We start from the raw sequence: 50,654 nt of genomic DNA, 5'->3' as shown, positions 1-50,654 counted from the left end.
CTCGTCCTCGTTGCCAGGGCCCTCGGGGGCCGGGGCCGCGGTGCCCTCGGTCGGGCTCGTGGTGGCGGTGCCCTCGGTCGGGCTCGTGGTGGCGGTGTCCGGGGTGACGCCGGCCATCAGCAGGCCGATCTCCTCGCGCGGGGTGTCCGGGCCGACCATGCCGATGATCCGGCCCCGGTACATCACCGCGATCCGGTCGGCCAGACCGATGACCTCGTCCAGCTCGCTGGAGACCACCATGACGGCGGTGCCGATGTCCCGCTCGCGGATGACCCGGCTGTGGATGAACTCGATCGAGCCGACGTCCACGCCCCGGGTGGGCTGGGCGGCGATGAAGAGCTTCAGCGGCCGGGACAGCTCCCGCGCCACGATCACCTTCTGCTGGTTGCCGCCGGAGAGGGTGCCGACCGCCGCGTCAGCCGAGGAGGTACGGATGTCGAACTGCTCGATCCGTTCCTTCGCCGACTTCGCGATGGCGTCCGGCTTGAGCGAGAGGCCCTTGCCGAACGGCGGCCGGTCGTAGATGTCCAGCACCAGGTTCTCCGCCACGGAGAACTCCTTGACCAGGCCGTCCACGCTGCGGTCCTCCGGGACGTACCCGACGCCGGCGCGGAGCACCTTCTTGGTCGACCAGCCGTGCACGGCGTGGCCGTCCAGGGTGACCGAGCCGGCGAGGACCGGGCGCAGCCCCATGATCGCCTCGATCAGCTCGGTCTGCCCGTTGCCCTGCACGCCCGCCACGCCGAGCACCTCACCGGCGTGCACGGTCAGGTCGACGCCGTCGACCGCGCGTACCTGCCGGTCGTCGTCGACGACCAGGCCGGCGACCTCGAGGATCGGCTTGCCCGGCTTGCCCGGCTGCTTGTCCACGGTCAGCCGGACGCTGCGCCCCACCATCAGCGCGGCCAGTTCGTCCCGGCTGGCGCTCGGCTCGGCGGTGCCGACGGTCTTCCCGCGCCGGATCACCGTGATCCGGTCGGCGATCGCCTTCACCTCGCCCAGCTTGTGGGTGATGAACACGATCGACTTGCCGGCTTCCTTGAGCGACCGCATGACCGCGAGCAGTTCCTCGGTCTCCTGCGGGGTCAGCACGGCCGTCGGCTCGTCGAGGATCAGCAGGTCGACGTCGCGGGTGAGGGCCTTGACGATCTCCACCCGCTGCTGGATGCCGACCGGCAGGTCCTCGATCACCGCGTCCGGGTCGACCCGGAGGTTGTACCGCTCGGAGACCTCGGCCACCTCACGCCGGGCGCGCCGGCGGTCCAGGATGCCGGCGAACCGGCCCCTGACCTGCTCGGCGCCGAGCATGACGTTCTCGGCCACGGTGAAGACGGGCACCAGCATGAAGTGCTGGTGCACCATGCCGATGCCGGCCGCGATGGCGTCCGACGGGCCCTTCAGCTTCAGCGGCTTGCCGTCGACCAGGATCTCGCCCTCGTCGGGCTGGTAGAGCCCGTACAGCACGTTCATCAGGGTCGACTTGCCGGCGCCGTTCTCGCCGAGCAGGGCATGGATCTCTCCAGGCTCCACCGTGAGGTCGATGTGGTCGTTGGCGACCAGCTCACCGAACCGTTTGGTGATGCCGCGCAGTTCGAGTCTCAGCGCAACCTCCTGGAGTGCGAGCGATGGTGCAGCGTAGCGGCTGCCCGCCGGCCACCGCGCCGGGTGGGGGTCAGTGGGGGGATGAAGGTGGACCGGCCGCCCCGCCGTCCGCGGGGTGTCCCGCGTACGCCGAGGCGGCCGGATCGTCACTCCTGGTGCCCGCCGGTCCCCGCCGATGATTTCACCGCGGTGGCCGGCGGAGCGGTCACTTGGTCGGCTGGGCCTTCGAGGTGACCGTGATGGTGCCGGCGGAGATGTCCGCCTTGATCTTGTCGACCTCGGCCTTGAGGTCCGCCGGGACCTTGCTGTCGAAGTCGTGGTACGGGGCGATCGAGACGCCGTTGTTGGCCAGGGTGCCGACGAAGCCCGGCTTGGCCTGGAGCTTCTCGCCACCGGCGGCCTTGAGCACGGCCTCCTTCACGGCGTCCGGGATGTTCTTGACGACCGTGGTGATCAGCGCCGGGCAGTTCGGGGTGCTCTCGCAGCCGTCGACGTCCACCCAGACGACCGAGTACTTGCCGTTCGAGGCCTGGGCCGCGGCGGTGGTGCCGAGGCCGGCGCCGCCGGCGACCGGCATGATGATGTCCGCGCCCTGGGCGACCAGCGCGTCGGAGACCTTCTTGCCCTCGTCCTGCTTGACGAAGTCGTTGGTGAAGGAGCCCTTCTGGGCGGCCTTGTCCCAGCCCAGCACCTGGACGTTCTTGCTCTTGGCCTTGTTGTAGTACGCCACGCCGTCGGCGAAGCCGTCCATGAAGATGGTGACCGGCGGGATCGGCAGACCACCGTAGGTGCCGACCTTGCCGCTCTTGCTCATCCCGGCGGCCAGGTAACCGGCCTGGAAGGCGGCCTGCGCGGTGTCGAACTGCATCGGGTAGATGTTGTCCACGCCCGGGTTCGCGTCGACGATGCCGAACTGCTGGTTCGGGTTCGCCGTGGCGATCTTCTTGGTGGCGTCCGACATCAGGCCACCGACGGCCAGGATGAAGTCGCACTTCTGGTTGACGAACCCGGTCAGGTTGACCTCGTAGTCCGCCTCGGCCTTCGACTGGACGTTCTTGATGTCGATGTTGTCGTTCTCCTTCTTCGCCTCCTGCAGGCCCTTCCAGGCCGAGGTGTTGAAGGACTTGTCATCGATGCCACCGACGTCGGTCACCATGCAGGCGCTGAACTTCTTGCCGCCGGTGCCGCCGGCGTTCTTGTCGTCCTCGGGAGCCTCACCACATGCGGCGGCGCCCAGCACGAGGCCACCCGCCACGATGGCGGAGGCGATCCGCATCCCACGCACAGAGCGCAAGACGTCTCCTTCCCATTGCACACCGCGTCGTGCGCGGTGGCAGCCCTTGCGCCGGCCTGCGGTGTGCCGCCGGCGTCCCACGTTACGGACGGGAGCGTACGCCCGCGCCCACCCACCGGCCGACAATCGTGCACGACTGTTGAACGGTCGTTACCCCTACGTAACCCTTGGGTGGGGCACATCACTAATCGTGCCGAGCGGCATGCGCGGTGGTGTCGCGAACGTCTGTTTCCCGAGCTTTCCTGAGCTTCCCGGCTGTCTGGCGAACTAACGCCAGAACACCGCGACGGCGGCGTTGAGCAGCGTCAACCCGATGATCGCGAGGAAGTGACCGCGGTTGACGCTCTCCCGCTTACGGGAGAAGAAGACCATGACAAAGATGATCAACGCGAGCACCAACTTGGTAACAAGTTTGGCGGGGGCCGGCTCGTCGCCGTCGCGCAGCGGAGCGGACAGTCCGATACCGGTGAGGATCTGGATCACCGCGCCCCAGAGCATGGCGGCGTTGATCCGCAGCCGGCCGGTGACGTACTGGGCGATCGCACCGCCGAGCAGCAGCGCGAAGCCGACCAGATGGACATAGAGAAGAATCAGTCGGAGAGCTTCCACGCGGCCCATCCTCCCCCATCAACGACGCTGCGTAGTAGCCACCCGCCGACCTGCCGTCATACCGTGACCTGCCCCGCCCCGGCTCCCCCGCCCTTCCCGCGATCGCGCCGGACGCCGGGCAGGCACGGCGACCGCGACCGGACGGAGGGGCCGGACCGGCAGGATCGCGGGGCCGGGGTCAGCTCAGCCGCCAGACCTGGAAGGTGGGGCCGTCGCCGGGGACGGTCACCGCGCCCTCGGCGTCCGGACGAAGCGCGGGCGCGCCCCCGTACACGTTGTCGCCGGCCGGCAGGCCGGTCAGCCGCACCGGGGCGCTCGCCGCCCGCCGGGCCAGCACCAGGACCGTGCCGGTCGGCGCCTCCCGGAGGAAGACCAGGGTGTCGGCGTCGGCGTGCACCCAGCGCAGGCCGCCGTGCCGCAGCGCCGGCTCCGCGCGGCGCAGCGCCAGCAGCGCCCGGTACGCCGCGAAGGTCCGCCGGTCCCAGCTCTCCGGCCGGTGCCACGGCATCGGCGTACGCGAGCCCTCCCCGTTGCCGCCGGTCAGCCCCAGCTCGTCGCCCGCGAAGACCACCGGAGTCCCCGGCATGGTGGCGAGCAGCCCGGCGGCCACCTCCTGGCGGGCCGCGTCGCCCACCACGGTCCGGATCCGGGCCGAGTCGTGCGAGCCGAGCAGCTGCCACGAGTGCGTGTACGACCGCCAGGAGATCAGCGACCGGTAGGCGTTCATGGTGGCCAGCACCGCGCCCCCGGCCCGCCGCCGCACCCCACCGGGGGTGCCGAGGAAGTTCGGCACCGGGTCGTCGCCGTGGCGCAGCCAGGACCAGACCGGATCGGTGAAGCCCACGTAGTTCATGGTCCCGTGCCAGCCGTCCCGGTCCAGGTCAGCGGTGTGGTCGTGGCCGTGCTCGGCGAGCAGCAGCCCGTCCGGCCGGGTCTCGGCGACCACCTGGCGCAGCAGCCGCGCCACCTCGTGGGTGTACGCGTCCGCGCCCCGCCGGCCGGTCATGTTCGCCACGTCCACCCGCCAGCCGTCCAGCCCGTACGGCGGGCGCAGCCAGCGGCGCAGCAGCGAGTCCTCGGCGGTGGCGAAGCGGCGGCGCAGCTCGGCGCTGCCCCAGTTGAGCTTCGGCAGCGACCTGACCCCGTTCCACGACTCGTAGTCCGCCGGCGCCTGGTCGCCGCGTGGCGTCGGACGCGCCGAGCTGGAGTTGTCGACGCCGGCCAGGTCGAAGTAGTACAGCTCCCGCTCGGGCGCGTGCACGTCGGAGACGGCGGCCGTGAACCAGTGGTGGGCGTCGCCGGTGTGGTTGCTGGTGATGTCGCCGAGCAGCCGCCAGCCCCGGCCGTGCACCGCGTCGGCCAGCCGGGCCAGGGCGGCGTCCCCGCCGAGCAGCGGGTCGACGGTGTCGAAGCTGGCCGCGTCGTACCGGTGGTTGGAGCGGGCCGGGAAGATCGGGGTGAGGTAGACGGTGTTCACGCCGAGCCGGTCCAGGTGGTCCAGCCGCTCGGTGATCCCGTCGAGGTCGCCGCCGTAGAACTGGCGGGGCGTCTCCGGGCCACGCCCGATCACCGGGGTGTCCCAGTCGCAGGGGATGGCCCAGTCCGGCGCGGGTCGGCCGTCGGCGGCGGCGGAGCGGGCGAACCGGTCCGGGAAGATCTGGTAGATCACCGCGTCCCGGGCCCAGGCCGGCGGCGGCGGGTAGCTGACCAGCCGGAAGTCGCCGTGGTCCGGCACGTCGTGGTCGATCAGGCCGGCCGCGTTCAGCCAGCGGGCGCCCCGGCGGCCGTCGAGCAGGAAGCGGTAGTTGCTGACCGGGTTGCGGACCTCGACGTCGGCCCGCCACCACACGTCACCGCCCTGGCTGCGGTCGACGACGGCCTCGGCGAAGCGCGGCTCGCCGTCGCCGGTGGTCCGGACGTGCACCTGGCGGACGTCGGCGCCGGCCGGCACCCGGACGAAGACCGGGACGGTCTGCCCGAGCGCCGGCTCCTGCTCGGGCACGTAGGTGGCGGAGCCGTCGTGGTGCGGCTGGCGAGACATGGGCATGCCTTTCGGGTCGTTCCGACAGGGAGGGGGGCGGGCACCCGCCGCGATCGGTCACCCGACCGCGGCGGTCCGCCCGGAAACCGCTCCGGTGTACGTCGATCCGACGCCCTTGCCGCAGCTTGCTGTTCTGCCGGTTGCTGTTCCTCCGGTGCGAAGGGGCCGCGCTCGCCCCCGCTCAGGACGGCGAGCGCGTACCCCTCCGGTTCATCCCTTGACCGCCCCGGCGGTGAGGCCGGAGACGATGTAGCGCTGGAGCAGTTGGAACACCAGCACCGTGGGGACGGCGGTGAGCAGGGTGCCCGCCGCGAACATCCCGAAGTTGTTGTTCCGCTCGCCGGCCACCAGCCCGAACATGCCGACCGCGAGGGTCTTGGACTCGGTGTTGGTGAGGAACACGTTGGCGATCATGAACTCGTTGATCGTGCCGATGAAGGACAGCAGCGCGGTCACCGCCAGGATCGGCGCCACCAGCGGCAGCATGATCCGGAAGAAGACCTGGGCGTGCGTGGCGCCGTCCATGGTCGCCGACTCGTCCAGCTCCCGGGGCAGGGTGTCGAAGAAGCCCTTCATCAGCCAGGTGTTCACGCCGAGCGCACCACCCATGTAGAGCAGGAACAGCCCCCACGGGGTGTTGAACCCGAGCACCGGCCACAGGTCGGTGACCGTCGTGAAGATCAGGAAGATCGCCACGATGGCCAGGAACTGCGGGAACATCTGGATCAGCAGCAGGGTGAGCAGGCCGAACCGCCGCCCGGCGAACCGCATCCGGGAGAACGCGTACGCCGCCAGCGCGGACAGGAAGATCGACACGATGCTGGCCGTGCCGGCGATCAGCAGCGAGTTGAGGAACCAGTGCCCGAAGGCGGTCTGGTGGAACAGGTTGCCGAAGTTCTCGAAGGACGCGCCGGTCGGCAGCAGCTCGGTGGAGGAGAGCGTGCCGAGCGGGTTGAGCGCCGCGGAGAGCACGAACAGGATCGGGAAGAGACTGAACGCCACGGCGAGCACCCCGACGACGTGCCGCCAGCCCACCTGGCGGAACCAGCGCCGCCTCGCGCTCCCCTTCGCGTTGCGGTTGGCGGCGGGGGCGTCCGCGTAGGTGGTCACGAGTACACCTCCTCCTGCTTGCGGGTACGGCGGAAACTGATCGCCGACACCGTGGCCACGATCGCGAAGATGAAGATCGAGACCGCGGCGGCCATGCCGAACTCGGCGCCCTGGGCGCCGAAGGCCAGCCGGTAGGTGTAGGTGATGAGCAGGTCGGTGGCCCCGTTGGTCGGGTTGTCCGCCGGGAACGGCCCGCCCTCGGTGGTCAGCCAGATCGCGTTGATGTTGTTGAAGTTGTACGCGAACGACGCGATCAGCAGCGGCGAGAGCGCGACCAGCAGCAGCGGCAGAGTGACCGACCGGAACGACTGCCACGGGGAGGCGCCGTCCACCGAGGTGGCCTCGGTCAGCTCCCGGGGGATGGCCTGGAGCGCGCCGGTGGCCACCAGGAACATGTACGGGTAGCCGAGCCAGAGCTGCACCAGCAGCACCGCGGCCCGGGCCGACCAGGCCTGGCCGAACCAGTCGACGCCCACCCCGAACAGGTTGTTCACCAGGCCGAAGTCGGTGTTGAACATGTCCCGCCAGACCAACAGCATGGCGAACGACGGCATCGCGTACGGCAGGATCAGCAGCACCCGGTAGAGGTTGGTGCCGCGCATCCGGGGCGAGTGCAGGGCGAGCGCGATGGCCATGCCGAGCAGGAAGGTGAGCCCGGTCGAGCCGACCGCGAAGGCGAAGTTCCAGAGCAGGGTGCCGAAGAACGGGCCGGAGATGTTCGGGTCGGTGAGCACCCGGCTGAAGTTCTTCAACCCGACGTTGACCTTCCAGCCCTGGGCGAGGCGGTCCCCGTCGGCGGCGACGAACGCGCCGGCCTGCGCGTCCGCGGTCCAGGTCCCGCCGGTCTCGCTGTCCTTGATGCAGTCGCACCCGGCGTCGTACGCCCGCACGGCCTTGCCCTCGTAGGCGCGGGTGAGCCCGTTGGAGCGGATCGCGCCACCGGCGGTCGGCACCACCAGGTCGGTGATCTCCTTGCTCCGGACGCTGGCCTGGCCGATGTTCAGCACGGTGTAGCCGTCGGCGGCGGTGACCTTGCCGGTGAGGCTGCTGGCCTCCACCTGGCCGGGGTCGAGCCGGCGCAGGCCGCCCGCGTCGCCGGCGAAGGCCTCCTTGGTCTTCGGGTCGCCGAGCAGGAAGACCAGCGCGCCGGTCGCCGGGTCGCCCTTGGTGGCGATGGAGAGGGCGTACTGGGCGGAGCCGGGGACCTGCTTCACCGAGGCGGTCTGGATGGCGACGATGGCGTCGTCCTTGCTGCCGCGATGCCCGTCGCCGAAGTTCGTGAAGGCGGTGCTCGCCGTGTAGAGCACCGGGAAGACCTGGAAGGCGATCAGGAAGATCGTGCCGGGGACCAGGTACTTGGCCGGGATGTGCCGCCGGCCGAGGTAGAGGTAGAACAGGCCCGCGGTGGTGGCGGCGAGGATCGCCAGCCCCACCCAGTGCTCGGCCTCGACGAGCGGGAACGCCGCCCAGATCGCGATCCCGGCCACCAGGCCGAGCAGGACCACCTTGACGACGAGACCGGTCGCGGTGATCGGCGCGTGGTTCCGCGCGGTACGGGACGTGCGCGGGAGCCCGCGGCGAACGGGCTCCCGGCCCGGGGCCTGCTCAGCAGACCCCGGGCCGGACAGCGACGTGCTCATTACTTGATCTGACCCGCGATGGTCTTGCCCGCGGCGGTGATCGTCTTGGCCGGGTCGGCGCCGCCGATGATGGCGGCCTCCGCCTTGCCGAACGGGTCCCAGATCGCGGCCATGGCCGGGATCGCCGGGAGCACCTGCCCGTTCTTGCCGGCCTCGGAGAACTTGGCCAGGTCCGGGTCCTCGCCTTTGACCTGGTCGAAGGCGGCGGTCAGCGCCGGCGGGCGCGGCTCGGCCCGGTACAGCGCGACGGCCAGCTCGGGCTTGGTCACGTAGTTGGTGGCGAACTCCTGCGCCAAGGCCTTGTTCTTGCCCTTGGCGGCGACGTAGAACGCCTGCACGCCCACGAACGGCTGGGCCTCCTTGCCGCCGGCGAAGCCGGGGACCGGGGAGATGTCGTACTTGATGCCGGCCTTCTTGGCTTCGGCGATGGCCCACGGACCGGAGACCAGGAAGGCGCACTTCTTGGCGCCGAAGCTGGCGATGGAGTTCTCCGGGGTGATGGAGCGCTTGAGCGCGCCCTCGCCCTTCTCGCCGAGCTTCGCGATTTTCTGGAAGGCCGCGATCGACTCCGGCTTGCCCACGCCCAGGTCCTTCGGGTCGTAGTCGCCGTTGGCCGTGGTGCCGAAGAGGTAACCGCCGCCGGAGGTGTACAGCGGGTAGACGTGGTACGCGTCGCCGTTCTGGCCGGACTGGAGGCAGAGGATCTCCTGGGCCTTCTTCTCGGCCTTGAGCTTCTTGCCGGTCTGGACCAGTTCCTCGATCGTCTTCGGCGCCTCGGGGGCCAGCGCGGTGTTGCGGAGCAGCGCGACGTTCTCGGTGGCGTAGGGCACGCCGTAGAGCTGGCCGTTGAACGTGACCGCCTTGATCGCGGTCTCGTTGAACGCGCTCTTCTGCTCGGCGGGGAGCTGCACCGGGTCGATGGCGCCGTTCTGGACCATGTTGCCGATCCAGTCGTGCGCGCCGACCACGACGTCCGGGCCGCTGCCCTGCTGCGACGCGGTGACGAAGTTGGTCTGCAGGTCCTTGGAGACGGCCTGGACCTCGACGGTCACGCCGTTCTCCTTGCCGAACTCCTCGGCGAACGGCTTCAGCGCGGCGGCCCGCTTGTCGTCGGCCCAGATGACCAGCTTGCCGCCGGCCGCCTTGGCGGACTCCTTGGCGGCCGGCTTGTCGCTGTCGCTGCCACCGCAGCCGGACGCGGCGAGCGCCAGGCCGAGGACGGCGACCACACCCGCGGTACGGATGCGCATCGGTACTCCTGTCGTCATGGCGGCCCGCCGGGGGAAGGGCGGCTCGCCAGTGGAATGCTCGGAAACTTCTTGCTGACCGGCGCGGGGGTTTTGCGCCGCTGCTCTCGCATGTTGCGGGGACGTTAGCAAGAGGTTGCAGAGAATGGAAGGGCTTGCAAGGGCGTACGCAAGAACTTGCCGGTGAGCTAAAGTGCCGCCATGCGCGCTCGACTGTCCGACATCGCCCAACAGGCCGAAGTCAGCGAGGCCACGGTGTCGCGGGTGCTCAACGACCGCCCCGGAGTGGCCCCCGAGACCCGGCAGGCCGTCCTGACCGCCCTCGACGTGCTCGGCTACGAGCGCCCCGCCCGGCTGCGCAAGCGCAGCGCCGGGCTGGTCGGGCTGGTGGTCCCGGAGCTGGACAACCCGATCTTCCCGGCCTTCGCCCAGATCATCGAGTCGACGCTGGCGCAGAGCGGGTTCACCCCGGTGCTCTGCACCCAGACCCCCGGCGGCGTCACCGAGGACGAGTACGTGGAGATGCTGCTGGACCGGCAGGTCTCCGGGATCGTCTTCGTCTCCGGCCTGCACGCCGACACCGCCGCCAACCACGACCGGTACCGCGCGCTGATCGCCCGTCCGCTGCCGATCGTCATGATCAACGGGTACGTCGGTGGCATCGCGGCGCCCTTCGTCTCCTGCGACGACCGGGAGGCCGCCGAGCTGGCCGTGGCCCACCTGGTGGCGTTCGGACACCGCCGGGTCGGCCTGATCACCGGGCCGGACCGGTTCGTCCCCGTGCAGCGCAAGGTGGCCGGCTTCCGGTCCGCCATGACCCGGCTGGTCGGCGCGACCGAGGCCGAGATCGACGAGCTGGCCGAACTCTCCCTCTTCGGCGTCGAGGGCGGCGAGGCCGCCGCCGGCCGGCTCATCGAGCGCGGGGTCACCGGCCTGGTCTGCGGCTCCGACCTGATGGCGCTCGGCGCCATCCGCGCCGCCCGCCAGCGCGGCCTCGCCGTCCCCGGCGACATCTCGGTCGTCGGGTACGACGACTCCCCGCTGATCGCCTTCACCGACCCGCCGCTGACCACCATGCGCCAGCCGGTCGCCGCGATGGCGGTGGCCGCGGTCCGCGCGCTGGTCGACGAGATCAACGGGCACGCCGCCCCGAACTCCGAATACCTGTTCCGCCCGGAACTCGTGGTACGCGGCTCGACGGCGGTGGCCCGCCCGGCCGAAACCACCCCGACCAGCGGCCCGTCAGGAACCACCCCGACCGGCGGCCCGTCAGTAACCGGCCCGGCGGGCGGCCCGTCAGGAACCGGCCCGGCCGGCGGCCCGTCAGGAACCGGCCCGGCCGGCGGGGCGCAGCGGCAACGCCCGACCGCCCCCTCCCTGGTCGTACCAGCCTGACCGCTCCCGCCCCGCCCTCGCCCTCGCCCTCGCCCCGGCGGGCGGCGTCCACAAGATGCCGCACTCCGGCCCTTCCGGCCCCCGGGATGGCACGAGATGCCGCACCTTGGCCCCTCCACCCGCGGCGCTCGCACCTGATCCACTCCGGACGCCGCCTGCCAAGCCCATCCGCTCCCCGCGATTGCACGAGATGCCGCACCTCGGCCCATCCACCCGACGGGATGGCACGTGATCGACTCCGGATGCCGCAACCCGGCCCATCCGACCAGAGGGAGGGCACGAGATGCCGCAACCTGGCCCATCCGGGCGACCGGAGGGGGCGAGATGCCGCAAAGCGGGTGGGGCTTCCGGAGGGCGGGACGGGACACGGGGCGGGACAGGCGGGACAGGGCGGGGCAGGACAGGGCGAGGCAGGACGGGGCGGGACAGCGGGACGGGGCGGGACAGCGGGACGGGGCGCGACAGGTTGAGGGTGGAGCGGTGGGCGGCGGGGATGTGGGGGTTACTTCTTGCGCAAGGAATGCTTGACTCTTGCAGTGCTTGGCCGGCATTCTGCTCAGACACCCGTGCCCCGCGTACCCCTGCGGGGCGCCGCCGTCTGATGCCAGAGAACGGGGATCGTCACCGATGACCGCCGCCACCCCTCCCGCGCCGCCGACCGCCGACAACGACTGGTGGCGCTCCGCGGTCGTCTACCAGGTCTACGTCCGCAGCTTCGCCGACGCGAACGGCGATGGCGTCGGTGACCTGGAGGGGATCCGGCAGCGGCTGCCGTACCTGCGGGAACTCGGGGTGGACGCGCTCTGGCTGACCCCCTTCTACACCTCGCCCCAGATCGACGCCGGCTACGACGTGGCCGACTACCGGGACGTGGATCCGCTCTTCGGCAAGCTGGCCGACTTCGACGCGATGATCACCGACGCGCACGCGCTCGGCCTGCGGATCATCGTGGACCTGGTGCCCAACCACACCTCCAGCGCGCACCCGTGGTTCGCGGCGGCCCTCGCGGCCGGCCCGGGCTCTCCCGAGCGGGCCCGGTACCTGTTCGCCGAGGGCCGGGGCGAGCAGGGCGAGTTGCCACCGAACGACTGGGAGAGCATCTTCGGCGGCCCGGCCTGGACCCGGGTCCCCGACGGGCAGTGGTACCTGCACCTGTTCGACCCGGCCCAGCCCGACCTGAACTGGCGCCACCCGGAGGTACGCGCCGAGTTCGAGGACATCCTGCGGTTCTGGCTCGACCGGGGCGTGGACGGTTTCCGGATCGACGTGGCCCACGGAATGATCAAGGCCGCAGGGCTGCCGGACGTCGGCTTCAACTCGATGACCACCGGCCGGCGCCAGTCGGAACTGCTCGGCAAGGGCCGGCTGCCGTACTTCGACCAGGACGAGGTGCACGAGATCTACCGCGCCTGGCGGCCGATTCTGGACAGCTACCCGGGCGGCCGGATGGCGGTGGCCGAGGCGTGGGCCGAGACCCCGCAGCGGCTGGCCCGCTACATCGGCCCGGACGAGCTGCACCAGGCGTTCAGCTTCGACTTCCTCGACGCCACCTGGTCGGCCGACTCGTTCCGCAAGGTCATCGACACCGCGCTGGCCGAGTCGACCATCGTCGGCGCCCCGACCACCTGGGTGCTCTCCAACCACGACCGGCAGCGGCACGTCACCCGGTACGGCGACGGCGAGGTCGGTCTGCGCCGGGCTCGGGCCGCCGCCCTGCTGATGCTCGCCCTGCCCGGCTGCGCGTACGTCTACCAGGGCGAGGAGCTCGGCCTGCCGGAGGTGCTCGACCTTCCCGACGAGCTGCGCCAGGACCCGGCGTTCCTGCGCACCGGGGAGAGCCGGGACGGCTGCCGGGTGCCGATCCCGTGGAGCGGCGAGCTGGCCCCGTACGGCTTCGGCCCGGCGGGCAGCGAACTGAGCTGGCTGCCGGCCCCGGCGACCTGGCGCGGCCTCTCGGTCGCGGCCCAGGCCGGCGTGCCCGGCTCGACGCTGGAGCTCTACCGGACCGCCCTGCGGGTCCGGCACGAGCACCCGGCGCTGGCCGGCACCGACGGCATCACCTGGCTGGAAACCGAGCCCGGCGTGCTGGCGTTCCACCGCACCGCCGGGGACGCCGAGCTGACCTGCGTGGTCAACATCAGCGGCGCGGCGGCCACGATCACCGGCTACGGCCGGCCGGTCGCCGCCAGCGCCGACCTCACCGAACGGGGCGACGGGCACGTCCTGCCGGTGGACGCGGCTGCGTGGTTCGAACGGCGCTGAGCCGGGTAACCCGCCATTGACCTGGTCGTCCGTTGTGCCCCGCGCCGACGGGCGGCTGGGCTACCGACCCCTTGTGGTGGGGGGTGAGGTGGCGCCGGCCCCTCGGGGATCTCGATCTCCGAGGGGCCGGTGTCCATCTGGGACCGTGCGGGTACCACGGGGTGATGACCGCACTCGTGGCGCAGTACACCCTCGACGTCAGCGACCTCGATCTGATGGCCCGGTTCTGGTCGGCCGCCCTCGGCTACACCGTCCGACAGGGCGGCGACGGCAACGCGAAGCTCTACCCGCCGCCCGGCCGGCCCGGCCCCACCATCTGGTTGCAGGGCAGCGGCACCGCCAAGCACGGCAAGAACCGGCTCCACCTGGACCTGGTCTCGGACGGGGACCCGGCGGCGGAGGTGGACCGGCTGGTGGCGCTCGGCGCCCGGCACATCGACGTCGGGCAGACCGGGACCGAGGGGTTCACGGTCCTGGCCGACCCGGAGGAGAACGAGTTCTGCGTGCTGGACCGGGCGCCGAGCTGAGGCTCAGGCGCCCCGGGCGGCGAGCAGCTTGGCGATCCGCGCGAAGCCGGCGTGGACCTCCTCGGCGCTGGGCGGGTTCGCCGGCTGCGGTTCCGGTTCCCGCTCGGCGGCCAGCTCCAGCTCCTCGTCGATGACGTCCTCGAAGTCGCCGTACAGGTCCGCCTCGTCGATCCGGGCCGCCTCGTCCTCGGCGGCGAGTTGCGCGGCGGCGATCTCGCTGCGGATCTCCTCCGGGGTCAGCGCCGGCACCAGCGGCTCCACCACCGCCATCAGCTGCTCCTCGGCGACCACCGCCTCGGCCAGGGCGAGCGCGTGCGCCCGCTCGTACGGGCCGCAGACGACGGGTTCCCACTCGTCGCCGTCGCCCAGCGGGCCGAAGGTGATGATCCACGGCAGGCCGAGCATCGGCGAGTCGTCCGGCAGGTCCAGTGTCACGAGTGCGCCCACCGGCCCATCATGGTCGTTCCCGGCGCGGGCGCGGGCCGCATTGCCGCCAAGTCCCTCCGCTCCGGCGGTCACTCCTACCCGGGCGTACCGGCGTTCAGCGCCGCACGGACCAGGGCGAGGGCGCGGTCCGGCGGTACGCCCAGCCGAGCCGCCTCGGCGGCGTACCCGGCGGCGGCCCGGTGCAGACGGTCGGTGGCGTCGTCCCGCCCCGGGGCCACCACGGTCCCGTGCCGCCCCCGGGTCTCCACCAGCCCGGCGGACTCCAGCTCCCGGTACGCCCGGGCCACCGTGTTCACCGCCAGACCCAGGTCGGCGGCGAGCTGCCGGACCGCGGGCAGCCGGGTGCCGACGGGCAGCCGCCCGTCCCCGATCATCCCCGCGAGCTGCCCGCGCACCTGCTCGTACGGGGGCACCGCCGAGTCGGTGTCGATCCTGATCCGGGTGCTCATCCCGCTCCTCCCGGTGTCCCCGGTTCGGTCTCCTCGTCGATCTCGACGTCCACCTCCCGCGCGGCGGAGCCCTCGGCCAGGTCCACCACCCGGCCGTACCGGCTGGTGGCGGCCAGCGCCGCGCCGAAGAGCACCAACTGGTTGAGCAGGTAGAGGTAGAGCAGCAGGCCGACCGCGGTGGTCACCACCGTGTACGCCGGGTTCCGCTCGGTGCGTACCACGTAGTAGCGGCCGACGGTGTTGAGCAGGGTGATGCCGACCGCGACCACCAGCACCACCGGCCGCAGCCGGCGCCGGCTCATCCGCAGCCGGGGCACCGCCACCAGCAACGCGACCGCGAGCACCGCGTTGACCAGCACGCTGAGCACCGCGCTGACCGTGGTGAGGCCGACCGAGCCGGTGCTGCGCAGCAGGAACCGCAGCAGCGACTCCAGCGCGTCCACGGCGGCCACCGACACCCCGAGCAGCACGAAGACCGCGACCAGTACGCCCAGGTCGACCAGGCGGCGGATCACCAGGTTGCCGGGCTGCTGGTTGAAGCCGTACATGAGCCGTTGCGAGGAGCGGATCGCCTCCACCCAGCCGATCCCGGTGACCACCAGGATGATCAGGCCGACCACCCCGACGGTGTTGCTGCTCTCGGCGATCTGCTGCGGGTCGAGGAACGGCAGGTTCCCGGCCAGGAAGTCCGCGGCCGCCTCGCTGACCTCGGCGTTGTCCTGCAGGATCGTGCCGAAGATCCAGTACGCGACCAGGGCGAGCGCGAACACCGCGAAGAAGCCGTAGTAGGCGATCGCGGCGGCCAGCCGCCCGGCCAGCAGGTCCGCGTAGAGGGTGCCGGCCCGCCACAGGTGGTCGAAGGCCGGCAGCCGGCCCCGCGCCGCGTCGATCCGGCGGCCCAGCGCGCTCTCGATCCGGCCGAGCAGGTTCACCCCGTCATCCTCGCCGATCGGTGGGGGACGCGGCGGGCCAGCGGCGCGCTCAGCTCAACCGCCGAGCCGGAAGTCGCGGCGGGGCTGCCATCGGGCCGCCCCGCTGTGCGAGAAGAGGGTGAAGGCTTCGACCTCGAACAGCGCCGAGAAGTCCGCCAGGTCCTCGTACGCCTTGTCCAGCACCTCCGGCGGGACGTCCTGCGCCACGGTGACGTGCGGGTGGTACGGGAAGCGCGCCTCCCGGTGCAGTTCGGGCGCCGCGTTGATGGCCGCGGCGAGCACCTCGCATTCGCTGATCCCGGCCGCGACCGCCACGAAGACCACCTGGGTGACCGGGCGGAACGTGCCGGTGCCCCGCAGGTGCAGGGTGAACGGCAGGTGGGTGGCGGCCACCCGGGCCAGGTGCTCCTCGACGGCGGGCAGCGCGCTCACCGGGATCTCGGTCGGCCCGAGCAGGGTGACGTGGGCGGGGACGGCCTGCGGGTCACCGGCCTCGACCCGGCGGCGGGTGAGCAGCCCGCCCCACGGTTCGGGGATGTCCACCGCGATCCCGATCTGGATGGTGTCGCCGGCGTCCGGCGCTCCGTCCCTGCCAGCCACGCTTCGCGCCATCCCTCCGGCCACCGACTGCGCACACCCTTTCCGACGCGCGGGCCCGCTACGCGGACCGGACCGGCGGGAAGAAGCCGACCCGCTCGTAGACGGTGGCCAGCGTCGCCGCGGCGACCGCCCGGGCCTTCTCCGCCCCCTGGCCGAGCAGCTTGTCCAGCTGCGCCGGGTCGTCCAGGTAGCCGCGGGTGCGCTCCTGGATGGGGGTGACGAACTCCCGGACCACCTCGCCGAGGTCCTTCTTGAGGTCGCCGTAGCCCTTGCCGTCGTACGCGGCGACCAGGTCGTCGATGCTCCGTCCGGAGAGCGCCGAGTAGATGGTCAGCAGGTTGGACACGCCGGGCTTGCCCTCGGCGTCGAAGACGATCTCGCGGCCGGTGTCGGTGACCGCGGAGCGGATCTTCTTGGCCGAGCGGGCCGGCTCCTCGAGCAGGTCGATGATGCCGGCCGGCGAGGAGGACGACTTCGACATCTTCGCCGTCGGGTCCTGCAGGTCGGTGATCTTGGCGGTGTCCTTGACGATGTGCGGCGCGGGCACCGTGAAGGTCGGGCCGAACAGCGAGTTGAACCGCTGCGCCAGGTCCCGGGAGAGCTCCAGGTGCTGCCGCTGGTCCTCGCCGACCGGCACCGCGTGCGCCTGGTAGAGCAGGATGTCGGCGGCCTGCAGGATCGGGTACGTGAAGAGGCCGACGCTGGCCCGCTCGCTGCCCTGCTTGTGCGACTTGTCCTTGAACTGGGTCATCCGGCTCGCCTCGCCGAACCCGGTGATGCAACCGAGCACCCAGGCCAGCTGCGGGTGCTCGGGCACCTGCGACTGGACGAAGAGGGTGCTGCGCTCCGGGTCGAGACCCAGCCCGAACAGCTGCGCGGCGGCCAGCCGGCTGCGCTGCTTGAGCACCTTCGGGTCGTGGCCGGCGGTGATGGCGTGCAGGTCCACCACGCAGTAGAAGGCGTCGTGGCTGTCCTGCAGGGCCACCCAGTGCCGCAGCGCGCCGAGGTAGTTGCCGAGGTGGAACGAGTCGGCCGTCGGCTGGATGCCGGAGAAGACGCGCGGGCGGGCGGGTACGTCGGACATGCCGGCAATTCTGTCAGCAAGCTCCATCGCCCGTCATGACGGGCCGGCGGGTCGGCTCGCGGCGGGCCTGACCGGGGCGGGCAGCTCGCGTCGCTGCTCGGGCACGCGCGCGGCGGAGACCGCGAGGCGGGACACCCGCCGCCCTTCCAGGGCGAGCACCCGCAGCAGCCAGCCACCCGGCGGGTCGTCCGGATCGGGCCGGCCGGCGTCCAGCGTGGCCGGCGCGACCGGCACCTCGTCACCGGTGACCGGCAGCCGGCCCAGGGCGGCCATCACGAAGCCACCGACCGTCTCGTACGGGCCGGCGGGCAGCGACACCCCGGTCCGCTCGGCGAAGTCGGCCAGGTTGAGCCGGCCGTCCACCACGGCGGGCAGGCCGGCGTGGACCGGTTCGGGTGGGACGTCGTCCTCGTCGTGGATCTCGCCGACCAGTTCCTCCACCAGGTCCTCGCAGGTGACGATGCCGGCGGTGCCGCCGTACTCGTCGACGACCACGGCGAGGTGGTGGCCCTCCCGGCGCATCTCGGTGAGCGCGGCGAGCACCCGTTTGCTGCCGGGCAGCCGCTTCACCTCGCGGGTCAGCTCGCCCACCGTGGCGCACCGGTCGCGCTCGGGGCGCAGCAGCACGTCGCGCAGGTGGAGGAAGCCGACCACGTCGTCGTGGGTGCCGTCGACCACCGGGTAGCGGGTGTGCGTCTCGGCCCGGACCAGGCGTTCGGCCTCGGCCACGGTCAGCCCGGCGGAGAGGAAGACCACCTCGGTGCGGGGCACCATCACCTCGCGGACCAGGCGGGCGCCGGCCACCAGCACCTCGTCGATGATCCGGCGCTCGTCGGGGTCGAGGAGGGTGTTGGCGGCCACCAGGTCGCGCAGTTCGGCCTCGGTGATCCGTTCCCGGCCGGCGGTCGGGCTGGCCCCGAGCAGGTCGGTGACCAGGCGGGTCGCCCCGTCGGCGGCACGGACCACGAGCCGGGCGACGGTCCGGGCGACGGGACCGGGTTCGCGCCGTGGCCGCCCCGACGGTCGTCGCCGGAGCCCGGGACCACCTGCCTCCCGCATGGGATGGATGGTAGACAGCCGGCGCCGCCCCAGCCGGTCGATGTTCGGATCTGTTCAATCATGACGGAACGTGGTGGAATGGCGGTGGTGCACTGCCAGCCGTGGCACGACCGGCGACCATAGGGTGATCAAGGACGGCCGCCACCGCGGCGGCCAGGCGGGAGGAACCGACGTGAAACTGCTCGTCACCGGCGGTGCGGGCTACATCGGCAGCGTGGTGACCCGGATGCTGCTCGACGAGGGCCACGCCGTCACCGTCCTGGACGACCTGCGCACCGGGCACCGGGCGGCCCTCGCCCCCGACGCCACCCACGTCGACCTGCCGATCCACGAGGCCGCCCGGGTGCTCACCCCGGACGCCGGCTTCGACGGCATGCTGCACCTCGCCGCGCTGATCGCCGCCGGCGAGTCGATGGTCAAGCCGGAGCTCTACTGGCGGACCAACACCATCGGGTCGCTCGCCCTGCTCGACGCCGTCCGCGCCGCCCGGGTGCCCCGGCTGGTCTTCTCCTCCACCGCCGCGGTCTACGGCAACCCCACCGAGCTGCCCATCCCGGAGACCGCCGTGAAGGCCCCCACCAACACGTACGGGGCCACCAAGCTGGCCGTCGACATGGCGCTCACCTCCGAGGCGATCGCCCACGGCCTGGGCGCGATCTCGCTGCGCTACTTCAACGTCGCCGGGGCGTACCGGCACGACGGGGGGACCATCGGCGAGCGGCACGACCCGGAGACCCACCTGATCCCGCTCGCCCTGCAGGTGGCCGCCGGCCGGCGCGACAAGCTCCAGCTCTTCGGCGACGACTACCCCACCGTCGACGGCACCTGCGTGCGCGACTACATCCACGTCGAGGACCTGGCCCGGGCCCACCTGCTGGCGCTGGACGCCGCCACCCCGGGCCGGCACCGGATCTACAACCTGGGCAACGGCAACGGCTTCACCAACCGGCAGGTGATCGAGGTGGTCCGCGAGGTCACCGGCCACCCGGTGCCGGTCGAGGTGGCCCCGCGCCGCGAAGGCGACCCGGCCGAGCTGGTCGCCTCCGCCGCGCTGGCCCGCGACGAACTGGGCTGGGTGCCGGCCAAGCCGACGCTGCAGGACATGGTCGGCGACGCCTGGGCGTTCTACCGCGAGCACATCCTGGGGCAACGGTGAGCGCGAGGAGTGAGCCGGGTCTGCGAGCCCCGCAGCCGCGAACGAAAGGCGGCACGGTGAGCGCGAGGAGTGAGCCGGGTCTGCGAGCCCCGCAGCCGCGAACGAACGGCGGCACGGTGAGCGCGAGGAGCGAGCCGGGTCTGCGAGCCCCGCAGCCGCGAACGAAGGAGAACCAGTGACCGGCCCGACCGCGCCCGCCGCGCCACCCGCCGCGCCCGCCGGCGACGTCGCGGCCCGCGCCACCGCGGGCTTCCGGCAGCGGTACGGCGCGGAGCCGGCGGGCCGCTGGGCGGCTCCCGGCCGGGTCAACCTGATCGGCGAACACACCGACTACAACGACGGTTTCGTGCTCCCCTTCGCGCTGCCGATGCGTACCGTCGTCGCCGCGGCGCCCCGCGACGAGCCGCGCTGGACGGTCTGGTCGGAGCTGGACGACGAGCCGGTGGAGTTCGGGCCGGCGGAGGCCGACGAGCCCGGCCGGGTGCCCGGTTGGGCCGCCTACGTGGCCGGCGTGGTGTGGGCGCTGCGCGCCGCCGGCCAGCCGGTCCCCGGCGCCCGGCTCGCGGTCGCCTCGGACGTGCCGGTCGGCTCCGGGCTCTCCTCGTCGGCGGCGATCGAGTCCGCGGTGCTGGCCGCCCTGGTCGACCTGGGCGACCTGGACCTGCCCGCCGAGCGGTGGCCCCGGCTCGCCCAGCGCGCCGAGAACGGCTACGTCGGCGCGCCCACCGGGATCATGGACCAGTCGGCGGTGATCCGGGGCCGGGCCGGGCACGCCCTCTTCCTGGACTGCCGCACCGAGCAGGTCGACCAGATCCCGTTCGACCTGGACGCCGCCGGGCTGGCCGTGCTGGTGGTCGACAGCCGCGCCCCACACCGGCACGCCGACGGCGAGTACGCCTCCCGCCGCCGGTCCTGCGAGGAGGCGGCGCGGATCCTGGGCGTGCCCGCCCTGCGCGACATCGACCCGGCCGGCCTCGACGCGGCGCTGGCGAAGCTGCCCGACGACGAGACCCGCCGCCGGGTCCGGCACGTGGTCACCGAGGACCAGCGGGTGCTCGACACGGTGGCGCTGCTGCGCGCCAATCGGGTCCGGGAGATCGGGCCCCTGCTGACCGCCTCCCACGCGTCGATGCGCGACGACTTCGAGATCACCGTGCCCGAGATCGACACCGCGGTCGAGGCGGCGCTGGCCGCCGGGGCGCACGGGGCCCGGATGACCGGCGGTGGCTTCGGCGGCTGCGTGCTGGCCCTGGTCGACGCGTCCGCCGCCGACGCGGTGGCGGCCGCCGTGACCGCCGCGTACGCCGAGCGCGGCTTCGCCGCCCCGGCCACCCGCACCGTCCGCCCGGCCGGCGGCGCCAGCCGCCTGGCGTGAACGGCGGGGGCCCCGGTCAACCCGCGCGGTCGACCGGGGCCCCCGCCGGACCCGTGGGTGACGTCAGCCCGCTTCGACGATCATGCCGGCGCCGACCGTCCGGTTGGTGGCCTCGTCGATGATCACGAAGCCGCCGGTGGTGCGGTTACGCCGGTACTCGTCGGCGAGCAGCGGCACGGTGGTCCGCAGCCGGACCCGGCCGATCTCGTTGAGCATCAGCTCGCCGGCCGCGTCGTCGCGGTGCAGCGAGTTGATGTCCAGCCGGTAGTGCAGCCCGCGCACGATGGCCCGCGCCGAGCGGGTGGTGTGCTTGATCGCGTACTTGCCGCCGATCTGCAACGGGCGGGTCTCGTCCATCCAGCAGACCATCGCCTCGATGTCCTGCGCGACGGCCGGGGCGTTGTTCGGCCGGCAGATCAGGTCGCCCCGGGAGATGTCGATCTCGTCGGTCAGCCGGACCGTCACCGACATCGGCGGGAACGCCTCGGCCACCGGGCCGTCAGCCGTCTCGACCGAGGCGATCCGGCTGGTGAACCCGGAGGGCAGCACCATCACCTCGTCGCCCGGCTTGAGCACGCCCGAGGCCACCTGGCCCGCGTACCCGCGGTAGTCGGTGACCGTGGTGGACTGCGGGCGGATCACGTACTGCACGGGGAAACGCACGTCGACCAGGTTGCGGTCGCTGGCGATGTGCACCCGCTCCAGGTGGTGCAGCAGCGACGGACCCTCGTACCAGGGCATGTTCTCCGAGCGGGAGACGATGTTGTCGCCCTTGAGCGCGGAGATCGGCACCACGGTCAGGTCCGGCACGTCGAGCTTCGCGGCGAACGCGGTGAACTCGTCGGCGATCCGCTCGAACACCTCCTCCGACCAGTCGACCAGGTCCATCTTGTTCACGCAGAGGACCAGGTGCGGCACCCGCAGCAGCGAGCAGAGGAACGCGTGCCGGCGGGACTGCTCGACCAGGCCCTTGCGGGCGTCCACCAGGATCAGCGCCAGGTCGGCGGTGGACGCGCCGGTCACCATGTTCCGGGTGTACTGGATGTGCCCGGGGGTGTCCGCGATGATGAACTTCCGCCGCGGCGTGGCGAAGTACCGGTACGCCACGTCGATGGTGATGCCCTGCTCCCGCTCCGCCCGCAGGCCGTCGGTGAGCAGCGCCAGGTTGGTGTACTCGTCGCCCCGGGCCGCGCTGACCGCCTCGACCGCGGCGAGCTGGTCGGTGAAGAGCGACTTCGTGTCGTACAGCAGCCGGCCGATCAGGGTCGACTTGCCGTCGTCGACGCTGCCGGCGGTGGCGAACCGCAGCAGGTCCATCGGGCGCGTCGGATCCGTCGCCTCCGGCGCCACTGTCTCGACGCTCATCAGAAGTAGCCCTCCCGCTTGCGGTCCTCCATGGCGGCCTCGCTGACCCGATCGTCGCCGCGGGTCGCGCCCCGCTCGGTGATCCGGGTGGCGGCCACCTCCTCGATCACCTTCTCCACCGTGTCGGCGTCCGACCGGACCGCCGCCGTGCAGGAGGCGTCGCCCACGGTCCGGTAGCGCACCCGCGCTTTGAACCGCTCCTCGCCCGCCTTGGGCCGGATGAACTCGTTGACCGCGTAGAGCATGCCGTCCCGCTCGATCACCTCGCGCTCGTGCGCGAAGTAGATCGGCGGCAGCGGGATCCGCTCCCGGGCGATGTAGTGCCAGACATCCAGCTCGGTCCAGTTGGACAGCGGGAAGACCCGGATCGACTCGCCCGGGTGGTGCCGGCCGTTGTAGAGCGACCACAGCTCGGGGCGCTGGTTCTTCGGGTCCCACTGACCGAACTCGTCGCGGAAGCTGAACACGCGCTCCTTGGCGCGGGCCTTCTCCTCGTCCCGCCGGGCGCCACCGAAGAGCGCGTCGAAGCGGTGCTTCTCCACCGCGTCCAGCAGCACCGGGGTCTGGATCCGGTTGCGCATCCCGTCCGCCGACTCCCGGACCAGCCCGGCCGCCAGCGCCTCGGGCACGCTCGCCACGATCAGGTGCAGGCCCAGCTCGGCGACCCGCTGGTCCCGGTACTCCAGGACCTCGGGAAAGTTGTGCCCGGTGTCGACGTGCATGACCGGGAACGGGACGTTGGCCGGGGCGAACGCCTTCTGCGCCAGCCGGAGCATCACGATCGAGTCCTTGCCGCCGGAGAAGAGCAGCACAGGCCGCTCCATCTCGGCGACGACCTCGCGCATCACGAAGATGCTCTCCGCCTCGAGCGCGTCGAGGTGCGATACCTGGTACGCCGCCGGGGACGTCATGACAGGTGTCCGTTCATCGAATTCCAGACCTTTCCGGTCGGACTCGTCAAGAAGACGGTCAGGCTACCCGGAATGCCGCTGCAACGCTGCAAGCAACCGACTGGCGAGATCCTTGCGGCAGACCAGGAGGTCGGGTAGGCGCGGGTCGGCCTCGTTGTATTTCAGCGCAGAACCGTCGATCCGGGAAGCGTGCAGTCCGGTGGCCGTCGCCACAGCCACCGGAGCGGCCGAGTCCCACTCGTACTGCCCGCCGGCGTGGATGTACGCGTCGACCTCGCCGGTCACCACCGCGGCGATCTTCGCGCCCGCCGAACCCATCGGCACCAGATGCGCGCCGACATCCTCGGCCAGGTCGGTGAGGAACACCGGCGGTCGGCTGCGGCTGGCCGCCAACCGGATGACCCGCGCGCCCGCGGTCGCCGCTTCCAAGGTCATCGGCGGGTACGCCGGCGGGTAGTCGGTGCCCAGCACCCGGTGCTGCGCCGGCAGCCCCACGGCACCCGCCACCAGCCCGTGCGGCGACGGCGCGTGACGCGCCCAGAGGGCCACGTGCACCGCCCAGTCCGAACGGCCCTCCTCGGCGAACTCCCGGGTGCCGTCCAGCGGATCGATGATCCACACCCGGTCGGCGGTCAACCGCGGCACCGCCTCGGTGGTCACCTCGGCCGTCCAGGCCAGCCGCGACCCCTCGTCCTCCTCCGACAGCACCGCGTCGGCCGGGCGCCACTTCGCCAGCTCGGTACGGATCAGGTCGTGCGAGACCTTGTCCCCGGCCGCCTTCAACGCCCCCGGGTCGGCGAAACCCAGCTCCGCGCGCAGGTTCATCAGCGCCTGCCCGGCCCGTGCCGCGAGCCAGCGGGCGAACGCCCCGTCGATCATCGGAGGATTGGCCATGGGTCTTCCGCTCCCGTCGCTCGCGTCGCCTCCCGAGGAGCGCAGACTACCGGCCGCCGCCCGCCGCGGCCCGCAGCCCCGCCCGGGGTCAGCCGCCGTGGTAGAGGTTCTGCGTCGGCTCCACCCCGCGGGTCACCACCGACTCGACCACGTCCGCCGCCCGGTCCACCAGGAACTCCAGCTCCTTGCGCTCCACCGCGGAGAAGTCCGACAGTACGAAATCCGCCGGATCCTGCCGCCCCGGCGGCCGCCCGATGCCGAACCGCACCCGCACGTAGTCCTTCGTGCCCAGCGACTTCGACATGGACCGCAGGCCGTTGTGGCCGCCCTCGCCGCCGCCGCACTTCACCCGCAGCTGCCCGTACGGGATGTCCAGCTCGTCGTGTACCGCGATCACCCGCCCCGGCGGGATCTTGTGGAACTGCGCCAGCGCGACCACCGGGCCGCCGGAGAGGTTCATGTAGGTCAGCGGCTTCATCAGCACCAGCTTCGGCCCACCGAAGCCCAGCCGACCCTCGGCGACCTCGGCCATCGCCCGCTTGTGCCGCCCGAACTTCCCGCCCAGCCGACCGGCCAGCAGCTCGGCCACCATGAAGCCGACGTTGTGCCGGTTGCCCGCGTACTCCCGACCGGGGTTGCCCAGGCCGACCACCAGCCAGGGCCCCGCCTCGTCCGTCACGCCTCGTCCCTTCCGTCATCTCCAGCCGCCGGGGTGTCGCCGGGCCCGCCTCGGCCCGGCCGGCGCCGATACGCCGACAGGCGCCCCCGGGAACCGGGGACGCCTGTCGCACAGCCTGCGGGCCGATCAGGCCTCGGTCTTCGGCTCCTCGGCGGCCGGCTCGCCCTCGGCCGGAGCGCCCTCGGGGGCCTCGGCGGTCTCCTCGCCGGCCTCCGCCTCGGCCTCTTCCTCGGCCACCTCGACCTCGGGGAGGGTGGCCTCGAGCTGCTCGGCGGTCGGGGCGGCGGTCACCGAGGCGACCTGGAGGTCGGCGTCCGCGACCAGCTCGACACCGGCCGGCAGCTCCACGTCGGCGGCGGTGATCTGGGTGCCGGCCTCGGCGCCCTCGATCGAGGCCTCCAGGTGGTCCGGCACCCTGGTGGCGTCGGCGGTCACCGAGAGGGTGTCGTGGTCGTGCACGATCAGCGTGTCCTTGGCGGCCTCACCGGTCAGCTGGATCGGGACCTCGACGGTGACCTTCTCGCCCCGGCGGACCAGGAGCAGGTCCACGTGCTCGAAGGTGTCCTTGATCGGGTCACGCTGGATCGCCTTGGGCAGCGCCAGCACCTGGGTGCCGTCGCTCACCTCGATCGCGAAGAGCTGGTTGGCGCCGCCCTTGCGGATCGCGGCGGCGAACTCACGCGCCGGGAGCGCGATGTGCTTGGGCTTCTCGCCGTGGCCGTACAGCACGGCGGGCACCTTGCCGGCCCGGCGGGTACGACGGGCACCACCCTTGCCGAACTCGGTGCGGGGCTCGGCGCTGATCTTTACCTCGGACACGGGGAAACTCCTGATGCTTCGCTGCGGCGGCTTGTCGTCTGGCGGTGCTGGGGCGAGGGGCTCGCTGGGGCTCATGCGTCATGAACGACTGCCCGGAGCACCGCGTCGATGACGGCGCCTCCGTGCGGTGCTTTTCAGCGGCCCGCCGGGCACCCTCGCCGTGGCAACCGCACCAGTCTACCCGAGCGATTTCCGGGCCATCCGGCAGTCCCCTTATCACCGCCGGCGACACCTCGCAGCCCAACTTTTCCCCCGGCCGGAGCGGCCCTCCCGCCGGCGGAGTGGACCCGCGAGCCCGAGCAGGCCCGCGAGTCCGAGCAGGCCCGCGAGCCGGCGCGGTCCCGCGAGCCGGCGCGGTCCCGCGAGCCGGCGCGGTCCCGCCGGCGGGTGCCATGTCCCGCCGGCGGGGTGCCGGAACTCAGCTGAGGCCGCCGAAGAGGGTGGTCACCGAGCCGTCGTCGAAGACCTCCCGGATGGCCCGGGCCAGCAGCGGCGCGATCGACAGCACGGTGATCTTGTCCAGCTGCTTCTCCGGCGGCAACGGCAGGGTGTTGGTCACCACCACCTCGGCGATCGGGCTGTTCTTCAGCCGCTCGGTCGCCGGGTCCGACAGCAGCGCGTGCGTCGAGGCCACCACGATCTCCGCCGCCCCGGACTCCTTGAGGATGTCCGCCGCCTTGCTGATCGTGCCGCCCGTGTCGATCATGTCGTCCACGATCAGGCACACCCGGTCCTCAACCTCACCGACCACCCGGTTCGCCACCACCTGGTTCGGCTTGAGCGGATCCCGGGTCTTGTGGATGAAGGCCAGCGGGCAGCCGCCCAGCCGGTCCGTCCACCGCTCGGCCACCCGTACCCGGCCCGAGTCCGGCGCCACCACGGTCATCGGCCGGCCCGCGTACTTGTGCTCCACGTACTCGGCCAGCACGTCCATCGCGAAGAGGTGGTCCACCGGGCCGTCGAAGAAGCCCTGGATCTGCGCGGTGTGCAGGTCCACCGTCAGGATCCGGTTCGCACCCGCCGTCTTCAGCAGGTCGGCCACCAGCCGCGCCGAGATCGGCTCCCGGCCCCGGTGCTTCTTGTCCTGCCGCGAGTACGGGTAGAACGGCAGCACCACGGTGATCCGCTTGGCCGATCCCCGCTTCAGCGCGTCGATCATGATCAGGGTCTCCATGACCCAGGTGTTGACCCCGTGCGTCACGGACTGCACCACGAAGGCGTCCGACCCGCGCACCGAGTCCTTGAACCGTACGAAGATCTCGCCGTTGGCGAACTCGTACGAGTCGGAAGGGGTCGGCGCGACGCCGAGCACCTCACCGATTTCCTTGGCCAGCTCCGGAAAACCCCGTCCGGAGAAGAGCATCAGGCTCTTGCGGTTTTCGGCGACGATGCTGCCCATGGGCCCGTCTGCTCCCGTGTGTCGGTGGTTCCCGGCGGCGTGGAGCCGGGGACTATTCGGTTGCAGTATCCCCCGCGCTCACCGCTCCACCCACGGCCTGGCACCGCCCGTGGATTCAGTCACCTTCACTTGCGGCTTCGGGTGAGTCCGACGCACCCTCGCGGGCCCGCTGCGCCGCCTCCGCGGCCGCCGTACCGGCCCGCTTGCGCAGCACCCAGCCCTCCACGTTGCGCTGCTGCCCCCGGGCCACCGCCATCGCCCCCGCCGGCACGTCCGCGATGATCACCGAACCGGCCGCCGTGTACGCGCCGTCGCCCACCCGCACCGGCGCCACGAACATGTTGTCCGCCCCGGTACGCGCGTGACTGCCGATGGTGGTGTGGTGCTTGCGCACCCCGTCGTAGTTGACGAAGACCGTCGCGGCGCCGATGTTGCTGTGCTCGCCGATCGTCGCGTCCCCCACGTACGACAGGTGCGGCACCTTCGAACCCTCGCCGATGGTGGCCTTCTTCGTCTCCACGAACGTGCCCACCTTGGCCTTGCGGGCCAGCCGCGACTCCGGCCGCAGGTACGCGTACGGCCCCACGCTCGCCTCCGGGCCGACCTCGGCACCCACCGCGTGGCTGCGCACCACGCTCGCACCCGCGCCGACCGTGGTGTCCACCAGCGTGGTGTCCGGCCCGACCAGCGCCCCCGCGCCGACCACCGTGGCGCCCTGGAGCTGGGTGTTCTGGTCGATCACCGCGTCCCGCTCGACGGTCACCGTCACGTCGATCCAGGTGGTGTGCGGGTCGAGGATGCTCACCCCGCTGCGCATCCAGCCCTCGTTGACCCGGTCCCGCAGCAGTCCGCGCAGCGCGGCCAGCTCGACCCGGTCGTTGCAGCCCAACGTCTCCACGTGGTCCGGGGCGCAGTGCACCGCCACCGGCTCCCCGGCGTCCCGGAGCAGGCCGAAGACGTCGGTCAGGTACTCCTCGCCCTGGTCGTTGTCGGTGGAGAGCTTGCCCAGCCCGTCCCGCAGCCGGGCCACGTCGAACGCGTAGATGCCCGCGTTGATCTCCCGCAGCGCGCGCTGCTCGGGGGTGGCGTCGCGCTCCTCCACGATCTGCGCCAGCCGGCCGGCGCCGTCCCGCACGATCCGGCCCAGGCCGGTCGGGTCCGGCACCTCGGCGGCGAGCACCGTGGCCGCCGCGCCGGCGCCCTCGTGCGCCTCCACCAGGGCCGCCACCGTCTCCGGCCGCAGCAACGGCACGTCCCCGTTGATCACCACGACCGTGCCGGTCGCCTCCGGCACCGCGTCCAACGCGATCCGGACCGCGTGCCCGGTGCCGAGCTGCCGCTCCTGGAGCACCGCGAGGGCCTCGGGCGCCACCTCGGCCAGGTGCCCGCGGACCTGGTCGGCGCCGTGCCCGACCACCACCACCGTGCGGTCCGCGCCCAGCGGCGCGGCCGCGGCCAGCACATGTCCGAGGAGGGTACGGCCGAGCAGCGGATGCAGCACCTTGGGCAGGGCCGACTTCATCCGCTTGCCCTCACCGGCGGCGAGCACGACAACGGTGCGGAGGTGGGGCTGGGACACGACGTGGCTCCCGTCGGGACGGCGACAGTCTCGCGGTCATGCTAACCACGCGACCACGGGCAAACAGCAGAAGCTCCCGGGAGAGGATTCGAACCCCTATAATCAGGACCAAAACCTGACGTCCTGCCATTAGACGACCCGGGACGGTCGAAAACGGGCAAACAGGCACCCGCTCGGCGGCTGCCTACACCTTACCGGTCGGCCTGCCGATCCTCATCGGTCATTCCCTTCATGATCCCTTCGATCCTCCAGTAGACGCGACTCGAGCGGAGAACGTGGACAATCAGGCAGCCGTGATAGCCGTCGCCGACGTTCTTCCGAGTGGTCACGGGCCGATGCTTCTTCAGCGACGTGGGCTGGAACTGCCCGGGCGGCACCCCGACCAGGCCGGCCCACCACCTGACCGCCCCGGCCGCGTCGGCGGTCTCGTGGATGCTCACCCGGAACCGTCGATCCGCCGGCGGCACCCCCAACGCGTCGAGGAAGCGCAGGAAGAGCGCCACCAGCAGCGGGTCGCTGTTGGCGAACTTGACCCGACAGTCGTGCGGACGCCAGGGCTTGGCCTTGGCCCCTTCACACCAGTAGATGGCCGCGCCGAGCAACACCAGTTCGCGCTGGCGGAGTCGACCTACCCAGCGGGCGGCGGCTGCGACGCTGGCGGACCGGGCCGCATCCCGCGCGGCCCGGTGGGGAGCCCACTGGGCCTCCGCCCTGGCCCGCGACGCCTCTCGGCGTCGCCGGCGCACCAACTCCGGATCCAGGGGAAGATCACGGGTCCACAGGTACGCGGTGGACTTCGACACCCCCAACCGTGCGGCGATCTCTCCGACCGCGCAGCCGTCACGACGGAGGACGAGCGCCTGCCGGTACTGCTCCGGCTTCCGTCCGCGATAGGGGCGCGACCCGGCAGCAGAGGATTCCTCAAGCGTCACGACCGAAAGGTTAGAACAGCCGTACGACAGGTCTGTCCATTCACGAATGCCGGTGTCCGCTGCGATCTAGCCGCCCGCTGGTTACGGTGACGTAGGCGTAGCCCGTACCACTGGGAGGTGCCATGTCGACCACCCTGAGCGGCCCGGAGAGCGGACCGAAGCCGTTGACCCAGGGACACCAGTCCCGGGGGATCCTGATCGCGCTGTGGGCCTTCGTGGCCGTACCGTTCCTCGCCCTGCTCGCCGCCGTGCCGGTGGCCTGGGGCGGCTGGCTGGGCTGGAGCGACCTGCTGATCGCCGGCTTCTGGTACGTGCTCTCCGGGCTCGGCATCACGGTCGGCTACCACCGCTACTTCACCCACGGCTCATTCCGGGCGAAGCCCTGGCTGCGCGCCGCGCTGGCGGTGGCGGGCTCGTTCGCGGTGCAGGGCGAGATCATCCAGTGGGTGGCGGACCACCGCCGGCACCACGCGTTCTCCGATCAGGAGGGCGACCCGCACTCGCCGTGGCGGTTCGGGGAGAGCATCGGCGGGCTGGCCAGAGGACTGTTCCACGCGCACGTCGGCTGGTTGTTCAACCGGGAGCTGTCGAACCGGGAGCGGTTCGCCCCGGACCTGCTCGCCGATCCGATCACCCGCCGGGTCGACCGGCTCTTCCCGGCGCTGGTGGCGGTGTCGGTGCTCGCGCCGGCGGCGATGGGCGCGCTGGTCACCTGGTCGTGGCAGGGCGCGCTGACCGCGTTCTTCTGGGGCGGGCTGGTCCGGATCGCGCTGCTGCACCACGTCACCTGGTCGATCAACTCGATCTGCCACGTCTACGGGGAGCGGCCGTTCGCGGTGCGGCCGGGCGACCGGGCGGCGAACTTCTGGCCGCTGGCGCTGCTGTCGTTCGGGGAGAGCTGGCACAACCTGCACCACGCGGAGCCGACCAGCGCGCGGCACGGGGTGCTGCGCGGGCAGATCGATCCGTCGGCGCGGGTGATCTGGCTGCTGGAGAAGGCCGGTGCGGCCTGGTCGGTGCGGTGGCCGAAACCGGAGCGGATCACGGCGAAGCTGGTGGAGCCGGTGCGGGTGCGGGGCCGGGCCGCGCGGTAACCGGTCGGTCGGCGTCGGTCGGGTTTGGCAGGATGGGCCGGGTGACCGACGTTCCCGGCAATGACGCGCGCTCCGCCCGGCGGCGGGCCGTCCCGGTGGCCAAGCCCCCTTCCCGGGTACGGATGTCCGCGACCCAGCGTCGGGAGCAGCTGATCTCGATCGCCCGGGAGATCTTCGCCGAGCGCGGGTTCGACGCCACGTCGATCGAGGAGGTGGCGGCCCGGGCGAAGGTGTCCAAGCCGGTGGTGTACGAGCACTTCGGCGGCAAGGAGGGGCTCTACGCCGTGGTGGTGGACCGAGAGGTCCGTTCGCTGCTGGAGCGGATCACCACGGCGCTGACCGCCGGGCATCCGCGGGAGTTGCTGGAGCAGGCGGCGTTGACCCTGCTGACCTACATCGAGGAGGAGACCAGCGGGTTCCGGGTGCTGGTCCGGGAGTCGCCGTTGATGTCGGCGACGGGCAACTTCAGCAGCGTGTTGAACGACGTGGCGCACCAGGTGGAGCACATCCTGGGCGCGGAGTTCTCCAGCCGGGGCTACGACCCGAAGCTGGCGGAGCTGTACTCGCAGGCGCTGGTGGGCATGGTGGCGTTGACCGGCCGCTGGTGGCTGGAGGTGCGCAAGCCGCGCAAGGAGACGGTGGCGGCGCACCTGGTGAACCTGGCCTGGAACGGGTTGTCGCACCTGGAGGCGAAGCCGGGGCTGATCACGGTGCGCAAGCCGGGCTGACCCGCGGGTCAGCGGTGGGCCTTCGCGACGGGGTGCTCGCGGCGGCGCCGTTCCTCCTCGGCGTGTTCGTCCGTGCCGACCTTGTCGTAGAGGCCGGTGGCGAGCAGGATCAGGCCGAACAGCAGCGACACGATCACGGTCGCCATCGAGAAGTTGAGAATGTTCACCTGGGTCTGCAGCACGGACATCATGAGGATGCCGGTGACCAGGAAGACGACTCCGGCGGTCAGGTTCATGTAGTGGCCGAGGTTGCCGCGCCGGGACGCGCCGATGATGAGAAACGCGCCGAAGATCACGGAGACCAGGGAGAAGGCCAGGTTGGTGCGGAGCCCGAGGGCACTGGTGTCCGCCCTGCTGAACAGCCCGTCGCCCCAGGTCGCGGCCACGCCGTACACGCCGAAGACGAGGATGTAGAGGCCGATGAGGCCGGAGAGCACGCGGTAGAGCGGCCGCGCGGGATGGTTCACCGGGAAGTGCGCCATGGGAACCTCCAACGAAGCGAGCAATTCGCCCCGATTGTCCCCCAGCGACGGACCCGCGTCCCCGGAAACGCCGAAGGCCCGGCTCGATGCCGGGCCCACGTCGGTACGGGCGGGAATCAGAGCACGAGCCGAGCCTTCTGCCAGGCCTCGTGCTCGTCGTCGGTGCCGACCTTGCCGTACATGCCGGCCATCAGCAGGACCAGGGCGAGGACCAGGATCACGACGTCGGTCATGATCGAGAAGTTGAAGATGTTGGCGTCGGTGTGCAGGAACGCCAGCTCGGCGAGGCCGAGGCCGATCAGCCCGTACGCCATCCACTGGTTGATCAGCACGTCGAGGTTGCGGCCGATCACGACGCCGAGCAGGATCACGGCCCCGAGCAGGATCGCCAGCAGCGAGAATCCGAGGTTGGTGCCCTGGCCGAGGACCTTGGTGTCGTCCTGGGCGAGCACCTCGTCGCCCGCGCTCGCGATGATGCCGAGCACGCCGAAGACGATGAAGTACAGACCAACGAGCCCGCCGATCGCCCGGTAGACAGGCCGCGCGGGGTGGTTGACGGGGGTGTGCGACATCTCTGCGTCTCCAAGACCGTTCGGGTGAGGGGTCGCCAGCGATTGTCCCGCACGCCGGGCTGTGACGCCGCACACCCCCTCCCGACGGCGGGTCAGTCCGCCGGCAGCTCCTCGGCGAGGGCGAGCCAGGTCTCCTCGGTGCGGTCCCGCTCGGCCCGCACCTCCTTGAGTTGGGCGTCCAGCTCGGCGACCTTGGCGTAGTCGGTGGCGTGGGCGGCGAGCTGCTCGTGCAGGGTCGCCTCCCGCTGCTCGAGCTTGGCGATTTGCCGTTCCAGCCGGCTGAGTTCCTTCTTCGCGGTACGTACCTCGGCGGCGGAGAGACCCTCGCGGACCGGGCCCGGCCCGGCCGGGGTGAGGTCGGCGGGGGCCGGTCCGCGACCGGCGGCGGCCCGGGCCAGGTACTCGTCGACCCCGCCGGGCAGGTGCACCAGCCGGCCGTCGCCGAACATCCCGTACGCGACGTCGGTGACCCGCTCGATGAGGTAGCGGTCGTGGCTGGCCACCACGATGGTGCCCGGCCAGGAGTCGAGCAGGTCCTCCAGCGCGGCGAGGGTGTCGGTGTCCAGGTCGTTGGTGGGCTCGTCGAGCAGGAGCACGTTGGGCTCACCGGCGAGCAGCCGCAGCATCTGCAACCGGCGCCGCTCGCCGCCGGAGAGGTCGCTGACCGGGGTCCAGAGCCGCCGGTCGTCGAAGCCGAAGATCTCGGCGAGCTGGGCGGCGCTGATCTCCCGGTCGCCGAACTGGACCCGCCGGGCCACCTCCTCGACGGCTTCGAGGACCCGCAGGTGGCCGGGAAGTTCGGCGAGTTCCTGGGAGAGGAACGCCGGCCGGACGGTCTGCCCGGTGGTGAAGTGGCCGCCGTCGGGGCGGGTCACCCCGGCGAGCAGGCGCAGCAGGGTGGTCTTGCCGGCGCCGTTGCGGCCGAGGATGGCGACCCGGTCGCCGGGGCCGACCTGCCAGGTGAGGCCGCGCAGGATCTCCTTGGGGCCGGCGTGCAGGGTGACCTGCGCCAGGTCGTACACCTGCTTGCCGAGCCGGGCGGTGGCGAGCCGCTGCAACGACGTGGTGTCGCGCGGCTCCGGCACGTCGGCGATGAGCGCGTTCGCGGCCTCGATCCGGAACTTCGGCTTCGAGGTGCGGGCCGGCGCGCCCCGGCGCAGCCAGGCGATCTCCTTGCGGAGCAGGTTCTGCCGGCGGGCCTCGGTGGCGGCGGCGACCCGCTGCCGCTCGACCCGGGCCAGCGTCCAGGCGGCGAAGCCGCCCTCGTACGCCCGGACGATCTGGTCGGCGACCTCCCAGGTGGTGGTGCAGACCGCGTCGAGGAACCACCGGTCGTGGGTGACCACGACGAGCGCGCCCTTCCGGGTGACCAGGTGCCTGGCCAGCCAGTCGACGCCGCCGACGTCGAGGTGGTTGGTGGGCTCGTCGAGGATGAGCAGGTCGGCCTCGCGGACCAGCAGCGCGGCGAGGGCGACCCGGCGGCGCTCGCCGCCGGACATCGGACCCACGGGCGCTTCCAGGCCCAGGTGGGGCATGCCCAGGCCGTCGAGGATGGCCCGCACGCCGGCGTCGCCGGCCCACTCGTGCTCGGCGCCCATGCTCTCGCCGAGCCACGCGGTGCCGAGCACGACGTCGCGGACGGTGGCCTCGGGTGCCAGCTCCAACGTCTGCGGCAGCCAGGACACCCGCAGGTCGCGGCGGTGGGTGACCCGGCCGTCGTCGGGGTCCTCGAGGCGGGTGAGCAGCCGCAACAGGGTGGACTTGCCGGCGCCGTTGAGGCCCACCACGCCGACCCGGTCGGCGTCGTCGAGGCCGAGCGAGACGTCGGTGAGCAGCGGCCCGGCGGCGCCGTACCCCTTGGACACCCGGTCCAGGTTGACGATGTTGGCCACTCCCCCACCTTTCATGATCAAGGCGTCCCGGTGCCGGCCGGCACCTCAGGACGCCCGCCCCCAAGGGTACGCGGACCAGCCCCCCGCGCCGCCCCGCCGCCCCGCCCTGCCGGGCGCCCCTCCCGACCGGGGGGACGCCCCTCCCGACCGGGGGGACGCGCTCGGCCGGCCGAGCCGGACACCCGCCCGGCCGGCAGCGGCCACAGAATGCGGCAAATCGTGGCCTGCCTGCCCCCCGAAGCCCCGGTTTGCCGCAACCCGGGTCGATCACGACCGGGCCAGGGACGGGAGGGGATGGGAGCCGACCGGGCCGGGCGGCCGGTGGGTCAGATGATGCGGGCGCCGGCGACCGGACCGTGCGCCACCCGGGCCTCCCGGCACACCCCGGCGGCGGCCAGGTCGGCGGCGACCCGGGTCGCGTGCGCCTCGTCGCTGGTCAGGAAGACGCAGGTGGGGCCGGAGCCGGAGACGATGCCGGCGAGCGCGCCGGCCGCCTCGCCCGCCTTCAGCGTGTCGACCAGCGCCGGTCGCATGGCCAGCGCGGCGTCCTGGAGGTCGTTGCCGAGCTGGGCGGCGAGCACCCGCGGGTCGCGCTGGCGCAGCGCGGCGAGCAGCCCGTCGGTGCTGCCCAGCGGCGCGCCGGCGGTGCCCGCGTCACGCAGCCGGTCCAGCTCCCGGTAGGCGGCCGGGGTGGACAGCCCGGTGTCGGCGACGGCCACCACCCAGTGCCAGGAGGTGGGGCGGGCCAGCACCGGGCTGACCGCCTCGCCACGGCCGGTGCCGAGCGCGGTGCCGCCGTGGATCAGGAACGGCACGTCCGAACCCAGGTCGGCGGCGATGCCGGCCAGTTCGTCCCGGGACAGGCCGGTGCCCCAGAGCGCGTCGCAGGCCACCAGGGCGGCGGCCGCGTCGGCGCTACCTCCGGCCAGCCCGCCGGCGAGGGGGATCTGCTTGCGTAGGTGCAGCCGGGCGTGCGGCAGTACGCCCGCGTACCCGGCGAGGGCGTGCGCGGCCCGGATCGCCAGGTTGGTGTCGTCCAGCGCCAGCTCACCGGCGCCCTCGCCCTCCATGGTGAGGGTGAGCGTGTCGCCCCGGCGCGCGGTCAGCTCGTCGTAGATGGAGATCGCGTGGTAGACGGTGTTCAGCTCGTGGTAGCCGTCGCGGCGCAGCGGCCCCACCCCGAGGTGCAGGTTGACCTTGGCGGGCACCCGGACCTTGACCGGCCCGCTGGCGCCCCGTCGCCGCAGCTCCTCCTCGTCGTCCGGTCGCCAGGCCTCGGTCACCGGACGGTGTCCCGGGGGCGCAGGCGGATGTCGAACGGCTTCTCCACGGTGGGCTCCTCGGCGGGGTGGGGGGACACGCCCAGCCTACTGGGCGGCGGCGGGCACGGTCGGGGCCGACGCGGCGATCGCGGCGAACTGCTCCACGGTGAGTGCCTCCCCGCGCGCGCCGGGTTCCACGCCGGCGGCGGTGAGCACCGCGGCGGCCCGGTCGGCGCCGCCGGCCCAGCCGGCCAGGGCGGCGCGCAGGGTCTTGCGGCGCTGCGCGAACGCCGCGTCAACCACCGCGAAGACGGCTTCCCGGGGTACGTCGGAGCGGGGCGGCTCGCGCCGGGTGAACGCGACCAGCCCGGAGTCGACGTTCGGCACCGGCCAGAAGACGTTCGGCGGGACCTTGCCGGCCGCCCGGGAGCGGGCGTACCAGGCGAGCTTGACCGACGGGATGCCGTACACCTTGGAGCCGGGACCGGCGACGAGCCGGTCGGCGACCTCCTTCTGCACCATCACCAGGCCGTGCCGCAGGGTGGGCAGCTCGGCGAGCAGGTGCAGCACCACCGGCACGGCCACGTTGTACGGCAGGTTCGCCACCAGCGCGGTGGGTGCCGGATCGGCCAGCTCGGCGGCGGTGATCCGCAGCGCGTCGCCGGGGTGCACGGTGAGCCGGGCGGCGTCCGGGCCGGCGAACCGGGCGGCGGTCTCCGGCAGCGCGGCGGCCAGCGCCGGGTCCAGCTCCACGGCGTGCACGTGCGCCGCCACCGGGAGCAGGGCCAGGGTGAGCGAGCCGAGCCCGGGGCCGACCTCCAGGGCCACGTCGTCGGGGGCCAGCCCGGCGGTGGTGACGATCCGGCGGACGGTGTTCGGGTCGTGCACGAAGTTCTGGCCGAGCTTCTTGGTCGGGGTCACGCCGAGCCGCGCGGCGAGTTCCCGGATCTCCGCCGGGCCGAGGAGACCGGTCACACCCCGTAGCGTAGGGCGTCCGCCCGGGGTGGACGGAGGGGGCCCTTCCTCACTCACCAGGGCCCGAAGGCGCGCTCGCCGTTCGCGGAGATGGCGGCGCAGAGCTGGTCGAGGTCGGCCCCGGTGGTCTCGGCGAGGAACCGCACGGTCAGCGGGATCAGGTACGACGCGTTGGGCCGGCCCCGGTGCGGCATCGGGGTCAGGTACGGCGCGTCGGTCTCCACCAGCAGCTGCCCGGGCGGGGTGACGGTGGCGGCCGCGCGGAGCGCGGCGGCGCTGCCGAAGGTGACCGTGCCGGCGTAGCTGAGCAGGTAGCCGCGGCGGACGCACTCCCGGGCGAAGTCGGCGTCGCCGGAGAAGCAGTGCAGCACCACGGTCTCCGGGGCGCCCTCGTCGTCGAGGACGCGCAGCACGTCGGCGTGTGCGTCGCGGTCGTGGATGACCAGCGCCTTGCCGTACCGCTTGGCGATCGCGATGTGCGCCCGGAAGCTCTCCTCCTGCGCGGCCCGCCCCTCGTCGCCGGTGCGGAAGAAGTCCATCCCGGTCTCGCCGATGCCGCGTACCCGGTCGCGGCCGGCGAGGCTTTCGATCTGCCGCAGCGCCTCGTCCAGGTCGGCGAGGCGGGGCGCCTCGTTGGGGTGCAGCGCCACGGTGGCGAGCACCGCGCCGTAGCGCTCGGCGACGTCGGCGCCCCACCGGGACGACTCGACGTCCACGCCGACCTGCACCAGCCGGTCCACGCCGACGCCGGCGGCGACCGCGATGGCGGCGGCGACCGGGTCCTCGGCGGGGCCGCTCACGCCGCCCGGTGCCCCGCCGGGTACGCCGTAGTCGCTGACGGTGATGTCGAGGTGGGTGTGGCTGTCCAGCACGGGCACGGGCAGCGCCTCCGGGGCGGGCGGGAACTCCCCGGCCCGGCGGGCGGCCCGCTGCTTGCGGGTCTCGGTCTGCTCAGTCATCGCGGCCAGCATCACACACCGCCGCCGGGCGGCGTTCCCGGACCGCCACCGGCTGTTCACGTGCCCAACATCTGCCGCGCATAGCGTCCGCCGGGTGACCGTCACCCCTCAGACCAGCGGGGCCGCCCCCGAGCGGACCGGGCAGCACGTGACGTACGAGGGCCGGGTGCACCCCGCGGAGGAGCTGGCCCGGGGTGCCGCCTACGAGGTGTTCAGCGCCGACGAGCTGCCCGGTTTCGAGTTCGTACCCCGACCGGGGGCCGGTTACCCGTGGCGCCGGTTCGTGCACGTGACCGAGGTGAGCGCGGTGCACGGGGCGGCCGAGCCGACCGAGGAGGCGGACCCGCCGCTGCTGATGCCGGTGCACCGCGAGCACGGCTGGGCGTACCTGCACCAGCTCAGCCAGGCGCCGGCGGCGGCCGGGGATCCGACGCTGGCCGCGGTGCGCGCGTCGGCGGTCATCCGGCCCGGGACCCGGATGGTGAAGGTGCTCTCCGCCCGTCAGCTCGCCGGATATGTGCGGGGGTGGCTGCCGCACGGCTTCTGCTACCGGGAGCACGACGTGGCGCACCTGCGTACCCCGGGCGCGCTGGCGGTGCTGCGCGGTGACGGCGAGGGCGGCGACGTGGCGTACGCGCTGCGCTGGCGGGCCGCCGACCCGGCCGACTACGACGCCCCGATCGGTCCGGCGCACCACGGCCTGACCGTGCTGCCGCCCCGGGACCGGCTGGGTCCGCCGGTGCTGGGCACCGGTTTCGTGCCGAGCAACGCCCAGCTCATCCCGGAGTTCGTCACCCGGGACTTCGCCGACCTGCCGATGCCGGCGAACGCCACCCTGCTCGCCTACCCGGCGGAGGGGGTGGAGGTGGTGCTCTACACCTACCAGGCCGAGCAGCGCGGCTGGCTGCGCATGGTGGGGCCGCAGTGGCGGCACCTGCTCGCCGCGGTGCCGGGCCTCTCCCCCGACCAGGAGTACGTGCCGACCGGCGACGCGCCCCGCTCCACCCAACTCGTCGGCGGGTACGCCGGCGGGGAGTACGAGGCGGTGGCGGACCTGCCGGGCGGGTTCCGGGTGCTGGCGATGACCCGGGCGGCCCGTTACCCGGTGGAGTCGGCGGCCCGGCGGCTGCGTTACGCCGCCTGGCGCGGGGTGCCCTGCCTGGTGCTGCGGGAGGAGGCGGGTTGGCTGCGGCTGCGGCTGTGCCGCCCGGATCCGGACGCGGTGGCCGCGACCGGGGCGCAGTGCCACGAGCGGGGCGTCTACGAGACCTGGGCGCCGGGCGCCGAGGTGACCGACGACCGGGTGGTGGACCTGCCGTACCGGACGGCATAACCGGGGTCCCCCCGGGAAAGCGCGGGCGTCAACGACGTACCCAGGGGGAGAGAACCGGACATGCCTTTCGTTACCGTCGGTACGGAGAACTCCGCACCCATCGACCTGTACTACGAGGATCACGGCTCCGGGCAGCCGATCGTCCTGATCCACGGTTTCCCGTTCAACGGGGCGACCTGGGAGAAGATGGCCAATCCGCTGCTCGCGGCCGGCTACCGGGTGATCACGTACGACCGGCGCGGTTTCGGCAACTCCGCCCAGCCGGCGTTCGGCTACGACTACAACACCTTCGCGGCCGACCTGGACGTGCTGATGACCGAGTTGGATCTGCGCAACGCGATCCTGATCGGGCACTCGATGGGCACCGGTGAGGTGACCCGCTACCTGGGCGCGTACGGGTCGGACCGGGTGGACCGGGCGGTGCTCATGGCCCCGTTGGCGCCGTACCTGCTGAAGACCCAGGACAACCCGGAAGGGGTCGACCAGAGCCTCTTCGAGGGGTTCAAGGCGGCCATCATCCAGGACCGGTTCGCCTACCTGACCCAGTTCTGCGACGCGTTCTTCAACTACAGCGAGAACAAGGGCAGGTGGGTCAGCGAGGAGGCGTACCGGGCGCACTGGGACATCGGCGCGCGGGCGTCGGCGAAGGCCACCCACGACTCGGTCGACGCCTGGCTGACCGATTTCCGGGGCGACCTGCCGAACATCACCATCCCGGTGCTGATCATCCAGGGCGACAAGGACAACGTGCTGCCGTACCCGGCCACCGGCGGGCGGTTGCAGCACATGCTCTCGGACTGCCGGATGGTCACCCTCAAGGGGGCGCCGCACGGCACCCCGTGGACCCATCCCACCGAGGTGAACCAGGCGATCATGCAGTTCATCGGCGCGCCGCAGATGGCCCACGCCTGAGCCACACCGACGACGACGGCCCCAGGGGAATCCCCCGGGGCCGTGCCGTCCGTCGGGCCGTCAGCCGGCCAGCCGGGCCAGTTCCTCGTCGACGATGGACGGGTCGAGCTTGCGGAACACCGGCTTCGGCGCCGCGAGCGGCCGGCCCGCCTCCAGGGGTACGGACTCCCAGCGCGCACCGACCGTGTAGTCGCCGGTCAGCACCGGGTACGCCGGCCCGCCGTCGAGGTCCTCGACCTCCTCGATGACCGGCATGGGTGCGTGCACCCCGGTGCCGCCGAGCAGCTCGTGGATCTTCTGCGCGGAGTGCGGCAGGAACGGGGTGAGCAGCGTGTTGGCGTCGCTGACCACCTGGAGGGCGACGTGCAGGATGGTGCCCATCCGGGGCTTGTCGGCGGCGTCCTTGAGCTTCCAGGGCGCCTGCTCGGAGAGGTACTTGTTGGCCTCCGCGACGACCTTCATGGCCTCGCCGATGGCCTGCTTCTGCCGGTGCCGGGCGATCAGGTCGCCGACGGTGGTGAAGCCGGTCCGGGCGGTGGCGAGCAGCGCCTCGTCGGCCTCGGTGAGCCCGGCCGGGTCGACCGGCGGGATCTCGCCGAAGTTCTTCGCCGCCATCGAGACGGACCGGTTGACCAGGTTGCCCCAGCCGGCGACCAGTTCGTCGTTGTTGCGGCGGAGGAACTCGGCCCAGGTGAAGTCGGTGTCGTTGCTCTCCGGTCCGGCCACCGCGATGAAGTAGCGCAGCGCGTCGGCGTCGTACCGCTCGAGGAAGTCGCGGACGTAGATGACCACCTTGCGGGAGGAGGAGAACTTCCGGCCCTCCATGGTCAGGTATTCGCTGGACACCACCTCGGTGGGCAGGTTGAGCCGGCCGAGGCGGCCCGGCTCGCCGTCCCGGGAGCCGTCGCCGGAGTAGCCGCCGAGCAGCGCCGGCCAGATGACCGAGTGGAAGACGATGTTGTCCTTGCCCATGAAGTAGTAGCCGCGGGCCTCCTTGCCCTCGCCGTCGGCGGACCACCACTTCCGCCACGCCTCGGGGTCGCCGGCGCGGCGGGCCCATTCGATGGAGGCGGACAGGTAGCCGATGACGGCGTCGAACCAGACGTAGATCCGCTTGTCCGGGCGGTCGCGCCAGCCGTCCAGCGGGATCGGCACGCCCCACTCCAGGTCCCGGGTGATGGCCCGGGGCTGGAGGTCGTCGAGCAGGTTGCGGGAGAACCGAAGCACGTTGGGCCGCCACCCCTCCCGGGTGTCCAGCCACTGCCGTAGCGCGTCGGCCAGGGCGGGCAGGTCCAGGAAGAAGTGCTCGGTCTCGACGAATTCCGGCGTCTCGCCGTTGATCTTCGACTTGGGGTTGATCAGGTCGACCGGGTCGAGCTGGTTGCCGCAGTTGTCGCACTGGTCGCCGCGGGCGCTGTCGTAGCCGCAGATCGGGCAGGTGCCCTCGATGTAGCGGTCGGGCAGGGTCCGGCCGGTGGACGGGGAGATCGCCCCGGTGGTGACCTTGGGGACGATGTAGCCGTTGCGGTACAACCCCTCGAACAGCTCCTGCACCACCGCGTAGTGGTTGCGGGTGGTGGTCCGGGTGAACAGGTCGTACGACAGGCCCAGCGCCTGCAGGTCCTCGGCGATCACCCGGTTGTACCGGTCGGCCAGCTCGCGCGGGCTGGCCCCCTCGGCGTCGGCCTGCACCTGGATGGGAGTGCCGTGCTCGTCGGTGCCGGAGACCATGAGCACGTTGTGACCGGCCATCCGCATGTACCGGGCGAAGACGTCGGAGGGAACGCCGAATCCGGATACGTGGCCGATGTGGCGCGGGCCGTTGGCGTAGGGCCAGGCGACCGCGGCGAGAACGTGACTCATGAGCGTAGAGCCTAGTGATTGTCGTGGGCGACCTGCGAACCAATAGGGCGCGTCCCACCACCGGGCCCGGACAGCCCGCCCGATTTGTCGCCGACACGCGGCCTGAGCTGCCCGGCTGGCCCGGCGTACCGGTGTGAAATGAACGGCGTGACCAGCAGACGAGCGGCACCGGGGCCGGAGGAGGCCACCGCTCCGGCGCTGACCGGCGACGCCGGCCGGCCGGCGCGGGCGCGGGGCGGGAACGTCGCCCCGCAGCCCCGGCTCGACCCGGCCGACCCGCCGGTCCAGGTGGAGCCGACCACCGGCGCGCCGGTGGACGCGGTGCCGCGTCGGGTGCCGCTGCGGCAGCCGCGCTGGCAGCGGCGCCAGGCCACCGGCACCACTCCGGACGGCGACGGCGGGGTGTTCTGGGCGCCGATCGAGGAGGTGCACTGGGACGGCACGCCACTGCGCGCGGAGCCCCGTCCCCCGGCCACCCGCCCGGCGGCCCGGGGGGCGCGCACCCGGTCCAGCCATCCGCCGGCCCCGGCGAACGGGCTGGCGGCGCTGGTCACGCTGAGCCTGCTGGCGGCGTTCTTCGCCTGGGTGAGCGCGGGGCCGTTCTGGCTGGCGGCGGGGCACGCGACGGCCGGCACGGTGGTGATCACGGACTGTTCCGGCGGTGGCCTGACCCAGCGCTGCCGGGGCATCTTCCTGGCCGAGGCCGACCGGTTCGTGGCCCACGGGGTACGGGTCAGCGGGGTGCCGGCCGAGCGCAGCGCCACCGGCAGCGCGCTGCCGGCCCGGATGACCGGGCCGGACGGCGGCACCGCGTACGCGGACACCGGCGCCGGCCGGCACCTGCGCTGGCTGCTCGGGCTGCTGCTGGTGCTGGCCTGCGCCGCGGGGATCGCCCGGTGGACCGGGGCGACCCGGCTGCCGGACCGCCGGCAGCGCCGCTGGGCGGTGGGGGCCGCCCTGGCCGGGCCGGTGCTGATGACGGTGGGCTTCCTGGCCGCCGCCTGGTGACCCGGCGCGCCGGTCGGGCCGGGTCAGTTCCGGTCCGGCGGGCGTTGACCGGGCCCGCTGCGGTCACTCGTGCACGACCGCGTAGACCTCGCGGCGGCGCAGCCCGTACTCGGTGGCCACCTCGGTGATCGCGTCCCGCCGGGACAGCCCGGCGGCCTCCCGCGCGGCCACCGCGGCGCGCAGCGTGTCGTCGTCCGGCCGGTCCGCGACGGCCGCCGGCGCGCCGGCCACGACCAGGGTGATCTCGCCGCGCGGCTCGCCCTCGGCGGCCCACTCGGCCAGCTCACCGAGCGGCCGGCGGACCACCTCCTCGTAGGTCTTGGTCAGCTCTCGGCAGAGCGCGGCCGGCCGGTCCGGGCCGAACACGGCGGCCAGGTCGGCGAGCGCGCCGGTGATCCGGTGCGGCGCCTCGAAGATGACCAGGGTGCGTTCCTCGGCGGCCAGGGCACGCAGCCGGGCGCGGCGGCCGCCGGGGCTGCGGGGCAGGAAGCCCTCGAAGCAGAACCGGTCGCAGGGCAGGCCGGACAGCGCCAGCGCGGTGGTCACGGCGCTGGGACCGGGGGCCGCGGTGACCGGGACGCCGGCGTCGATGGCGGCGCGGACCAGCCGGTATCCCGGGTCGGAGACGCTGGGCATGCCGCCGTCGGTGACCAGCGCGACGGTGTAGCCGGCGGCCAGCACCTCGACCAGCTCCGGGGTCCGCCGCTCCTCGTTGCCCTCGAAGTAGGAGACGATCCGCCCGGGCACGGTGACGCCGAGGTCGCGGGCCAGCCGGGTGAGCCGGCGGGTGTCCTCGGCGGCGACCACGTCGGCGGCGCCGAGCACGTCGCGGAACCGGCTGGAGGCGTCGGCCGGGTTGCCCAGCGGCGCGCCGAGCAGCACCAGGCGGCCAACCTCGGACATTTCACCCACGACGTGCGCTCCTTCATCGACGGTCGTACCAATCTCGGAGACGACGGGCGCCACCGGGCACCTTCGCAGCCTACGATCGCCGGGTGACGAGTGCGTCGACAGCACAGAGCGCGAGCGCGGGTGGATCCGCCGCCGGGCGGACGAACGACGGACCGGCCACCGGGCCGTCCCCAGCCGGCGGTGGAGGCGGGGTGCCGGCCGTCGTCCGGCGCCGGCTCGGCACCGTCGACGCCCGCCTCGACGGCTACTCCTGGCTGGCCACCGGCGTCGTGGTGGCGATCGCGGCGATCCTGCGCTTCGTCGGGCTGAGCAGCCCGCCCGGCAAGATCTTCGACGAGACCTACTACGCCAAGGACGCCTACGGGCTGATCAGCCGGGGCGTCGAGTGGAACTACAAGGACAACGGCCCGTCGTACGTGGTGCACCCGCCGCTGGGCAAGTGGCTGATCGGGCTCGGCGAGTGGGCCTTCGGCTACCAGGACGCGGAGACGAACATCTCGGTGCCGGGGCACCTGGTCACCACCGCCCCGGAGTTCGGCTGGCGGTTCGCGGCGGCCGTCGCCGGCACCCTGTCGGTGCTGATGTTGGTGCGGATCGGCCGGCGGATGTTCGGCTCCACGGCGCTCGGCTGCGCGGCGGGCCTGCTGCTCGCCCTGGACGGCTACCACCTGGTGCTCTCCCGGGCCGCCCTGCTCGACATCTTCCTGCTGTTGTTCGTGCTGGCCGCGTTCGGCGCGCTGGTGCTGGACCGGGACGCCCGGCGGCGGCGCTGGGCGCGGGCGCTGGACGCCGGGCTCGACCCGTCGGTGCCGGGGCGGGCCGGCCGGCCGCCGTCGACCTGGCGGGACTGGCCGTGGTGGCGGCTGGCCGCGGGCGTGCTGCTCGGCTGCGCCGGCTCGGTGAAGTGGAGTGCCCTCTACTTCGTGCCGGCCTTCGCACTGCTGGTGATCCTCTGGGAGGTCGGTGTCCGCCGGTCGGCCGGCGTCCGTCGCCCGTGGCGGGACGCGCTGCTCGACGAGGTGCCCTGGCTGCTGCTGGCCGGCGTGCTGATGCTCGGTACCTACCTGGCCACCTGGTCCGGCTGGCTGCTCAGCGACGACGGCTACTACCGGCTGGCCAGCCGCTACCCGAACACCCCCGGGCTCAGTGACACCCCGGTGGTCGGGGCGCTGATCAACCTGTGGGAATACCACAAGGCGGCGTACGGGTTCCACGCCCAGCTCGACGACCCACACAAGTACCAGTCGTGGCCCTGGCAGTGGCTGCTGCTCGGCCGGCCGGTGGCCTTCTCCTGGTCCGGTGACGGCAACTGCGGCGCGGCGCAGTGCGCCTCGGAGGTGCTGCTGCTGGGCACCCCGCTGCTGTGGTGGTCGTTCCTGCCGGCGCTGGCGGCGACGGCCTGGCTCGGCCTGGCCCGGCGGGACTGGCGGGCCAGCGCGATTCTGCTCACCGTGGCCGCCGGCATGCTGCCCTGGTTCTGGTTCGCCCTGGACGGCCGGACGATGTTCTCCTTCTACCTGGCGCCGGCGGTGCCGTTCCTGGTGCTGGCGGTGGTCTACGTGCTCGGCGCGATCGTGTCGCCGGCGCCGGTCGGCGGCCCCGTCGGCGCGCCGCCGCCAACCGAGCAGGACGTCTCCGACCGCCGGCTGGTCGGCGGGATCATCGCGGGCGCGTACGTGCTGCTGGTGGCCCTCTGTTTCGCCTACTTCTATCCGATCTTCGTGGGCCGGCTGCTCACCTACGCGGAGTGGTCCGCGCGGATGTGGCTGGACGGCCGCTGGATCTGACGCCCGATGCGCCCGCTCACCCGCGGCCCGGCGGACCTCCGCCGGGCCGCGGCCGTGGTGGCGGCCTCCCCGACCAGGATGTCCCGGCGACGCCGCGCCGCGACGCGGGCAGCGGGTTCCGGGGGGCGGGGCGGATCCGGCGGCGCAGCGGGTGGGTGGCGCGGCGGGTTTCCGGGCGGGCGCGGCGAGTCGGTGGCGCGGCGGGATACCGGACGGCGCACAAAGAAGCGCGCCCCGATCGCCTGCCACGGGGGAAGCGGGCGATTGGGGCGCGCATGAAGAGCTTAACCACACTCCCGCACTCGCACAACGGGTGACCGCGGGTCAAGTTTCCGACGATGACCACCAGGGCCGATCCGGTCCCCGGCGGGCGACCGGCCGTCCGTCCCGCCAACCAAGGTTGACGGCTTCCGGGCGGCGTCCCGGCCCGCGCCGGAACCTCCGCTTTCCCTCACCAATCGGGGCGCGGCGGGCACGGCGGCGAGTCACTGGGTACGTGGGATGCGCGGCACCCAGCCGATGAACCGGTCCTGCAGCGACCGGCTGTGCCGGGCGGGCAGGTCCTCGCTGGCGGCGGCCAGGCAGGAGCCGAGATAGATGCTCAGCGAGGCGCGATCGGCCTGGTACTCGCTCAGCAGCCGGCTGCGCTTGGTGTCGCAGGGCCACTCGTCGCCGCAGGAGGCGCAGTTCCAGTCGGGTGTGACCGGGACGTGCTCGTCCGGTCCTGGTCCCGATGCCTTCGCACCAGGCGTCATCGGCCATTCCTCTCGTCAGTGGACTTCTCGCATGTGGACGATCTCCCCCGGTCGCCCCAACAGCGTTCCGCCACGCTCCGCCGTTACATCACTCCGGTACGTTCACCTGCCATGGTCACGCCGCAGCACCGTCCCCGGCCGGGACCATCCGGCCCGCCCCGACGACCCCCGGGTGCGAGCCGTGCGTGACCTCCTGCCGCCGGCGGTCGCGGTGGCCGTGGCCGGTCCCGGCGACTGGTCGGGGGCGCTGCTCCCCGCCGAGCGGGCGTGCCTCGGCGACCGCGCGGTGCCGGGCCGGCGCCGGGACTTCACCGCCGGCCGGGTCTGCGCCCGCCGCGCGCTGGCCGGGCTCGGGTTGCCGGCCGCGCCGGTCGTGGCGGCGCCCGACCGGTCGCCGGTCTGGCCACCCGGGGTGGTCGGCACCATCACGCACACCACCGGCTACTGCGCGGCGGCCGCCGCCCACGCCACGCAGGTGCGCTCCGTCGGGATGGACGCCGAGCGCCGCCAGGACCTCAGCCCGGGGGTACGCCGCCGGGTCTGCCTGCCCGAGGAGGAGGACGCCCTGGCCCGGCTGCCCGCCGGTGCGCCCTGGCCGACCGTGCTGTTCAGCGTCAAGGAGACCGTCTACAAGGTCTGGTACCCGGTGGTCGGTACCTGGCTGGACTTCGCCGACGCCCGGGTGACGCTCGACCCGGCGGCCGGCACGTTCACCGCGCTGATCGCGCCCGCCCGGGTCGCCGCGGCACCGGTGACCGATCCGCCGGTGTCGATCGCCGGACGGTTCGTCATCGACACCGATCTGGTGCGTACCGCCGCCGTTCTGGTACCCCGATGAGGTCCGCGCGGTCGGCTTGCCCCCGGCTTGTACCGTCGTCCCGACTGAATCTTCGAAGGTGCCAAGGAGTACGGTGAGCCACCCTCAGCCTCCGTTCGGATCGCAGGACCCGAACCAGCAGCCCCAGGAACCGCCCACCCAGCCGTTCCCCACCGCACCGATGCCGCCGGTGCCGAACAATCCGTACGCGCCCCCGCCCAGCTCGGGAGCCCCGTACCCGGCACAGCAGCCGAACGACCCGTTCGCCCCGCTGCCCCCCACCTCCGGCGCGCCGTACCCGCCGCCCCAGCCGGGCGCCTACCCGCCGCCGCCCCAGCCGGGCGCCTACCCGCCGCCGCCCACCTCCGGGGCGCCGTACCCGCCGCCGGGGCAGTACCCGTCGGCCCCCGGTGAGGCGTACCCGCCGCCCGGGCAGTACCCGTCGGCGCCCGGTGAGGCCTACCCGCCGGCCGGCGGTCCGTACCCGCCCGCCCCGGGCCAGCCGTTCGGTGGGCCGGTACCGGTGAAGAAGTCCAACAAGGGCCTCTGGATCGGCCTCGGCGTCGGCGCGCTGGTCCTGCTGCTGCTCTGCTGCGGTGGCGGCATCTTCGCCCTCTACAGCGGAGCGAAGAAGACCCAGGACGCGATTGAGAACCTGCCCACCCCGGGGATCACCAGCGGCCCGTTCGACGACACCCCGGCGCCGAGCGCCTCGCAGGCCACCCCGGACGCCGGCAAGACCGACGGCGAGACCTTCAACATGAAGCCCGGCGACACGCTGATCATCAACGACGACGACGGCACCGTCCGGATCACCCTGAGCAACTTCCGCACCAAGACCGGCTCCTGCCAGGAGTTCATGCCCGGGCCGAAGAAGGGCATGTACCTGATCGCCGACGTGACCGCCGAGGTCACCAAGGGCACCGGCTCGATCAACCCGTTCTACTTCCGCTGGAAGGGCGCGGACGGCAGCGACGAGAGCGGCATCTCCGGCGCCTTCTCCGGCTGCGGCAAGCTGCTCAGCGCCGGCAACAACCTGCCGAGCGGCACCAAGCGCACCGGCCAGCTCGTGCTGGACGTGAAGGACAAGAACGGCGTGATCGAGTACCAGCACAAGTTCCGGCCCGCCGGGTCCTGGAAGCCCTGACCCGCGCCGAACCGGACGGACACCGACCGTCCCGCGTGCCCCGCAGGGGCCGTCCCCACCCGGGGACGGCCCCTGCGCCGTCCGCCAGCCCGCTCAGGACCGGCGGGGACGGCCCCTGCGCCGTCCGCCGGGCCGCTCAGGACCGTCGGCGGGCCCGCAGGACGGCGTCCCGCAGCACGGTCTGGTGGCCGTCGTGCCGGACCGGCCGGACCCGCACCTCGGCGACCAGCACGTCCCACTCGGTCGCGTCGAGGCCGGCCGCGAGCTGCTCCGTCGTGACGTGCGACCGCGGCGCGTGCGGCGAGGACTCCCCCGGCGCGTGCCCGACGATCAGCAGCGTGCCGCCCGGGGCGACGCCCGCCGCCAGCCGGTCGACCAGTTCCTCCAGCGCACCCGCCGGGTGCACGTAATGGGCGCTGACCAGGTCGAAGTGCCGCTCCGCCGGCGCCCAGGAGGTCAGGTCGGCCCGCACCCAGTCGACCCGGCCGGTGTGCTCCCGCCGGCTCGCCCGGTCCAGCGCGGTCGGGGAGATGTCCACCGCGGTGACCTGCCAGCCCCGCTCGGCGAGCCAGCGCGCGTCGGCGCCCTCGCCGCAGCCGGCGTCCAGGGCCGTACCGGGCGGCAGGTCGGTCACCTCGGCCATCAGCTGCGGGTTCGGCCCGTGCCCGGACCCGTCCGCGTGCCGGTACCGCTCTTCCCAGTACGCCGCGCCGAACTCCTCCGACACGCTCATCCCCTCACAGTCCATGACGGCGGTCGCCCGCCACCAGCTCGCTCACCCGCGCCTCGGCCGCGGGCGAGAAGGGCTCCCGCCGGGCGGCCACCGCCTGGCGGGTCTCCTCGTTGACCAGGTCCCCGTTGATCTGCGCGGCGGCCAGGGCGCCCGCCGCCGCGGCGGCGCCGACCTGGGCGGCCGGGTCGGTGACGTTGCCCGCCACCCACACCCCCGGCACCTCGGTACGGCCGCCCGCGTCGGCCGGGACGTGCCCGCCCATCCCCGACGGATGTTCCACCGCACGCAGGCCCAGCGGGGCCAGGAAGTCGGCTCGTACCACCATCCGGGCCGCGACGGCCAGCGCCTCCCGGTGCACCAGGGTGCCGTCGGACAGGCGTACCCCGACCAGGCGGTCCTCGACGACCGCCAGCGACGCCACCTCGCCGGGCACCACCCGGACACCCCGGGCGGCGAGCTGCTCGGCCTGCTCAGCGCCGAGCGGCGGCGCGGTGTGGGCGAAGTACGTGACGTCGTCGCTCCACTGCCGGAACAGCAGCGTCTGGTGCACCGACATCGGCCCGGTGGCCAGCACGCCGATGGCCCGGTCCCGGATCTCCCACCCGTGGCAGTACGGGCAGTGCAGTACGTCCCGGCCCCAGCGCTCGCGCAGCCCGGCCACGTCCGGCAGCTCGTCCACCAGCCCGGTGGTCACCAGCAGCCGGCGGGCCCGGGTGCGGCGGCCGTCGGCCAGGGTCACCAGGAACCCGTCGCCGTCCCGGCGCACCTCGGCCACCTGGCCCGACGCCACCTGGCCGCCGTACCCCCGGACCTCCGCCCGGCCGCGCGCCAGCAGCTCGGCCGGCGGCATTCCCTCGCGGGCCAGCAGCCCGTGCACCCCCTCGGCCGGGGCGTTGCGCGGCGCGCCCGCGTCGATCACCACCACCGACCGCCGGGCCCGCGCCAGCATGAGCGCCCCGCTCAGGCCGGCGGCGCCGCCACCGATCACCACCACGTCGTACCCGTCTCTGATCTGCTCGGTCACGGTGACCACCTCCCGGGGCCAACCATCCGACCTGCACCCCGAAACTGGCAAACGTTGTTGCTGAGATGGCAAACTGACGGCATGGACGACAACCTGGACCAGACGCTCGACGCGGTCGGCCCCCGGCTGCGGGCCCTCCGCCAGCAGCGCGAGACCACCCTCGCCGAGCTCTCCGCCGCCACCGGCATCTCGGTGAGCACGCTGTCCCGGCTGGAGTCCGGCGCCCGCCGGCCCACTCTCGAACTGCTGCTCCCGCTGGCCAAGGCGCACGGGGTCACCCTCGACGAACTCGTCGACGCCCCACCCACCGGCGACCCCCGGGTGCACCTGCGGCCGGTCAACCGGCACGGGATGACCCTGCTGCCGCTGACCCGCCGGGCCGGCGGCATCCAGGCGTACAAGATCGTCCTCCCGGCCGGCGCGCGGCCCGCCGAGCCCGACCCGCAGACCCATGAGGGGTACGAGTGGGTCTACGTGCTCAACGGGCGGCTGCGCCTCGTCCTCGGCGACCACGATCTGGTGCTCGTCCCGGGCGAGGCCGCCGAGTTCGACACCCGGCTGCCGCACTGGTTCGGCTCCGCGGACGCCGAGGCGGTCGAGTTCCTCAGCCTCTTCGGCCGGCAGGGGGAACGCGCCCACCTGCGGGCCCGCCCCAAGGAGTAGCGGCGGGCCGCGGCGGCCTGGTTTCGGCGCGGGTGAGACGGGGACGCGGCAGTGAGCCCACGCGGACACCTCCGCGTCCGCACACCGGCAGGGAGGGACGATGAGCACCGAACGCGCGCGGGACAACCTGGAGGACCGGGCCGGCCCGGCTCGGGCCCGGATGGGCGACATGAACCGGCCCGAGCGGGCCGAGGCGGATCAGGTGATCGAGTTGGACGAGATCCGGGGCGAGCAGCCCGGCGAGCACGTGCAGAAGGACGCCCGGGACGCCCGGGACGACTTCACCAGCTGACGTTTCGGGCCGGACGCGGGGCGGGATCACCGACCCG

General features: G+C 72.9%; 45 protein-coding genes, 1 tRNA gene and 2 pseudogenes. 15 read left to right on the top strand and 33 right to left on the bottom strand.

The features are described from left to right. From AB0I11_RS16225 to AB0I11_RS16195, 7 genes are all read right to left on the bottom strand, one after another. On the bottom strand, positions 1-1,752 hold a 1,752-nt coding region (locus tag AB0I11_RS16225; protein WP_357320063.1), incomplete at its 3' end, for an ABC transporter ATP-binding protein. A gap of 55 nt (positions 1,753-1,807) precedes the next feature. Further along, on the bottom strand, positions 1,808-2,878 hold the full coding sequence (locus AB0I11_RS16220; protein WP_357320086.1) for a BMP family ABC transporter substrate-binding protein: 1,071 nt from the start codon (positions 2,876-2,878) through the stop codon (positions 1,808-1,810). Positions 2,879-3,163: 285 nt separating this feature from the next. Continuing rightward, positions 3,164-3,505 (bottom strand): hypothetical protein, encoded by a 342-nt coding sequence (locus AB0I11_RS16215; RefSeq protein ID WP_046567088.1) that lies wholly within the window; start codon positions 3,503-3,505, stop codon positions 3,164-3,166. A 178-nt stretch (positions 3,506-3,683) separates the two neighbouring features. After that, positions 3,684-5,546 carry a glycoside hydrolase family 13 protein gene (locus AB0I11_RS16210; RefSeq protein ID WP_357320058.1) on the bottom strand — a complete coding sequence of 621 codons (1,863 nt, stop codon included), beginning with the start codon at positions 5,544-5,546 and terminating at the stop codon, positions 3,684-3,686. Between the two features lie 210 nt (positions 5,547-5,756). Beyond that, complete coding sequence (locus tag AB0I11_RS16205) at positions 5,757-6,656, bottom strand: sugar ABC transporter permease (RefSeq protein WP_357320055.1); 900 nt, start codon at positions 6,654-6,656, stop codon at positions 5,757-5,759. Then, positions 6,653-8,296 (bottom strand): ABC transporter permease subunit, encoded by a 1,644-nt coding sequence (locus tag AB0I11_RS16200; protein WP_357320052.1) that lies wholly within the window; start codon positions 8,294-8,296, stop codon positions 6,653-6,655. Before AB0I11_RS16200 ends, AB0I11_RS16205 begins: the two co-directional genes overlap by 4 nt. After that, positions 8,296-9,546, bottom strand: coding sequence for a maltose ABC transporter substrate-binding protein (locus AB0I11_RS16195; RefSeq protein ID WP_357320050.1), 1,251 nt, complete (start codon positions 9,544-9,546; stop codon positions 8,296-8,298). Before AB0I11_RS16195 ends, AB0I11_RS16200 begins: the two co-directional genes overlap by 1 nt. Positions 9,547-9,744: 198 nt before the next feature. Here AB0I11_RS16195 and AB0I11_RS16190 point away from each other — a divergent pair. The 3 genes and pseudogenes from AB0I11_RS16190 to AB0I11_RS16180 all read left to right on the top strand — a co-directional run. Beyond that, positions 9,745-10,755: pseudogene (locus AB0I11_RS16190) on the top strand (LacI family DNA-binding transcriptional regulator); the annotation flags it as partial. An 810-nt stretch (positions 10,756-11,565) separates the two neighbouring features. Further along, entirely contained in the window at positions 11,566-13,200 is a 1,635-nt protein-coding gene (locus AB0I11_RS16185) for a glycoside hydrolase family 13 protein (RefSeq protein WP_357320047.1), read from the top strand. A gap of 164 nt (positions 13,201-13,364) precedes the next feature. Then, entirely contained in the window at positions 13,365-13,727 is a 363-nt protein-coding gene (locus AB0I11_RS16180; protein WP_357320044.1) for a VOC family protein, read from the top strand. Positions 13,728-13,730: 3 nt separating this feature from the next. Here the strand turns inward: AB0I11_RS16180 and AB0I11_RS16175 are convergent, their stop codons facing one another. From AB0I11_RS16175 to AB0I11_RS16150, 6 genes are all read right to left on the bottom strand, one after another. Next, positions 13,731-14,174, bottom strand: a complete 444-nt coding sequence (locus AB0I11_RS16175; protein ID WP_357320041.1) for a hypothetical protein — start codon at positions 14,172-14,174, stop codon at positions 13,731-13,733. A 74-nt stretch (positions 14,175-14,248) separates the two neighbouring features. After that, positions 14,249-14,623: a GntR family transcriptional regulator gene (locus tag AB0I11_RS16170; RefSeq protein ID WP_357320037.1), complete on the bottom strand. Its 375-nt coding sequence runs from the start codon at positions 14,621-14,623 to the stop codon at positions 14,249-14,251. Continuing rightward, entirely contained in the window at positions 14,620-15,555 is a 936-nt protein-coding gene (locus tag AB0I11_RS16165; RefSeq protein WP_357320034.1) for a YhjD/YihY/BrkB family envelope integrity protein, read from the bottom strand. The genes AB0I11_RS16170 and AB0I11_RS16165 overlap by 4 nt, the downstream gene beginning before the upstream one ends. A 54-nt stretch (positions 15,556-15,609) precedes the next feature. Then, complete coding sequence (locus tag AB0I11_RS16160) at positions 15,610-16,167, bottom strand: 2'-5' RNA ligase family protein (RefSeq protein ID WP_357320031.1); 558 nt, start codon at positions 16,165-16,167, stop codon at positions 15,610-15,612. Positions 16,168-16,213: 46 nt separating this feature from the next. After that, positions 16,214-17,239, bottom strand: coding sequence for a tryptophan--tRNA ligase (gene trpS / locus AB0I11_RS16155; protein ID WP_357320028.1), 1,026 nt, complete (start codon positions 17,237-17,239; stop codon positions 16,214-16,216). 33 nt (positions 17,240-17,272) lie between these two features. Further along, positions 17,273-18,298 carry a hemolysin family protein gene (locus AB0I11_RS16150; RefSeq protein WP_357320025.1) on the bottom strand — a complete coding sequence of 342 codons (1,026 nt, stop codon included), beginning with the start codon at positions 18,296-18,298 and terminating at the stop codon, positions 17,273-17,275. A gap of 172 nt (positions 18,299-18,470) precedes the next feature. Between AB0I11_RS16150 and galE the strand changes: the two genes are divergently transcribed. Next, entirely contained in the window at positions 18,471-19,454 is a 984-nt protein-coding gene (gene galE, locus AB0I11_RS16145; protein ID WP_357320022.1) for a UDP-glucose 4-epimerase GalE, read from the top strand. A 175-nt stretch (positions 19,455-19,629) separates the two neighbouring features. Next, positions 19,630-20,829 (top strand): galactokinase, encoded by a 1,200-nt coding sequence (gene galK, locus AB0I11_RS16140; protein WP_357320019.1) that lies wholly within the window; start codon positions 19,630-19,632, stop codon positions 20,827-20,829. Between the two features lie 63 nt (positions 20,830-20,892). Here the strand turns inward: galK and AB0I11_RS16135 are convergent, their stop codons facing one another. The 9 genes and pseudogenes from AB0I11_RS16135 to AB0I11_RS16095 form a co-directional block, all read right to left on the bottom strand. Beyond that, positions 20,893-22,194 carry a GTP-binding protein gene (locus tag AB0I11_RS16135; RefSeq protein ID WP_357320015.1) on the bottom strand — a complete coding sequence of 434 codons (1,302 nt, stop codon included), beginning with the start codon at positions 22,192-22,194 and terminating at the stop codon, positions 20,893-20,895. Then, positions 22,194-23,105 carry a sulfate adenylyltransferase subunit CysD gene (cysD, locus tag AB0I11_RS16130; RefSeq protein WP_357320012.1) on the bottom strand — a complete coding sequence of 304 codons (912 nt, stop codon included), beginning with the start codon at positions 23,103-23,105 and terminating at the stop codon, positions 22,194-22,196. Before cysD ends, AB0I11_RS16135 begins: the two co-directional genes overlap by 1 nt. Before the next feature lie 63 nt (positions 23,106-23,168). Next, on the bottom strand, positions 23,169-23,999 hold the full coding sequence (locus AB0I11_RS16125) for an inositol monophosphatase family protein (protein ID WP_357320009.1): 831 nt from the start codon (positions 23,997-23,999) through the stop codon (positions 23,169-23,171). 88 nt (positions 24,000-24,087) lie between these two features. Continuing rightward, positions 24,088-24,678 carry an aminoacyl-tRNA hydrolase gene (gene pth / locus AB0I11_RS16120; protein ID WP_357320006.1) on the bottom strand — a complete coding sequence of 197 codons (591 nt, stop codon included), beginning with the start codon at positions 24,676-24,678 and terminating at the stop codon, positions 24,088-24,090. 126 nt (positions 24,679-24,804) lie between these two features. After that, positions 24,805-25,497: a 50S ribosomal protein L25/general stress protein Ctc gene (locus AB0I11_RS16115; protein WP_357320002.1), complete on the bottom strand. Its 693-nt coding sequence runs from the start codon at positions 25,495-25,497 to the stop codon at positions 24,805-24,807. A gap of 418 nt (positions 25,498-25,915) precedes the next feature. Continuing rightward, a complete protein-coding gene (locus AB0I11_RS16110; protein WP_357319999.1) occupies positions 25,916-26,896 on the bottom strand; it encodes a ribose-phosphate diphosphokinase in 981 nt (326 codons plus the stop codon). A 52-nt stretch (positions 26,897-26,948) separates the two neighbouring features. Then, positions 26,949-28,475, bottom strand: a pseudogene (gene glmU, locus AB0I11_RS16105) (bifunctional UDP-N-acetylglucosamine diphosphorylase/glucosamine-1-phosphate N-acetyltransferase GlmU). A 73-nt stretch (positions 28,476-28,548) separates the two neighbouring features. Beyond that, positions 28,549-28,619 (bottom strand) — tRNA-Gln (locus AB0I11_RS16100). Positions 28,620-28,666: 47 nt separating this feature from the next. Then, positions 28,667-29,407: a resolvase gene (locus AB0I11_RS16095; RefSeq protein WP_357319996.1), complete on the bottom strand. Its 741-nt coding sequence runs from the start codon at positions 29,405-29,407 to the stop codon at positions 28,667-28,669. Positions 29,408-29,529: 122 nt separating this feature from the next. Here AB0I11_RS16095 and AB0I11_RS16090 point away from each other — a divergent pair, with 122 nt between their 5' ends. Then, positions 29,530-30,501, top strand: a complete 972-nt coding sequence (locus tag AB0I11_RS16090) for an acyl-CoA desaturase (protein WP_357319993.1) — start codon at positions 29,530-29,532, stop codon at positions 30,499-30,501. Positions 30,502-30,596: 95 nt separating this feature from the next. Then, a complete protein-coding gene (locus tag AB0I11_RS16085; protein WP_357320083.1) occupies positions 30,597-31,229 on the top strand; it encodes a TetR/AcrR family transcriptional regulator in 633 nt (210 codons plus the stop codon). Between the two features lie 8 nt (positions 31,230-31,237). Here the strand turns inward: AB0I11_RS16085 and AB0I11_RS16080 are convergent, their stop codons facing one another. The 6 genes from AB0I11_RS16080 to AB0I11_RS16055 all read right to left on the bottom strand — a co-directional run bounded on the left by AB0I11_RS16080 (position 31,238) and on the right by AB0I11_RS16055 (position 37,383). Further along, complete coding sequence (locus AB0I11_RS16080) at positions 31,238-31,711, bottom strand: DUF4383 domain-containing protein (protein ID WP_357319990.1); 474 nt, start codon at positions 31,709-31,711, stop codon at positions 31,238-31,240. Positions 31,712-31,827: 116 nt separating this feature from the next. Further along, positions 31,828-32,283: a DUF4383 domain-containing protein gene (locus AB0I11_RS16075; protein ID WP_357319988.1), complete on the bottom strand. Its 456-nt coding sequence runs from the start codon at positions 32,281-32,283 to the stop codon at positions 31,828-31,830. 92 nt (positions 32,284-32,375) lie between these two features. Further along, the gene (locus AB0I11_RS16070) at positions 32,376-34,175 is read right to left on the bottom strand and encodes an ABC-F family ATP-binding cassette domain-containing protein (protein ID WP_357319985.1); all 1,800 of its coding nucleotides are present in this window, start codon (positions 34,173-34,175) and stop codon (positions 32,376-32,378) included. A gap of 326 nt (positions 34,176-34,501) precedes the next feature. Then, complete coding sequence (locus AB0I11_RS16065; RefSeq protein WP_357319982.1) at positions 34,502-35,458, bottom strand: 4-(cytidine 5'-diphospho)-2-C-methyl-D-erythritol kinase; 957 nt, start codon at positions 35,456-35,458, stop codon at positions 34,502-34,504. An 84-nt stretch (positions 35,459-35,542) separates the two neighbouring features. Next, a complete protein-coding gene (gene rsmA, locus AB0I11_RS16060) occupies positions 35,543-36,412 on the bottom strand; it encodes a 16S rRNA (adenine(1518)-N(6)/adenine(1519)-N(6))-dimethyltransferase RsmA (protein WP_357319979.1) in 870 nt (289 codons plus the stop codon). Positions 36,413-36,465: 53 nt separating this feature from the next. Then, positions 36,466-37,383 carry a TatD family hydrolase gene (locus tag AB0I11_RS16055; RefSeq protein WP_357320080.1) on the bottom strand — a complete coding sequence of 306 codons (918 nt, stop codon included), beginning with the start codon at positions 37,381-37,383 and terminating at the stop codon, positions 36,466-36,468. Positions 37,384-37,465: 82 nt separating this feature from the next. Between AB0I11_RS16055 and AB0I11_RS16050 the strand changes: the two genes are divergently transcribed. After that, a complete protein-coding gene (locus tag AB0I11_RS16050) occupies positions 37,466-38,704 on the top strand; it encodes a hypothetical protein (RefSeq protein ID WP_357319976.1) in 1,239 nt (412 codons plus the stop codon). A gap of 60 nt (positions 38,705-38,764) precedes the next feature. Then, entirely contained in the window at positions 38,765-39,616 is an 852-nt protein-coding gene (locus AB0I11_RS16045) for an alpha/beta hydrolase (protein WP_357319973.1), read from the top strand. A gap of 60 nt (positions 39,617-39,676) precedes the next feature. Here the strand turns inward: AB0I11_RS16045 and metG are convergent, their stop codons facing one another. After that, positions 39,677-41,479: a methionine--tRNA ligase gene (gene metG / locus AB0I11_RS16040; protein ID WP_357319970.1), complete on the bottom strand. Its 1,803-nt coding sequence runs from the start codon at positions 41,477-41,479 to the stop codon at positions 39,677-39,679. A 138-nt stretch (positions 41,480-41,617) separates the two neighbouring features. Between metG and AB0I11_RS16035 the strand changes: the two genes are divergently transcribed. After that, complete coding sequence (locus AB0I11_RS16035; RefSeq protein ID WP_357319965.1) at positions 41,618-42,487, top strand: hypothetical protein; 870 nt, start codon at positions 41,618-41,620, stop codon at positions 42,485-42,487. Positions 42,488-42,550: 63 nt separating this feature from the next. Here the strand turns inward: AB0I11_RS16035 and rsmI are convergent, their stop codons facing one another. Next, positions 42,551-43,399 carry a 16S rRNA (cytidine(1402)-2'-O)-methyltransferase gene (rsmI, locus tag AB0I11_RS16030; RefSeq protein ID WP_357319962.1) on the bottom strand — a complete coding sequence of 283 codons (849 nt, stop codon included), beginning with the start codon at positions 43,397-43,399 and terminating at the stop codon, positions 42,551-42,553. Between the two features lie 191 nt (positions 43,400-43,590). Between rsmI and AB0I11_RS16025 the strand changes: the two genes are divergently transcribed. Next, a complete protein-coding gene (locus AB0I11_RS16025; protein WP_357319960.1) occupies positions 43,591-45,186 on the top strand; it encodes a phospholipid carrier-dependent glycosyltransferase in 1,596 nt (531 codons plus the stop codon). Between the two features lie 485 nt (positions 45,187-45,671). On the opposite strand, the gene AB0I11_RS16020 is transcribed toward AB0I11_RS16025, so the two are convergent. Beyond that, positions 45,672-45,941, bottom strand: coding sequence for a hypothetical protein (locus tag AB0I11_RS16020; protein ID WP_357319957.1), 270 nt, complete (start codon positions 45,939-45,941; stop codon positions 45,672-45,674). A gap of 181 nt (positions 45,942-46,122) precedes the next feature. Here AB0I11_RS16020 and AB0I11_RS16015 point away from each other — a divergent pair, with 181 nt between their 5' ends. Next, entirely contained in the window at positions 46,123-46,779 is a 657-nt protein-coding gene (locus tag AB0I11_RS16015; protein WP_357319954.1) for a 4'-phosphopantetheinyl transferase superfamily protein, read from the top strand. Between the two features lie 73 nt (positions 46,780-46,852). Then, a complete protein-coding gene (locus tag AB0I11_RS16010) occupies positions 46,853-47,905 on the top strand; it encodes a hypothetical protein (protein ID WP_357319951.1) in 1,053 nt (350 codons plus the stop codon). Positions 47,906-48,041: 136 nt separating this feature from the next. On the opposite strand, the gene AB0I11_RS16005 is transcribed toward AB0I11_RS16010, so the two are convergent. Both AB0I11_RS16005 and AB0I11_RS16000 read right to left on the bottom strand, forming a co-directional pair. Next, positions 48,042-48,638: a class I SAM-dependent methyltransferase gene (locus AB0I11_RS16005; RefSeq protein WP_357319948.1), complete on the bottom strand. Its 597-nt coding sequence runs from the start codon at positions 48,636-48,638 to the stop codon at positions 48,042-48,044. 4 nt (positions 48,639-48,642) lie between these two features. Beyond that, complete coding sequence (locus AB0I11_RS16000; protein WP_357319945.1) at positions 48,643-49,662, bottom strand: NAD(P)/FAD-dependent oxidoreductase; 1,020 nt, start codon at positions 49,660-49,662, stop codon at positions 48,643-48,645. 81 nt (positions 49,663-49,743) lie between these two features. Between AB0I11_RS16000 and AB0I11_RS15995 the strand changes: the two genes are divergently transcribed. Together AB0I11_RS15995 and AB0I11_RS15990 are read left to right on the top strand one after the other, a co-directional pair. Further along, positions 49,744-50,325: an XRE family transcriptional regulator gene (locus AB0I11_RS15995; RefSeq protein WP_357319942.1), complete on the top strand. Its 582-nt coding sequence runs from the start codon at positions 49,744-49,746 to the stop codon at positions 50,323-50,325. Positions 50,326-50,425: 100 nt separating this feature from the next. Then, positions 50,426-50,617, top strand: coding sequence for a general stress protein CsbD (locus AB0I11_RS15990; RefSeq protein WP_357319939.1), 192 nt, complete (start codon positions 50,426-50,428; stop codon positions 50,615-50,617). Positions 50,618-50,654 lie beyond the last annotated feature (37 nt).

This window comes from Micromonospora sp. NPDC050495, from assembly GCF_040655175.1.
Taxonomy (GTDB): domain Bacteria; phylum Actinomycetota; class Actinomycetes; order Mycobacteriales; family Micromonosporaceae; genus Micromonospora.
This window is presented reverse-complemented; position numbering and strand designations above follow the sequence as displayed.

Excerpts from the sequence above, each read along its gene's own strand:
- AB0I11_RS16005 (WP_357319948.1), bottom strand. The coding sequence starts at position 48,638 with ATGAGCGTGTCGGAGGAGTTCGGCGCGGCGTACTGGGAAGAGCGGTAC.
- AB0I11_RS15995 (WP_357319942.1), top strand. The coding sequence starts at position 49,744 with ATGGACGACAACCTGGACCAGACGCTCGACGCGGTCGGCCCCCGGCTG.
- AB0I11_RS16220 (WP_357320086.1), bottom strand. The coding sequence starts at position 2,878 with ATGCGGATCGCCTCCGCCATCGTGGCGGGTGGCCTCGTGCTGGGCGCC.
- cysD (WP_357320012.1), bottom strand. The coding sequence starts at position 23,105 with ATGACGTCCCCGGCGGCGTACCAGGTATCGCACCTCGACGCGCTCGAG.
- AB0I11_RS16150 (WP_357320025.1), bottom strand. The coding sequence starts at position 18,298 with ATGCGGGAGGCAGGTGGTCCCGGGCTCCGGCGACGACCGTCGGGGCGG.
- AB0I11_RS16075 (WP_357319988.1), bottom strand. The coding sequence starts at position 32,283 with ATGTCGCACACCCCCGTCAACCACCCCGCGCGGCCTGTCTACCGGGCG.
- AB0I11_RS16080 (WP_357319990.1), bottom strand. The coding sequence starts at position 31,711 with ATGGCGCACTTCCCGGTGAACCATCCCGCGCGGCCGCTCTACCGCGTG.
- AB0I11_RS16160 (WP_357320031.1), bottom strand. The coding sequence starts at position 16,167 with ATGGCGCGAAGCGTGGCTGGCAGGGACGGAGCGCCGGACGCCGGCGAC.
- AB0I11_RS16170 (WP_357320037.1), bottom strand. The coding sequence starts at position 14,623 with ATGAGCACCCGGATCAGGATCGACACCGACTCGGCGGTGCCCCCGTAC.
- AB0I11_RS16200 (WP_357320052.1), bottom strand. The coding sequence starts at position 8,296 with ATGAGCACGTCGCTGTCCGGCCCGGGGTCTGCTGAGCAGGCCCCGGGC.
- AB0I11_RS16035 (WP_357319965.1), top strand. The coding sequence starts at position 41,618 with ATGAACGGCGTGACCAGCAGACGAGCGGCACCGGGGCCGGAGGAGGCC.
- AB0I11_RS16185 (WP_357320047.1), top strand. The coding sequence starts at position 11,566 with ATGACCGCCGCCACCCCTCCCGCGCCGCCGACCGCCGACAACGACTGG.
- AB0I11_RS16020 (WP_357319957.1), bottom strand. The coding sequence starts at position 45,941 with ATGACGCCTGGTGCGAAGGCATCGGGACCAGGACCGGACGAGCACGTC.
- AB0I11_RS15990 (WP_357319939.1), top strand. The coding sequence starts at position 50,426 with ATGAGCACCGAACGCGCGCGGGACAACCTGGAGGACCGGGCCGGCCCG.
- AB0I11_RS16125 (WP_357320009.1), bottom strand. The coding sequence starts at position 23,999 with ATGGCCAATCCTCCGATGATCGACGGGGCGTTCGCCCGCTGGCTCGCG.
- AB0I11_RS16180 (WP_357320044.1), top strand. The coding sequence starts at position 13,365 with ATGACCGCACTCGTGGCGCAGTACACCCTCGACGTCAGCGACCTCGAT.
- AB0I11_RS16210 (WP_357320058.1), bottom strand. The coding sequence starts at position 5,546 with ATGTCTCGCCAGCCGCACCACGACGGCTCCGCCACCTACGTGCCCGAG.
- trpS (WP_357320028.1), bottom strand. The coding sequence starts at position 17,239 with ATGTCCGACGTACCCGCCCGCCCGCGCGTCTTCTCCGGCATCCAGCCG.
- AB0I11_RS16090 (WP_357319993.1), top strand. The coding sequence starts at position 29,530 with ATGTCGACCACCCTGAGCGGCCCGGAGAGCGGACCGAAGCCGTTGACC.
- metG (WP_357319970.1), bottom strand. The coding sequence starts at position 41,479 with ATGAGTCACGTTCTCGCCGCGGTCGCCTGGCCCTACGCCAACGGCCCG.
- AB0I11_RS16045 (WP_357319973.1), top strand. The coding sequence starts at position 38,765 with ATGCCTTTCGTTACCGTCGGTACGGAGAACTCCGCACCCATCGACCTG.
- AB0I11_RS16135 (WP_357320015.1), bottom strand. The coding sequence starts at position 22,194 with ATGAGCGTCGAGACAGTGGCGCCGGAGGCGACGGATCCGACGCGCCCG.
- AB0I11_RS16110 (WP_357319999.1), bottom strand. The coding sequence starts at position 26,896 with ATGGGCAGCATCGTCGCCGAAAACCGCAAGAGCCTGATGCTCTTCTCC.
- AB0I11_RS16195 (WP_357320050.1), bottom strand. The coding sequence starts at position 9,546 with ATGCGCATCCGTACCGCGGGTGTGGTCGCCGTCCTCGGCCTGGCGCTC.
- AB0I11_RS16055 (WP_357320080.1), bottom strand. The coding sequence starts at position 37,383 with ATGCTGGCCGCGATGACTGAGCAGACCGAGACCCGCAAGCAGCGGGCC.